This window comes from Pelosinus sp. UFO1, from assembly GCF_000725345.1.
Lineage (GTDB): Bacteria > Bacillota > Negativicutes > DSM-13327 > DSM-13327 > Pelosinus.
Map to the genome: position 1 here is coordinate 3,239,041 of NZ_CP008852.1, position 57,671 is coordinate 3,296,711.

The 57,671-nt window shown below is 38.1% G+C and carries 49 protein-coding genes and 4 tRNA genes (1 of these 53 running past the window's edge); 5 read left to right on the top strand and 48 right to left on the bottom strand.

Translation table 11 applies throughout. The annotated features are described in order from the left end of the window. The 22 genes from UFO1_RS15395 to UFO1_RS15505 all read right to left on the bottom strand — a co-directional run. A protein-coding gene (locus UFO1_RS15395) for a coenzyme F420-0:L-glutamate ligase (protein WP_038672204.1) crosses the window boundary here: on the bottom strand, positions 1 to 485 show its 5' portion. It extends 184 nt beyond the left edge of the window; 485 of the gene's 669 nt are visible here — the first part of the coding sequence; the start codon lies at positions 483 to 485; the stop codon falls past the left edge of the window. Between the two features lie 11 nt (positions 486 to 496). Next, positions 497 to 1,045, bottom strand: coding sequence for a hypothetical protein (locus tag UFO1_RS15400; RefSeq protein ID WP_038672206.1), 549 nt, complete (start codon positions 1,043 to 1,045; stop codon positions 497 to 499). Between the two features lie 106 nt (positions 1,046 to 1,151). Continuing rightward, positions 1,152 to 1,964, bottom strand: a complete 813-nt coding sequence (murI, locus tag UFO1_RS15405) for a glutamate racemase (protein WP_038672208.1) — start codon at positions 1,962 to 1,964, stop codon at positions 1,152 to 1,154. A 43-nt stretch (positions 1,965 to 2,007) separates the two neighbouring features. Next, entirely contained in the window at positions 2,008 to 2,430 is a 423-nt protein-coding gene (locus UFO1_RS15410) for a thioesterase family protein (protein WP_038672210.1), read from the bottom strand. 356 nt (positions 2,431 to 2,786) lie between these two features. Next, positions 2,787 to 3,473: a TVP38/TMEM64 family protein gene (locus tag UFO1_RS15420; RefSeq protein ID WP_051788963.1), complete on the bottom strand. Its 687-nt coding sequence runs from the start codon at positions 3,471 to 3,473 to the stop codon at positions 2,787 to 2,789. A gap of 186 nt (positions 3,474 to 3,659) precedes the next feature. Further along, positions 3,660 to 4,832 carry a glycosyl hydrolase family 18 protein gene (locus UFO1_RS15425; protein WP_038672214.1) on the bottom strand — a complete coding sequence of 391 codons (1,173 nt, stop codon included), beginning with the start codon at positions 4,830 to 4,832 and terminating at the stop codon, positions 3,660 to 3,662. 217 nt (positions 4,833 to 5,049) lie between these two features. Continuing rightward, positions 5,050 to 6,231 (bottom strand): acetyl-CoA C-acetyltransferase, encoded by a 1,182-nt coding sequence (locus tag UFO1_RS15430; RefSeq protein WP_038672215.1) that lies wholly within the window; start codon positions 6,229 to 6,231, stop codon positions 5,050 to 5,052. 61 nt (positions 6,232 to 6,292) lie between these two features. Then, positions 6,293 to 6,970 carry a 3-oxoacid CoA-transferase subunit B gene (locus tag UFO1_RS15435; protein ID WP_038672217.1) on the bottom strand — a complete coding sequence of 226 codons (678 nt, stop codon included), beginning with the start codon at positions 6,968 to 6,970 and terminating at the stop codon, positions 6,293 to 6,295. Next, complete coding sequence (gene atoD / locus UFO1_RS15440; RefSeq protein ID WP_038672219.1) at positions 6,970 to 7,629, bottom strand: acetate CoA-transferase subunit alpha; 660 nt, start codon at positions 7,627 to 7,629, stop codon at positions 6,970 to 6,972. The genes UFO1_RS15435 and atoD overlap by 1 nt, the downstream gene beginning before the upstream one ends. Before the next feature lie 259 nt (positions 7,630 to 7,888). Next, positions 7,889 to 9,310: a sigma-54-dependent Fis family transcriptional regulator gene (locus tag UFO1_RS15445; protein ID WP_038672221.1), complete on the bottom strand. Its 1,422-nt coding sequence runs from the start codon at positions 9,308 to 9,310 to the stop codon at positions 7,889 to 7,891. Between the two features lie 65 nt (positions 9,311 to 9,375). After that, entirely contained in the window at positions 9,376 to 11,352 is a 1,977-nt protein-coding gene (locus UFO1_RS15450; protein ID WP_038672223.1) for a methyl-accepting chemotaxis protein, read from the bottom strand. A gap of 214 nt (positions 11,353 to 11,566) precedes the next feature. Continuing rightward, positions 11,567 to 11,875 carry a hypothetical protein gene (locus UFO1_RS15455; RefSeq protein ID WP_038672225.1) on the bottom strand — a complete coding sequence of 103 codons (309 nt, stop codon included), beginning with the start codon at positions 11,873 to 11,875 and terminating at the stop codon, positions 11,567 to 11,569. A gap of 1 nt (position 11,876) precedes the next feature. Then, positions 11,877 to 13,217 (bottom strand): acyclic terpene utilization AtuA family protein, encoded by a 1,341-nt coding sequence (locus UFO1_RS15460; protein WP_038672227.1) that lies wholly within the window; start codon positions 13,215 to 13,217, stop codon positions 11,877 to 11,879. Between the two features lie 31 nt (positions 13,218 to 13,248). Then, the gene (locus tag UFO1_RS15465) at positions 13,249 to 14,547 is read right to left on the bottom strand and encodes a CitMHS family transporter (RefSeq protein ID WP_038672229.1); all 1,299 of its coding nucleotides are present in this window, start codon (positions 14,545 to 14,547) and stop codon (positions 13,249 to 13,251) included. Between the two features lie 432 nt (positions 14,548 to 14,979). Continuing rightward, complete coding sequence (locus UFO1_RS15470) at positions 14,980 to 15,609, bottom strand: DsbA family protein (RefSeq protein ID WP_038672232.1); 630 nt, start codon at positions 15,607 to 15,609, stop codon at positions 14,980 to 14,982. A 59-nt stretch (positions 15,610 to 15,668) separates the two neighbouring features. Continuing rightward, positions 15,669 to 16,301, bottom strand: a complete 633-nt coding sequence (locus UFO1_RS15475; protein ID WP_038672234.1) for an NAD(P)-dependent oxidoreductase — start codon at positions 16,299 to 16,301, stop codon at positions 15,669 to 15,671. A 101-nt stretch (positions 16,302 to 16,402) separates the two neighbouring features. After that, the gene (locus UFO1_RS15480) at positions 16,403 to 16,837 is read right to left on the bottom strand and encodes an Rrf2 family transcriptional regulator (RefSeq protein WP_038672236.1); all 435 of its coding nucleotides are present in this window, start codon (positions 16,835 to 16,837) and stop codon (positions 16,403 to 16,405) included. Positions 16,838 to 17,216: 379 nt separating this feature from the next. Further along, positions 17,217 to 17,291, bottom strand: a tRNA-Arg gene (locus tag UFO1_RS15485). A gap of 86 nt (positions 17,292 to 17,377) precedes the next feature. Next, positions 17,378 to 17,776 carry a zinc ribbon domain-containing protein gene (locus tag UFO1_RS15490; protein ID WP_038672238.1) on the bottom strand — a complete coding sequence of 133 codons (399 nt, stop codon included), beginning with the start codon at positions 17,774 to 17,776 and terminating at the stop codon, positions 17,378 to 17,380. A gap of 329 nt (positions 17,777 to 18,105) precedes the next feature. Further along, positions 18,106 to 19,425, bottom strand: coding sequence for an MFS transporter (locus UFO1_RS15495; protein WP_038672240.1), 1,320 nt, complete (start codon positions 19,423 to 19,425; stop codon positions 18,106 to 18,108). A 169-nt stretch (positions 19,426 to 19,594) separates the two neighbouring features. Continuing rightward, positions 19,595 to 20,377, bottom strand: a complete 783-nt coding sequence (locus UFO1_RS15500) for a FadR/GntR family transcriptional regulator (protein ID WP_038672242.1) — start codon at positions 20,375 to 20,377, stop codon at positions 19,595 to 19,597. A 265-nt stretch (positions 20,378 to 20,642) separates the two neighbouring features. Beyond that, the gene (locus UFO1_RS15505) at positions 20,643 to 22,271 is read right to left on the bottom strand and encodes an L-lactate permease (protein ID WP_038672245.1); all 1,629 of its coding nucleotides are present in this window, start codon (positions 22,269 to 22,271) and stop codon (positions 20,643 to 20,645) included. 357 nt (positions 22,272 to 22,628) lie between these two features. Here UFO1_RS15505 and UFO1_RS15510 point away from each other — a divergent pair, with 357 nt between their 5' ends. After that, on the top strand, positions 22,629 to 23,237 hold the full coding sequence (locus UFO1_RS15510) for a lactate utilization protein (RefSeq protein ID WP_038672248.1): 609 nt from the start codon (positions 22,629 to 22,631) through the stop codon (positions 23,235 to 23,237). 4 nt (positions 23,238 to 23,241) lie between these two features. Next, positions 23,242 to 25,413, top strand: coding sequence for an L-lactate dehydrogenase (quinone) large subunit LdhH (gene ldhH, locus UFO1_RS15515; protein ID WP_038672250.1), 2,172 nt, complete (start codon positions 23,242 to 23,244; stop codon positions 25,411 to 25,413). A 59-nt stretch (positions 25,414 to 25,472) separates the two neighbouring features. On the opposite strand, the gene UFO1_RS15520 is transcribed toward ldhH, so the two are convergent. The 5 genes from UFO1_RS15520 to UFO1_RS15540 form a co-directional block, all read right to left on the bottom strand. Then, positions 25,473 to 25,991 (bottom strand): transcription repressor NadR, encoded by a 519-nt coding sequence (locus tag UFO1_RS15520; RefSeq protein WP_038672252.1) that lies wholly within the window; start codon positions 25,989 to 25,991, stop codon positions 25,473 to 25,475. Positions 25,992 to 26,011: 20 nt separating this feature from the next. Beyond that, positions 26,012 to 27,619, bottom strand: a complete 1,608-nt coding sequence (locus UFO1_RS24120; RefSeq protein WP_051788964.1) for a PAS domain-containing sensor histidine kinase — start codon at positions 27,617 to 27,619, stop codon at positions 26,012 to 26,014. Positions 27,620 to 27,870: 251 nt separating this feature from the next. Then, positions 27,871 to 27,946 (bottom strand) — tRNA-Val (locus tag UFO1_RS15530). Positions 27,947 to 27,954: 8 nt separating this feature from the next. Continuing rightward, positions 27,955 to 28,029 (bottom strand) — tRNA-Glu (locus UFO1_RS15535). Positions 28,030 to 28,034: 5 nt separating this feature from the next. Beyond that, positions 28,035 to 28,110: transfer RNA gene (locus tag UFO1_RS15540), tRNA-Asn, on the bottom strand. A gap of 366 nt (positions 28,111 to 28,476) precedes the next feature. Here UFO1_RS15540 and UFO1_RS15545 point away from each other — a divergent pair. Continuing rightward, positions 28,477 to 29,589 (top strand): aminopeptidase, encoded by a 1,113-nt coding sequence (locus UFO1_RS15545; RefSeq protein ID WP_038672254.1) that lies wholly within the window; start codon positions 28,477 to 28,479, stop codon positions 29,587 to 29,589. Positions 29,590 to 29,806: 217 nt separating this feature from the next. Here the strand turns inward: UFO1_RS15545 and speE are convergent, their stop codons facing one another. The 3 genes from speE to dcuC all read right to left on the bottom strand — a co-directional run bounded on the left by speE (position 29,807) and on the right by dcuC (position 32,674). Next, on the bottom strand, positions 29,807 to 30,640 hold the full coding sequence (speE, locus tag UFO1_RS15550; RefSeq protein WP_038672256.1) for a polyamine aminopropyltransferase: 834 nt from the start codon (positions 30,638 to 30,640) through the stop codon (positions 29,807 to 29,809). Between the two features lie 298 nt (positions 30,641 to 30,938). After that, positions 30,939 to 31,181 (bottom strand): hypothetical protein, encoded by a 243-nt coding sequence (locus tag UFO1_RS15555; RefSeq protein ID WP_236639216.1) that lies wholly within the window; start codon positions 31,179 to 31,181, stop codon positions 30,939 to 30,941. A 125-nt stretch (positions 31,182 to 31,306) separates the two neighbouring features. Then, on the bottom strand, positions 31,307 to 32,674 hold the full coding sequence (gene dcuC / locus UFO1_RS15560; RefSeq protein ID WP_038672258.1) for a C4-dicarboxylate transporter DcuC: 1,368 nt from the start codon (positions 32,672 to 32,674) through the stop codon (positions 31,307 to 31,309). Positions 32,675 to 32,906: 232 nt separating this feature from the next. Between dcuC and UFO1_RS15565 the strand changes: the two genes are divergently transcribed. Further along, entirely contained in the window at positions 32,907 to 33,137 is a 231-nt protein-coding gene (locus UFO1_RS15565; RefSeq protein ID WP_038672260.1) for a hypothetical protein, read from the top strand. A 170-nt stretch (positions 33,138 to 33,307) separates the two neighbouring features. On the opposite strand, the gene UFO1_RS15570 is transcribed toward UFO1_RS15565, so the two are convergent. From UFO1_RS15570 to UFO1_RS15590, 5 genes are all read right to left on the bottom strand, one after another. Next, on the bottom strand, positions 33,308 to 33,766 hold the full coding sequence (locus UFO1_RS15570; protein ID WP_038672262.1) for an 8-oxo-dGTP diphosphatase: 459 nt from the start codon (positions 33,764 to 33,766) through the stop codon (positions 33,308 to 33,310). Between the two features lie 368 nt (positions 33,767 to 34,134). Next, entirely contained in the window at positions 34,135 to 34,938 is an 804-nt protein-coding gene (locus tag UFO1_RS15575; RefSeq protein WP_051788965.1) for an HD domain-containing protein, read from the bottom strand. An 11-nt stretch (positions 34,939 to 34,949) separates the two neighbouring features. Continuing rightward, positions 34,950 to 35,270, bottom strand: a complete 321-nt coding sequence (locus UFO1_RS15580; RefSeq protein ID WP_038672263.1) for a hypothetical protein — start codon at positions 35,268 to 35,270, stop codon at positions 34,950 to 34,952. Positions 35,271 to 35,327: 57 nt separating this feature from the next. Continuing rightward, positions 35,328 to 37,091, bottom strand: coding sequence for a helicase-associated domain-containing protein (locus tag UFO1_RS15585; RefSeq protein ID WP_236639217.1), 1,764 nt, complete (start codon positions 37,089 to 37,091; stop codon positions 35,328 to 35,330). Next, on the bottom strand, positions 37,081 to 38,835 hold the full coding sequence (locus UFO1_RS15590) for a DNA repair helicase XPB (protein WP_038672267.1): 1,755 nt from the start codon (positions 38,833 to 38,835) through the stop codon (positions 37,081 to 37,083). Before UFO1_RS15590 ends, UFO1_RS15585 begins: the two co-directional genes overlap by 11 nt. Before the next feature lie 235 nt (positions 38,836 to 39,070). Here UFO1_RS15590 and UFO1_RS15595 point away from each other — a divergent pair, with 235 nt between their 5' ends. After that, positions 39,071 to 39,481, top strand: a complete 411-nt coding sequence (locus UFO1_RS15595) for a hemerythrin domain-containing protein (RefSeq protein WP_038672268.1) — start codon at positions 39,071 to 39,073, stop codon at positions 39,479 to 39,481. Positions 39,482 to 39,652: 171 nt separating this feature from the next. Here the strand turns inward: UFO1_RS15595 and UFO1_RS15600 are convergent, their stop codons facing one another. From UFO1_RS15600 to UFO1_RS15660, 13 genes are all read right to left on the bottom strand, one after another. Beyond that, positions 39,653 to 40,951: a dicarboxylate/amino acid:cation symporter gene (locus UFO1_RS15600; protein WP_038672270.1), complete on the bottom strand. Its 1,299-nt coding sequence runs from the start codon at positions 40,949 to 40,951 to the stop codon at positions 39,653 to 39,655. A 266-nt stretch (positions 40,952 to 41,217) separates the two neighbouring features. Next, positions 41,218 to 42,708 (bottom strand): UxaA family hydrolase, encoded by a 1,491-nt coding sequence (locus UFO1_RS15605; RefSeq protein ID WP_038672272.1) that lies wholly within the window; start codon positions 42,706 to 42,708, stop codon positions 41,218 to 41,220. 31 nt (positions 42,709 to 42,739) lie between these two features. Next, entirely contained in the window at positions 42,740 to 44,263 is a 1,524-nt protein-coding gene (locus UFO1_RS15610) for a tagaturonate reductase (RefSeq protein WP_038672274.1), read from the bottom strand. A gap of 187 nt (positions 44,264 to 44,450) precedes the next feature. Then, on the bottom strand, positions 44,451 to 45,794 hold the full coding sequence (locus tag UFO1_RS15615; RefSeq protein ID WP_038672276.1) for a glycoside-pentoside-hexuronide (GPH):cation symporter: 1,344 nt from the start codon (positions 45,792 to 45,794) through the stop codon (positions 44,451 to 44,453). Positions 45,795 to 46,185: 391 nt separating this feature from the next. Further along, positions 46,186 to 47,448: an ROK family transcriptional regulator gene (locus UFO1_RS15620; protein ID WP_038672279.1), complete on the bottom strand. Its 1,263-nt coding sequence runs from the start codon at positions 47,446 to 47,448 to the stop codon at positions 46,186 to 46,188. Positions 47,449 to 47,547: 99 nt separating this feature from the next. Next, on the bottom strand, positions 47,548 to 48,738 hold the full coding sequence (locus tag UFO1_RS15625; protein ID WP_038672282.1) for a metallophosphoesterase: 1,191 nt from the start codon (positions 48,736 to 48,738) through the stop codon (positions 47,548 to 47,550). A gap of 263 nt (positions 48,739 to 49,001) precedes the next feature. After that, a complete protein-coding gene (locus tag UFO1_RS15630) occupies positions 49,002 to 49,694 on the bottom strand; it encodes an L-ribulose-5-phosphate 4-epimerase (protein WP_038672284.1) in 693 nt (230 codons plus the stop codon). A gap of 50 nt (positions 49,695 to 49,744) precedes the next feature. After that, positions 49,745 to 50,728, bottom strand: coding sequence for a galactofuranose ABC transporter, permease protein YjfF (gene yjfF, locus UFO1_RS15635; RefSeq protein ID WP_038672286.1), 984 nt, complete (start codon positions 50,726 to 50,728; stop codon positions 49,745 to 49,747). Beyond that, positions 50,703 to 51,779, bottom strand: coding sequence for an ABC transporter permease (locus UFO1_RS15640; RefSeq protein ID WP_038672288.1), 1,077 nt, complete (start codon positions 51,777 to 51,779; stop codon positions 50,703 to 50,705). Before UFO1_RS15640 ends, yjfF begins: the two co-directional genes overlap by 26 nt. A gap of 3 nt (positions 51,780 to 51,782) precedes the next feature. Then, positions 51,783 to 53,291 (bottom strand): sugar ABC transporter ATP-binding protein, encoded by a 1,509-nt coding sequence (locus UFO1_RS15645; RefSeq protein ID WP_038672290.1) that lies wholly within the window; start codon positions 53,289 to 53,291, stop codon positions 51,783 to 51,785. Between the two features lie 150 nt (positions 53,292 to 53,441). Then, positions 53,442 to 54,452 (bottom strand): ABC transporter substrate-binding protein, encoded by a 1,011-nt coding sequence (locus tag UFO1_RS15650; RefSeq protein ID WP_038672292.1) that lies wholly within the window; start codon positions 54,450 to 54,452, stop codon positions 53,442 to 53,444. Between the two features lie 123 nt (positions 54,453 to 54,575). Beyond that, positions 54,576 to 56,447, bottom strand: coding sequence for a substrate-binding domain-containing protein (locus UFO1_RS15655; protein ID WP_144390937.1), 1,872 nt, complete (start codon positions 56,445 to 56,447; stop codon positions 54,576 to 54,578). After that, complete coding sequence (locus UFO1_RS15660) at positions 56,447 to 57,658, bottom strand: response regulator (RefSeq protein ID WP_038672294.1); 1,212 nt, start codon at positions 57,656 to 57,658, stop codon at positions 56,447 to 56,449. Before UFO1_RS15660 ends, UFO1_RS15655 begins: the two co-directional genes overlap by 1 nt. Positions 57,659 to 57,671 lie beyond the last annotated feature (13 nt).

Here is a 57,671-nt window from a genome sequence, read left to right on the forward strand (position 1 = left end):
GCACCATAGCAGCCTAACCGACGCTTAATTTCTTCAGCAACACCATTGGGATCATGCGGTCCATACACCAAGCATTTATCAAAAGGTGGCATAGTACCTGTCACATCATCTACTAAAGCAGCCTGTGGACCTGCCAGCTCATAAAAAACACCATTCCTACCTACGATCTTAGCTAACATCCCAATAATCATTGCAAACAAAATACGCCATTTGCCTTCCGCATCCATTGCTGACTGCATGCCATATACGCTGGATAGGCTACCCTTTTGCGGAACAAAACGGCATAAAACTCTTGCCATAAAACATACTTTTAAGTCTTCTGGTCTTGTCACTCTTCCTTGGGTAATCGCAACTACACTTTCTGCTACGGATACCACGTCATCTGGCCCAATATCTTGTTTTGCATATTTTTCAATCATATCTACAATATTGTCTTTATCAGTTAAAATACGTGTACCTACTGGTTTAAGTTCAAGTTCTGCCATTACTAGCCCTCCTATTCTGCAATATTCTGCGCCCGCATAGCCGCAATAATTTCATCACACGTCATAATCATACGCGTCTTATGAATATACCAAGGAGTGCGCGCTACAATTTGGTATGTAATATCAATAGGCATATCTACGGATAACTCATATAAATTGTCTAAAGTATTTTTTATATCACCATTTTTTGCTGTAAAAGTAACTGTAATAATCACTGTTCCGCCTGTTCCTTGCGGAACGATAACGGCTTCAAAATAATTATCAGTCCGCGGTGCCGTAGTAAGCTCCATCCTAGAACTAACCTCTACACCATCAAACTGCTCATAAGGCAGTAGATGACGCGGATAAGCATCCATAATTGTACCATCTTGGGATCCTTTATTTATAAATGGTACTTTACAAGAAAAAGTAGCTGCTTGTTCCGTTTGTTCAACTAAAGTGAAATTAGTCCGTTGACTAACGATAAATTCAAACTCTGCATCACCTTGCTTTGCAATAAACAACCACACGACAACTGCCACTAATGCAGCTAATAATACTATTGTCACCAAGAATTCCACAAAAAGGCCCCCATCTCAAGAAGAATTATTTTTTACCTATACTAGTATACCAAAATTTTCCCTTCAGGGCTATATAACTTTCCCAGTACTACTTGAATTTAGCTTGTTAAAATCTAGTAAATTCTTCTAAATTCACTAATTCAAACTCTACTTCCCTTATATCAAACATAAAACTAGCCATTTTTTTAGCCCGTTCCAAATCTGCTGAAAAACACAATCGTACTTTGCCTTGCGTTCGATTAGATAATTGTCCTTGTGCCTCTAATAACTGCTTTGCTTCCATTGCAGTTTCTCTAGCAGGATCGATAATACTAATATCATTCCCTATTATTTTCTCGATAACCGAACTTACAAAAGGATAATGAGTACAACCTAATATTACCGCATCAACGCCTGCCTGCTTCATAGGCAGCAAATATTCGGTAATTGCCAATTCTATATCCAGCCCTTCAACCTGCTGTTTCTCAATTAAGGGAACCAATTTAGGACACGGCTGTTGATAAACAAAAGCATCCAGATCCTTTTTATGAATTGCCCTAGCATGATTTTCACTGTTAATGGTAGCTTGGGTTGCCATTACACCTATTTTTTTATTCCTACTAACCTCATACGCTAGATCTGCTCCTGTATTCACCCCAACTAAAGAAAAAGGATATTGCGTTCTTGCCATTTCCAAACCTAAAGCCGTCATTGTATTACAGGCAACTACTGCCATTTTCACCTTTTGCGCTGCAAAAAAACCAAGAATTTGATGCATAAATGAAATAATTTCTGCGGGAGGACGAGATCCATAAGGTGTGCGTGCCGTATCCCCAAAATAAATTAAATCTTCTTGCGGCATGAATTTCATCAATTCCTTCACAACCGTAAGACCGCCAATCCCTGAATCAAAAACACCAATGGGCGCATTCCTATTCAATAACCACACCTCCTAACAACATATTCTATCTAATTTTTTTTTGTTATATACATTGATTTTCCTTGTTTTCAAAAGCCATTTTAAGCTTATTAAAATAAACACCTGGCAGGCGAACAATTTTCCCCTGACTAGTAGCGAAAACATTTATAGTCTTACCAGCAGCTAATAATACCCCATCAATTTCTCTAATAATTCTATATGTAAACACCATTTTCACAGGCGATACTTCCGTCATTGTCGTTTCAATTAAAATATAATCGTCAAATTTGGCAGATGCACGATACTGACACTCAACATGAGTAATTGGAAAAACAATTCCCTCATTCATCAGGTCAATCAACGAAATACCTGCTTGGCGTAAATACTCTACCCGCCCCATCTCAAACCAGCGAAAATGATTGGAATGATGCGCTACTCCCATCATATCTGTTTCTACAAAGCGCACTTTCTCTCGTACCGTAATCATATACTCAGCCTCTCTTATCGAATTTTACTTTTCTAGTATTTGCTATGCCTACGCAAAGCAAACGCCCACTAGCAAATAACTTATGCCGTGGGCCGTAAAAAAGCTCGCTCGCATTTATAAAACGCAATATAATTGTACTTTTCTTTTTTATTTTTGTCAAAAAAAGTTTCTTATAATGAATTACAGTTTGTCCAACGAAATCATGACTAGAATTAGGGTGACTACTACTAGGCAATACCCTCCATGGGTTTGATTAGTAGTGATTCCTCTTCTTCATTGATTTCTTACATGACCTATTACGTGTCCAATCTCCCTTCTAACATGTATTGGGAAGTATCTAAGAGTCCATCACCTCTTTAGTGACTTTGATTCTTTTTGTGATGTACAAATAAGTAATATGCTAGTGCAGAAATTACCGTTAATAAAGTCAATCGCACTATATGCTCCCGATAAGATAGCAAATCATGCCCTAGGGTAACTTCTATTAATGCCGATGGCAGTTTTCCAATAAATGTTGCTATGATATAGTCTGTTAACCCAATACTGCTAAGTGCACCTATGGCGGTAATAAGCCCAGAGGGGACATACGGAATACTCCGTGCCACTAACATAATCTGCAAACCCCTTTTCCCACTAAAGTCATCAATCCTCTTTAGACCCTTATTACGCGCAATGACGCTCTGGGCGTTAGTGCGGAACAAATACCGCATTAAAATAAAGCTAATAATTACGCCGACTGATTCTCCAATCCATGAAATCAACGTGCCTTCTACTACACCAAAAATAACTCCATTGGCGGCGACGATCAAAAAATTGGGTAAAACGGCAACAATATTAATAAATACTATGATTAGAAAACTCACAAGCATAGCATAAGGCCCATATGATTGGATAAACTCAATACTTCCGGCGATATTGCCTTGCAAAAACAAAGGAGTCATCCTGTTTATAAACTCGGGTGCCAACAAATAACTAACGACAAACATAATACCAACAACACCAACTACGGCAGCACGCATCATAAGTTGACTATTGTTTTTCATAAATATCCATTCCTTTCGTTTCACGCAAGACTCGATATTAAACGGTAGCATTCACTACAATAATATCACAATTTCGAAAGCCATGTCGCTTCTCTACTTATACTAAAGAAGTACCCCTTTATAAGAGACAATCAAAAGAGGTGCAAATTTTTGCACCTCTTTTCCTATCCTGAGATTTACTAGAAGCTAACCTTTTAGATTATCTTTAATTACCTGCCATGAGAGGGGGTCCTCATCTCCTAGCTTCCATAGTGCAATTCCGGCAATATCATAGTTATTCACAAGATTTAGTTTATATTGTAAACCTTGACTATTTTCATACCATACCTGGTGCTCTACCCCATCTGTACTCGTATAACTAAAATGCGGTGACTTTGATGTTTCATCCCATTGGACACTTGGACTATAGCTATTGATCACCTTCTGAATTTCACCATATTCAAGACTTTTAGCGCCTTGGCTTGTCCAATCATAGCCATAACTGGCAACGCCCAAATAAACCTTGTTCTTAGGAATTAAAGTTAGTGCATATTTTAAATCAGCTTCTACAGAGTTGATATCAGCAACAGAACCGGCATTATTCCAACCTGCATGGTAATCGTAAGTCATAAGTATAACTTTATCTGAATATTGAGCAAGTTGGGCATAATCATAGGCTGCTGCTACATCATTATCTTCGTTATGTTTAGGTAAAACATCAATTGTGACAAGCAAGCCTTGAGGTTTTAAACGGGCTGATAGTTCCCGCATAAAGGTGGTTAAATTGTCACGATCATTTGCTGGCACCATTTCAAAGTCAATATTAATTCCGTCTAAGCCATATTTTTTTATATATGCTTCAAGATTATCAATCGCAATTTTTCGTATGGAAGGATTCCCCAATACCTCATGTATACCTGTATTAGGATCGTTCTGCTTTGCGTTATTTACCATGAGTAACGTAGTTACTTTATTGTTATGTGCATAGTTCACTACTGAAGAATGATTATTACCACCCCGATCGGTTACGGAGCCATCTTCATGGAGAGTAGACCAAAAGGGTGCTATCGTGCCAATAGAATCAATGTGCTTTTTTAGGTCGTTATAGGAAGAAGTATCATCTCCATACCATTCCGCATAAAAACCAAGCACATCCTTACTTCCAGGTGACCTGGTTTGGGTTGGAATCGTTTTGACTGAATTATTCGTTTGATTTAGATTGATATGAAATATACTAGATAGTACGTCAAATATGGTATTGAGTAATCCTTTACTTGAAGAAGAGTCGGCTTGTGGTGAAGCATATGCAGGAATAGGAATTACAATGCTTACACAAAGAACAAGTAATAATACAATCGCTATATTTCTATTTTTATACATTGTAACCTCCATCACGTTTACTTTTCATCCACTAATACTATCACAGCATTCAATTTATATCAATACAAAATAAATGTAAAAGTAATGCATTTTCGCATTAAAAATATATACTATTTCCTCTTTTAAAATAATCTCTACTTCTCCTCCCTTAATTCCCACTTCCTTTCATGCCAATAATATGAAAGTGATTGCAGTTTTATCTGCAATCACTCATAAATCACATTTTTTCTACTATTGTCGCTACCCCTTGCCCCCCACCAATGCAAAGTGTCGCCAAACCTACCTTAGCATTTCTTTGTTTCATCGCATGAAGCAATGTTACTAAAATTCTTGCCCCGCTAGCCCCTACAGGATGACCAAGAGCTATAGCACCACCATTTACATTCACTTTTTCCTTTTCAAGACCCAATTCCTTTCCTACTGCTAGAAATTGGGCTGCGAAAGCCTCATTAGCTTCAATTAAGTCAAGATCCTTTACAGTTAGTCCCGTTTTAGCTAAAGCCTTAAGGGATGCAGGTACAGGTCCCATTCCCATAATACTAGGATCTACCCCCGCAGAAGCAAAGGAACGAATGCGGGCCAAGGGTGTAAGCTTTAATTCTTTCGCTTTATCAAGAGACATAACAACAAATGCTGCTGCCCCATCATTAAGACCAGAGGCATTTCCTGCCGTTACAGATCCGTCTTTTTGAAAAGCGGTTCGTAAAGTAGCTAACTTTTCAACTGTGGTCCCCTTTTTAGGATGTTCATCTGTATCAAATACGATAGGATCTCCTTTTCTTTGCGGAATAACTACAGGGACAATTTCCTCTTTAAATCTTCCCTCGGCAATGGCTCTGACTGCTTTTTCTTGACTAATAGCTGCCAACTCATCCTGCATTTCACGAGTAATATCGTACTTTTGCGCCACATTTTCAGCGGTAATCCCCATATGATAGTCATTTGTTGCACACCATAGGCCATCTGTAATCATGGAGTCGATTAATTCACTATGTCCCATTCGATAACCACGACGTGCTTTTTCCAGTAAATACGGAGCATTACTCATGCTTTCCATACCGCCAGCTACAATAATATCGGCATCACCAGCTAAAATTGCCCTTGCTGCCAAATTAACAGCCTCTAAGCCCGATCCACATACCTTATTAATACTAAGGGCAGGCACTTCAATTGCTAATCCAGCTTTAAGAGCGGATTGACGAGCAGGGTTCTGTCCTAAACCAGCCTGCAGAACGTTCCCCATAATGACTTCTTCCACTTCTACTGGATCAATCTCGGCTCGTTTAATCGCTTCTTTAATTACTAATGCCCCCAATTCCACTGCAGAAACTTCTGCTAAACTACCATTATAACTACCAATTGCCGTACGCACTGCACTAACAATTACAACTTCCCTCATCTTCGCTAACCTCACTTTTAAATTTTATTGCCATCCAAAAACTTGGATCTAAATTGAAATTTTATATGTTATCTAATTTACTTATCCCCTTCATAGTAGCCAAGGTATCACTGATCGTTAGTTGTGCTTCCGTCTTTGCAATTACTTCTTCCAAGGTAGCGTTAGGCGATATTTCTTCGAGTACCAGTCCTTCAGATGTAACTCTAATTACAGCAAGTTCAGTAACAATCAAAGAAACAACCCCTTTACCTGTGAGGGGAAGATTGCATTCTTTAATTATTTTTGCTGAGCCATCTTTTGCTGTGTGCTCCATAGCAACAATAACCTTTTTTGATCCAGCAACCAAATCCATTGCCCCACCCATACCAGGAATCATCTTCCCTGGAACCATCCAATTTGCTAAATTACCACTTTGGTCAACCTGTAATCCACCAAGTACTGTTACATCAATATGCCCGCCTCGAATCAAGGCAAATGACATTAGACTATCAAATGTAGCTCCACCAAGAGAAATACCTGCTGGCTTACCACCTGCATTGACCAAATCTGGATCAGGAACGCCACTTAATGGAGCCAAGCCTAGAAACCCATTTTCCGATTGAAGGGTAATTTTTATATCTTCCTGCAAATAGTTTGGAACTAGAGTTGGTAAACCAATTCCCAAATTTACGACGTCCCCATCTACCATTTCCGCCGCCACTCTGCAAGCAATTATTTCTTTCGCACTATACGCTACCATCAAATACGCCTCCCACAGCAAACAATTTTATCAACGAGAACCCCTGGGGTCATTACTTCATCTGGAGCAATCTGTCCAATTTCAACAAGTTCTTCTACTTCAACAATTACCATATCTGCAGCCAATGCCATAATAGGGTTAAAATTACGAGCAGATTGGCGAAAAACTAGATTCCCTGCCCTATCAGCCTTATATGCTTTCAACAATGCTATATCAGCTTTTAGCGGAACTTCCAGTAAATATTCTTTTCCATTTACCAGTAATTTTTGTTTCCCCTCTTCAACTACTGTTCCAATACCCGTAGGAGTCAAAAATCCACCTAGTCCGGCACCACCTGCCCGAATTTTTTCGGCGAGAGTCCCTTGGGGTGTAAGCTCTACCTCTAGCTCGCCTGCTATCATTTGTTTGCCCGTTTCTGGATTTGTCCCGATATGAGATGTAATTACTTTTTTAACTTGCCGATTTACAATTAACGGTCCAACACCAGTATCAGGAGTAGCTGTGTCACTAGCAATAAGTGTAATGTCTTTGATTCCTTTGTCTACTAAAATACCCACTAAGGACGTAGGTGTTCCCACCCCCATAAATCCGCCTACCATAACTGTCCCATTATCCTTAAAAAGGGAATATAGTTCTTCATGTTGTACAACTTTATTCAAGATTTTTTCCTCCCCTTGGTCAATAAACAAACTAAATTGCGAATCTTATCATCACAATAACTTGCAAAAACCATGCCAAGATCACTTCACTAATAAATAAAGGAGCCATAATAATGGCTCCTTTAATAATTTCTACATTCTTATAAATCTTTCAATAAATCACAACAATGTATCAACGCAAAGCTATTGAAAACAACCTATACGGCATTTCTAACTTTTAAGAAACAAATGATTAAATTTCTCAATTAATAGAATTTTTTTACTCTCTATTTTGTGTTTCCAATATTTTAATTTTATTATAGAGAGTAGCAACAGAAATACCTAATTCTTTCGCAATCTTCTGTTTTGCCTCTACACTCGCTCCATAATGTTGTATGGCATTTTTAATTGTTCTTCTTTCAAATTCCTGCACCATTTCCGCTAACGAACTAGTAGGAATTCTTTGACGCTCATCATCAATTTTAAACCACTTAGGCAAATGTAATGTAGTTATTATATTATCCTCATCACACATATTTACCGCATATTCAATCACGTTACGCAATTCTCGCACATTACCGGACCAAGAATATTGCAGAAGAACTTCCATCAGTTTCTTGTCTACTTCAAAGCTTTTGCCAATTTTTCGAAAATAAAATTGGAAAAAATTATTTGCCAATAAAGTTATATCGAATCCTCTCTCTGCAAGAGGTGGCAAATGTACATTCAATACATTGAGACGATAATAAACATCTGCTCGAAACTTTCCCTCTTGCACCATACGATAAAGATCTTTATTGGTAGCTGCCATAACCCGAATATCAATAGAAACTTCACTCGTTTCACCAATACGTCGTATTGATCTTTCTTGTAATACCCGTAGTAATTTAGCCTGTACTTCAAGATTGAGTTCAGCGATTTCATCTAAGAAAATTGTGCCACCACTTGCAATCTCAAATAGACCAATCCTACCTCCTTTTTTCGCTCCAGTAAATGCCCCCTCTTCATAACCAAACAATTCGCTTTCTATTAAAGAAGGAGCAATAGCTGCACAGTTCAGCGCCACAAATGGGCCCATTTGCCGATTACTTGCATTATGAATCGCTTGGGCGAAAAGTTCTTTACCTGTACCACTTTCTCCCGTAATCAGTATATCCGCCTCTCCTTGAGCAGCTCTTTTCGCTACTCTTATTGCCTCATTCATTGAAATACTATTTCCTATAATATCATCAAATGCGTACTTTGCTTTATAGATCCGGTCAACCATTGTTTTTAAACGGCCTGTCTTTTTGGCAATTTTTTTGACTTCTTCCGATAATCGTCGGACTTCAGTAATATCTTTCACTACAGACACACCACCAACGATCTTTCCCTCTACAATGATTGGCGCCATGTCTACGATATATTCAACCTCTCCCTCTCGTCTATATTGTCCAAGAAGAGGTTTTCCCATCGTAACCACTTGAGGCAGCAAAGCACCAGGTCTAACTTTAAGGAGGTGAAATCCTACGATTTCATCCTCCTTAACATTTGTAATACGAGTATATTCCGAATTAATATAGCGAACAACTAATTGTTCATCAGTGACTAAAATCCCATTATTTATTGAATTCAGTATTTGTATATACCATTTTTCAGCAGATTCTGGAGAAGACAACACATTTTTAAGATCATCAACATTATCTTGTCCCTTGTAAAACATACTTTCCTCCTTCAGCACCTTGCTCCTATATTTGGGAAAATAAAGGTAATTTCCGCATTCCTAGATCAAAACTTAAATTTATGTACTGCTTCTTGCAGCTCCTCGGCCATCATGGCTAAACTTTTGCTTGAAGAAGCTAGTTCTTCTGATGCTGCTGATTGTTCTTCAATAGTTGCAGAAATTTCTTGCGTTCTTGCCGCCATATTTTTACTGGCAATATCCACATCACCTACTTCACAAACAATCGTCTCACTATTTTGTGCCATTATTTCGATTTGTACTTTTATATCTCTTACTTGCCCAGTAACTTCGTTAACTAACTGAGAAATCGCACCAAACTTTACTTCCGCATTATTGATCACTTCTGTACCTAATTGGGCTTCTTTCGTTCCCTTGTTCATCGCTACTACTGCTTTATCTATTTCTAACTGAATTTCACTAATTAAATCCGCGATTCGACTAGCAGCACCGTGAGACTGCTCAGCTAACTTGCGTACTTCATCAGCTACTACTGCAAATCCACGCCCTTGCTCACCAGCTCTTGCTGCTTCTATGGCAGCGTTTAATGCTAAGAGATTTGTTTGCCCTGCTATCTCAGAAATTGTTCCAACAATATCACCGATTTCCTTTGATCTTTCTCCTAATATTTCTACTACTTTGGCAGAATCAGTTACAGCATCTTCAATACTCTGCATTTGGTAAATAGCGTCCTTGACAACCTTCTCACCTTCCATAGAAGAAGCAGCCGTCTTTTCCGTCGCTTCTGTCACAGTATTGGTTTTTTCAACTACATTTTGTATTCCACCATTCATGTTTTTCATTACCTTTGACACTTCATTTGTAGAAGCCTTTTGCCCTTCCGCCTCATTTGCCACAGCTACTATCAAGGATGCAACTTGACCGGAAGCCTGGGCCGACTGTTCAGAGTTCGCAGTCAATTGCTGTGAAGATGCAGCTAATTGTTCTGCTGTTTGCCCAATTTGTCTTAATAGATTGCGTAGATTATTTGCCATTAATTCAAATGCCTTTGCTAAGCTTCCAATTTCATCTTTTGCGCTAATTTCTAGACCTTCCCCTGTTAGATCGCCGCTAGCAATACGGTTAACAAAAACACTTAGCACTTGAATGGGTTTCGCTAAATAGCCTGCAAAGAAGAAAACAATCCCAATAGTTAATAAGAGTATAATAACAAAACTAATACCTGCCGAAAGCATAAAGGCTTGAAGTTTTCCCATGACCTCAACAACAGGAACATGCACTCCAATACTCCAATTCGTTCCACTGATGGGAGCATAAGCTATATAGGTATCAATGTTATTATCGGAGTAATGGGTAATACCACTTTCCCCTTTAATCATTTTTTCTGTTGCAGCTTTTAAGCTGGCATCTATGTCTTGGTCAGACTGTAAATTGGCTTTCATTATTTTGGTGGCATCAGGATGAACAATCACTACACCGTCATTTTTTATTATAAAGGCGCTGCCTGTTTGCCCTACTTTGACTTTTACGACGTCACTTGCCGCATTTTCTAAAGAAACGGAACCGCCTAAAATTCCCACTACTTTATTACCTTTTTTTATAGGAGCAACTACAGTAATGATCGGCTTTCCATCTACACGTGAAATTACTGGATCGGGCACAAATGCCTGTCCTGTTTCCATAACCTTCTTAAAATAATCACGTTGAGCAATATTTGCACTTGTTCCATCTGTATAAAAAACAGTTCCTAATTGATCTGTGAAAAAGAATCGAATATATTTTTTATTGCGTTGTTCTTCATCTTTCAAATAGCTAATAATTGCTTGTTGATCTCCCCCTACTAAAGTAGGCGAGCTTGCCATCAAACTAATTTCCGCAACACGTGAATCAAAAAAATCTCCTACTTGTTTCCCAGTTGTTCCAGCTTGTAACGTAAGATATTCCTCTGTATCTACGATTAGCAGTTGCCTTGTATTCCAATAGTTAAAAGTCCATAAAATACCTAACGATATTGAGATTAATAAACCAACGACAATAATTAACTTTGTTTTAATTGAATTCATTTTTCATCACCCCTTACCATTAGTATTAAGCTATTTCTACAATTTTCTACAATATCCTTTTTTAACTAATATCATCTACAAATTACATATATTTTACAAACATTTACAAGCAATTCAACGCATAAAGACATTTATCTTACTAAATGTCCTTATGCGTTAGCTTTATTATTGTGACAATGGTAAATTGTGTTTTTTTAACTGCGCTTCAAATTTGTTACTCAATTGGAACTTCCAAATTCATAAGCGCAGAGCTGAGAGATTTCCCATGGGCATCTAAGGATAATGTACGCGTTACTCCACCGCCAAGGGCACTATATAAAACAAAGTTAAGAGCACCAATATTGGGGAGCTCATAACGTACAACCTCTCCTTTTACAATTTCGGAGAAAAACTCTTTCACTTTTTCTGCCGTGACATATTTTTTGAGAATAGGATATTGCCCTGGATCATGAGCAATTACTGAAATATTTGAGATATTACCTTTATCCCCAGTTCGAGAATGAGCGATTTCTCTTAGTTTCATCTTAAACCACCTCATAATATAGATTGTAATTTACTAATGAACGAGGCACAAGCGCAGACACCATTGCTACAACTTGTTTGGCAGACTTGGTGGCACCGCCGCCTCCTGCTGGGCCATTGGTATATAAGGTTTCCACTTCATTGCCGACACGAATGGCTTCTTTCATATTTTGCGTACGACCAGTCACCCTGACACGAACTTCATAGGGCTCATGCTCAGCCCTAGAAATCTCCGAACCATGAAGAGAGTCAATTCCAATAAGGTCAAACTTAACTTCTTGATACTCTACTCCCACAATCTTAAGTCTTTCCTCAACAATTTTTAGCGCTAATTTCCCGCGAGCTACTGCTCCAGGACCAGCATAACTGATTTGCCCTTCTCCCATATAACTATCAATATAACCTATAGAAGCTTTAAGGAAGTCTGTTTTTGACAATCCTTTTCCGCCTTTAACCTGTACCTGATCTTCCCCTACCTGAGTAAATTGAACACTAGTAAAATCAGCCACAACATCAGGAGTAATATAAGCTACAGGATTGTGTATCTCATACAACAACTGTTCTTTACAAGTAGCAAGAGTAACTTTACCACCCGAACCTGGAACCTTAGTAATAATGAAAGTACCATCTTTTTGCACTTCAGCAATAGGGAAACCTAAGCGTGCTAATCCTTGCACATCTTTATAACCTGGATCTGCAAAGTAACCACCCGTTATTTGTCCTGCGCACTCCAATAAATGGCCAATCACAGTACCTTGCCCCATCATATCCCAATCTTCATCGGACCAATTAAACTCATATATTAGTGGTGCCAAAAATAAAGCTGGGTCGGCAACTCGCCCTGTAATAATAATATCCGCACCATTTTTAAGCGCTTCAACAATTGGTTTAGTCCCAAGATAAGCGTTAGCAGATACAATTTTATCTTTTATCGTTGATAAATTTTCGCCAGTCTCTAAAATTGAGTAATCTCCAGATCGTACAGTTTCTACTACATCGTCACCTGTCACAGCAGCAATCTTTAGCCCTGTAATGCCTAACTGCATTGCAATTTCCTTAATCTTTTTCGCACCGGCAATGGGATTGGCAGCCCCCATATTCGTTATTATTTTAATGCCTTTTTGTTTGCAACCAGCTAAAACCGCTTCCATACGCTCTACCAAAAGCCCATCATATCCCGCATTTGGGTCTTTCATTTTGGCTTGTTGAGCTATTGCAATTGTTCTTTCTGCTAAACACTCAAATACTAAGTATTGAATATTTCCCTTTTCTACTAATTCTACAGCTGGTTCAATCCTGTCACCTGAATATCCAGCACCGGATCCAATTCGAATTTTTTCCACGCTTAACACCTCTCTATTTTTCTGGGAATCCCTAAAACGGGAATACCCCAATAATCGCACAAGTAATTGTCATAATTATAGAAGCCATCCAAAGATATGGGATGGAAAACTTTTGATGTTCACCTAATTCTATACCGGTTAAACCAATAATAAGAAACGTAGCAGGAGTTAATGGGCTAACCGGGAAACCTACCGTCATTTGTCCCATAAGGGCCGCTTGCGCTACTGCAATTGGCTGAACTCCTAACATTTTGCCCACTTCAGCCACTACTGGCAGTACACCAAAGTAGAAAGAATCGGGGTCGAACAGTAAGCTAAGGGGCATTGAAATAATTCCCATAGCAAAAGGAATGTGCTGAGCTAAGGCTGGGGGAACAAAAGAAACTGCCACCTGAGCCATGGCTGTAATCATTTTTGTACCGCTCATTATTCCTACAAATGACCCAGCAGCTAACAAAATACTAGCCATCATTAAAGCCGCTTTCGCGTGAGCATCGACTCTAGCCTTTTGTTGACTTACTTCTGGATAGTTAATTATCAAAGCTAATACCGTACCAATCATAAACATAGGTGCGGGGTCAACTACACCAGCAATCATTACACCCATAACAATAATAGCAAGTACAGCATTTACCCAAAACATTTTCGGACGACGCAGTGCAATCTCTTCGTCTTTTAATTCTCTTCTCAACACGATATCTGTTGTCTCACCATCTTTAATACCAAGGCGACGTGCTTCTTTTTTACCTAATAAGTAAGCTACTGTAAATACGTAGATTAGACCCACAAGTTGGGGAATGACCAGTGGAGTAAAAACCTCAGTAACTGGTACCTTAAATGCTGCTGCAGCTCGTAAGGTAGGCCCCGTCCACGGCAAGTAGTTTACACCTGCTGCCATAGATACCATTAAACAAAGAAGTCTTTTGTCCATCTTTAACCGTTCATAAATCGGAAGCATTGCCGGAATGGTAATCAAAAAACATACCGCTCCCGATCCATCAAGATGTATAAGCAACGCCAATAGGGCAGTACCCATTAATATCCGTGTGGGTTTTGCACCAACGGCTTTTAGTACTCTATTAATAATGGGATCGAACAACCCTGCATCGCCCATTACACCAAAAAATAGAATTGCAAAAACAAACATAGTCGCTACCGGAGCTATATTTTGAATTCCGCTGATAATAAATTTACTAGTACTTAGTCCAAAACCTCCAAGCAACGATGCGATAACAGGTATCACAATTAAGGCAACCAAAGGCGACATACGCTTAGTAATAATTACACCTAGTAAGATTACGATTGTTAACAAACCTAATAGTGCTATCATCTTCTTTCCTCCTTGATATTTAGGCTGGCAAATTTAGCTATAATACATTTTACACCTATAATGATCATCTCCACTCTTTTACTATTGTTCAATCATTTATACAATAGTATTACTAGCAAGAATCGTGCCAAGATCAGATATACTATAGAAAAGCCAATGAAAGGATGTTCCATGGAACGTCCTTTCATTGGCTTTTCTAATATTTAAGAATAATCTGCTAATATATCCTATAAAAAATCTATAAACCCTGCCCTAGTAATGTTTCTAATTTTTTAGAAACATTACTAGGTTTTTAGAATGATTTGGTATAACTTTTTATTGACAAATGTTGCATCTATTTTTTTTACCATGCTCCCAGAAAGAATCCTAATCGATTTATATCATTAGTACCAACAGTAGAATACATTGTACCACCATACTTAGCGTTGGCTTTCAGATATACCTATCAAGTATTACCTCTAACTTACTCCACTCAACATATCCCTGAGAAATTAATTTAGCTTCCCCCTCGATTACAGCTACTATACTAGGATAGGTTGATACACCTAACTGCTCTGCCAGTGCAAAGCAGTCGTTTACGATTTTCTCATGTTGGTCAGAAAAATATTCTTTTTTAAATATTTCCTTTGAAACACCAAAGTTCTCAGCAATCTCAGCATAAAGTTGCCAATCATTCGTATCTTTGCCATGCATATAAAAAGCATTCTGTATTTCTTTTAAGTATTCAAACGACTTTTCTTTTTTTACTGCTTGCATAACAACAACGGCTTTTGCACCAGGTAAACTATCTAAAATAGCGACCTTGTTTTGCAGTATATTTTTTTCAAATCCATCACCAAACTTTTTCCCTGTTAATTTTGTGAGTGTTATATTGTGAGTTCTGATGAAATGACTCAAGCTGTCATTCATTATTTTTACATTCTCACCAATCCACATTCCAGCCGGCAAAATGGTAATATCAAAATCACTCTTATACTTCTCATGAACTTGGCCGATTACATCACTAAATCCATAACACCATCCACACATTGTATCCATAACATAATAAATTTGCGGCTTCATTTCATAAGCCTCCTTTTAAATAATGACTGATAATAACGATCTCTAAAGATCGTCCTCGCTTAGTATGCGATAGTAAACCGTTTACGGATAAAACGAGGCTTTTCTACTTCATCTAACATAGCAATAGCATAATCTTCTGTAGAAATTCGACTTTCCCCTTTTTCATCAACTACAAGCTGATCGGTACCAATTCGAAATACACCTGTACGTTCTCCCGGTTGAAACATGGCCGCAGGACTAAAATAGGTCCAGTCCAAATCTGCCTTACGATAAATTTCTAGGGTTTCAGCAGCAGACAATGCAATTGCTATCCAAGCCTCAGGAAAATCTGGTGTATTGACAAGTTTGAGACCTGGAGCCACTTCTAGACTACCAGCTCCACCTACGATCAACAATCGTTGCACTCCAGCTTGTTTGACAGCATCAATCAATCCTTGGGTCACAGTCTGCATAGTATTTTCGGCTCCATGTGATGGTCCATAAGCACTAATGACCACATCATAACCTGCTATCGCCTTACGAATGCTCTCGCGATTTAAAAGATCTCCCACTACTACACGCAAATTTTCATCCTGTTGAGTAACACGGGAAGTATCACGCACAATTGCTAGGACTTGATGCCCTCTTGTTAATGCTTCCTGTAAAATGCGCTGTCCCACCGTCCCACTCGCTCCGATTAATGCAATTTTCATAATTTAATTCATTCCTTTATATATTATTTAGGAGAGTGATGCAAATTATTTATTTTAGCGAGTTGTAACTAAATAAGTTACAACCAATCTAAAAAAATAGGTTAATCAGGACCTATTTTTTGAAGTAAGCCATCAACTAATTGCGCCATTGTTACTTTCATTAATACTTCTTCCATTGCAGATTGTGCACTTATTAGCACTAATTGCAATACGGATTGGATATTAGCTCCAACGGGACATTTAGGATTGGGTTGTTTATGAAGATGAAATAAATTATCCTCTTCAACAACTTCTACCGCTTGATAAATCGCAAATAGTGTAATCTCCTGTAACGTTTTAACGAGATAAGCTCCTCCCGTTCCAGGACGTACATTCACTAATCCGGCTTCTTTTAGTTTCCCAAGAACTCTACGAATAATTACAGGATTTGTATTGACACTTCCCGCAATCCATTCTGATGTATTGTGAGATGTTGGGCTTACTGCTAACAGAGATAAAATATGCACTGCAACAGCAAAACGACTGCTAATTTTCATCTTCATCACCTTTAGTTGTAACCATTATACTTACAACTAAAGATAGTGTCAAGGTGGCAAATAAAAAACTGTTATTTTACGCTCCATTGAAGAACTAAGTAAAATAGGTATGCGTATGGATGGAAAGATACGCTTTCTTTATTAGATATCGGCACAAGTGCATTACAAATTATTGCGTAGCATCTTAAATAAAGCTATAGAATGGATATATCTCCCTTAAATCCTTGCAGTCTCATCGTAAAAGAAGATCCCAAAAGCAAAATTACCGCCCTTTACCAATATGGCAAGAAAATGATTTTTAAAAGATTTTTGCAGTACATAAGCAGTTTTCATACAAAAAAAGCCTTCTAGCAACAGCTAGAAGACTTGAATTTCGTTATGGTGCGCCCGGCAGGAATCGAACCTACGCACATGGCTTCGGAGGCCAATGCTCTATCCCCTGAGCTACGGGCGCAATTATGGCTTTAGACCACGAAATTCATTATACCACATTATGAATAACCTGTCTACCTGTCTAATTATTTGTATAATCAAAGCTTGTTATTTGCGATCGACCTGCGCCTGGCAGTTAGGACACACCTTCCATTCCCGATTCAGATCTTGTCCACAGGAATGACACTTAGGGTGTAATGTATTACTACAGTACGGACACACCTTAAAGTCCTCTTGCACCATTCTGCCGCACATAGGGCAAGGCACCGTCTCCTCTACCACAGTTGCTTCCACATCAATGATATCCGTCGTGCTAGAGCCAGTACTCCGTTTGTCACCACCACTAACTTTACGACCAATCAATAAATATAGTGGTACAACTATAATGGGCATTGCCACACTACCTACAGCCCACAACACCGAGGTGAAAAAAGCTTGGCCTCTCCTCTGTGCATCATTATATACAAAAAAGGCAATTACCAACCCAATTAACATACTAATTCCCATAAAAAAACCACCCTTAAAAAAGTTATACGTAATTATATCATCAAATTATTTGAAGACGCAATAAATAAGAATAGCCTAATGCATCTTCAGACGTAGAGAACTTATAACTCCTAACTTAGAATAAGACTTGGCGTGGGTCAAGTCTTATTCTAAGTTAGGAGTTATTTTATAATATCTTACTATAAGTTTAATGAGATGCTATAAACGGGAATCGTCAGTAATGGGATATAGGGTTGAGTTGCGTTACGCAGGAAGCAAACGATGCCCTATATCCTATTACTGACAGACCAACAATATAGAATTGAATTCCTTAAATGCATTGTATATTGTTATCCACTGATTTCTTTTAAGGTTCTGCCCTTTGTCTCTTCTCCAAGAAACCATACAACTGCAGCTACCCCTAACATTACAACAGTGAACATAGTAAAAACCTTGTTAAACCCATTATCACCTGCAATCATATAGCCCACAACTGTTGGTGCTAATATTCCCCCAATCCGGCCTACGGCTGCTGCCCAACCTGAAGCATAAGCACGAACTTTTGTGGGGTATAACTCAGGCGTATAAGTATAAACGACTCCCCAAGCTCCTAGATTAAAGAAAGACATGAAACTTCCCCATAGCAATACTGTCGTTTCGTTCCCTCCCTGTCCAAAAAAATATGCACATACAGCACAGGCCCCTAAAAATCCAGACAGAGTGGCTTTGCGGCCAATACGATCTACTAAATACGCAGCGGCAAAATATCCAGGTAATTGAGCTAATGTCATTATTAATACATACTCAAAGGTTTTAAGTACCGTATACCCTTGTCCTACCATTAGTGATGGTAGCCAAGTAAAAATTCCATAATAAGAATAAACAATTCCAAACCATAATAACCACAACATAATTGTCCGTTTTATAAAATGGGGCGTCCATAGGTCTGCAAAAACAGCTGACTTCTTTAAACTTGCTTTTGGTGCAATCATGGTTGGATTGGGCTTTATCCCCGCACTCTTTTCCAAATGACTTACAATATCATGAGCTTCTTGTACACGCCCCTTTTCGAGCAAATAAGGGACAGATTCCGGTACAGACTTCCAAATTTTAAATACATATAATGCTGGTAATGCACCAATAAAGAAAGCACTATTCCAGCCATAGTTAGGGATAATTAAATACGCAATCAACGCAGCAACTAACCACCCAACACCCCAAAAACTTTCTAACAATACAATAAAACGTCCTCTAGCTGAAGGTGGCGCATATTCGGACACTAAGGTCACAGCGACGGGTAACTGCCCTCCTAAGCCAAAGCCCACCAAAAAGCGAAATAACAATAAGGATTCAAAACTCCACGCCAAACCACACAAGCCTGTAGCAATGCTATAGATCACGAGAGTCACTGCAAACACATTTTTACGGCCAAAGCGGTCTGCTATCGATCCAGATAAAACTGCCCCTAATGCCATTCCCACCAATCCAATGCTACCAATAAAGCCCATTTGCGCTGTTGTCAAACCCCATGCCTTTGCAAGAGTTGGCAATACAAAAGCAATTATGCCTGTATCCATAGCATCGAACATCCAGCCTAAGCCCGTAATAATTAATAAGTAATAATGAAATTTGGTCACAGGTACCTTCTCAAGTCGTGTAATAATATCCACAATTCCCTCCTATGTAAAAACAGCTGTCTTGTCACTATTCTTTATTATAACGTCTCCCTTAAGTTATGACAATAGTATTATAGGAAAAGATCTGGATTATCCAAATTCCAAGGTTACCACGAGAATCTCTTAATCATTTTGGGTAAAAGAAAAAGCCTCCCAGCTAGTTTCAAGATGGAAAGCCAAAATCTGTTTTTAGATTGTAATCTCGGGAGAATTCTTCCATTGTACTTAGGGAAGTTACTCCTCCACTTTTAAATTGAACCATTGCCTTCTCTATCATTAGCAAATGTTTGGCCATTCGATTACTCGCTAATTTGCCTTTCTTCTGAACAATCGCTTGAAAGATAGCACAATGAGAATCATATAAAATTTTCGGCATATTTTCCGTCATAAACAGTCTTTGCCTTGAGAAATGAAAAGTACTGCTCATTAAGTCAGAAACGGCACTCATTAATTTGATTAAAATGGGATTATGAGCTGCCTTTAGTATTGCAAAATGAAACTCAGCATCTGCCGAATCACCAATTTCCCCTGCATTCACTTCTTCTACCATTCGATTTAAGGCTTGGCGTATATCCTCTATATCTTCCTCTGTCGCTCGTTCTGCTGCCAACGCAGCAATTTCAACCTCTAAAATCTTTCGAACTTCTAAAAGCTTCATAACATCATCAATGTCTACATGTAATAAAAAAGATAGTGGTTCTAACATGCCTTCAAAAGATACTTGGCGGACAAAACTGCCTTCACCCGGCCGGATGGTTATAATACCCATTATCTCCAATGCACTAAATGCCTCACGGATTGATGCCCTACTAACACTAAGTCTCTCTGACAATTCACGTTCGGATAACAGCTTATCGCCGGGCTGTAATTTCCCATCGACAATCAATTGTTTCACTTGTTCAATGACTTCCTCATAGATCTTCTTTGTTTTAACTGGCTTAAACATGTAATCCTCCGTATTCCTGTAGTCATGCAGAGACAAACCTATATCATCGGCAGCAACATTATTATATACTATCTTATTTAAAAAGATAGTGGTTAGAGATACATGGCGGGCTGCAATGTGCCGCCCGCCATGTGTCAGATAAGTGCTAGCGACTAGTAATAACTACTTCACTTTTCACTTACAACCATTTTCTTTTAATAATATACTATTTTTCGGAGTAAGTCTATATCCTATATTAGTATATTATCCTAATTCTTAACAATTATTAAGGGATCATCCATTGTAACCAGTATGCTTGCGCATAAGTCATAACCCCAACGATAACAGCCAATACAAGAGAATGTTTTACTGTAAAGCTAAACAAATCTCCTTCTTTACCAACAAGTCCAGTAGCTGCTGTAGCTACTGCGATACTTTGTGGAGAAATCATCTTACCACAAACACCGCCTGAGGAGTTTGCTGCTACTGTTAAAATTGGGTCAACACCAACCTGTGTTCCTGTTACAGCTTGCAAGTTGCCAAATAATGCATTTGCAGAAGTATCGGAACCTGTTAAGAAAACGCCCAACCATCCTAAGAAAGGAGAGAAGAATGGGAAGAAAGAACCAGTTCCAGCAAGGAATAGACCAAGAGTAGAACTCATTCCTGAGTAATTCATAATATAAGCTAAACCAAGTACACAAGGAATTGTGATCAAAGGTTTTAATAATTGAGACAATGTTTTTGTGAAAATAGAAATAAATCTTGCTGGGCTAACTCCTAGTACTACTGCTGTAATCATGCTAGCAATAAATAAGGAAGTACCTGCAGCACTTAACCAGTTGATTTTGTAAAGCGCAGCCAATGCTGTTGGTTGTTTAGCGATCGGTGCAACTTGCATAACTACCTTGTCCAAACCTGGTACCAACCATTTGATTGTTACTGCGTCTAAAGTAGCTACTACAGGTTTTAATCCCCATAAAATAACCATAACAGTCAAAATAATGAACGGTGACCATGCTTTGAATACTTTACCAAAAGTTAATGCTTCTCTGTTAGCAACAAGAGTAGGTGCTGGTTCATTTTTAAACCGCCAAATTGTTGCTGGTTTCCAGTATTTTAAGAAAATAGTTAGTGAAATGATACAAGCTAAAGAGGATAAAATATCAGGAAGTTCTGGTCCTACATAGTTTGAGGAGAACCATTGTACGCCAGCGAAAGAAACACCTGCTACCAAACAAGCTGGTAATACTTCTTTCATGGCTTTCCAACCTGACATAAGAACGACCAACCAGATTGGTATAATCACGGAAAGGAATGGTAATTGTCTACCAACCATAGCACTGATTTTCATTGTATCAATACCAGTAACCTGACCTGCTACAATAATAGGAATACCAATACCACCAAACGCTACTGGAGCAGTATTGGCTATTAAGCATAATCCAGCTGCATAGAGAGGATTAAAACCAAGGCCTACAAGCATACCAGCGGAGATTGCAACAGGAGTACCAAAACCTGCTGCGCCTTCCAAAAAGGCACCAAACCCAAATGCAATTAATAGAGCTTGCAAACGACGGTCATCTGTAATTGTAGCGATAGAATCTTTTACAATCTCAAATTGTCCAGTCTCTACTGTCATATTATAAATGAAAATAGCAGTAAGAACGATCCAGAAAATAGGGAATATTCCATATAAAGCGCCCATGCCTGTCGCTGTAAGAGCAAGGGCTGCAGGCATTTTATATACGAAAATTGCTACAAGCACTGCAGAAGTTACGGCAACTGCACCAGCAATTTGACCTGGAGTACGACGAATAGCCAGAAGATAGAAAATTACGATAATTGGAATTGCTGCGAAAAGGGATGATAACGCCAAATTGTTCATAGGATCATAAACTTGAGTCCATGCCATTAATAAACACCTCTTTTTCTTATATTTTCCATCATATTGAACTTTTAGTAGGCTGTCTTCACTGGTCTAATCTTTTCTCACCTCTCTTCGATCAACCAGTATTTAGTTTTGAGACAACTGGACTAGTGGTCTGACCACTTTACAAATTTATAATTTCAACACAATCTCTTAAATTCCTGCTACTAAATTTAAAAGATTCAAATAAATATATAATTTTTTGTGTTTTCAATTTATATTTTCTTTTTTTTAATTATTTAAGAAGGATTTTAAATGTCGAACTTAGAATATATTTAGCAGACCACCGGTCAGACCACCAGACCGCGTTTTAACTTTTTACTAAAATAAAGGACGTGAATTATGAAAAAAGTAAGTAATAACTGGAAACAATCCTTCCCAGCTAATAGTTTTGGTACTCAATTTTTTGAAGAATTCTCAACACGTGCGCAAAATGTTGCAGCAAAAGTATACCGCGTAAAAACAGGAGCAGAGGCCCAATCGGTTATTGTTGATATTATTAAGTCGAGTGAGGCAAAAAAAGTTGTCGCTACCAGTGAAGTGATTTCCCCATCTGCAGGACTACATAATACGTTAAAAGGCATGAATGTTGAACTCTATACAGAGCAAGGGGATATTAGAACCCACGCAGACACATCGGATGTGGGAATTGCCTGTGTTGAATTTGGCATTGCAGAAACAGGCAGCGTCTGCGAAGACAGCTTCTCCATTGAACAGCGTCTTGTCACAACTCTTCCCCCTATCTCCATTGTTGTCATGCACAGTGGCAATGTTGTACCTGACATAGCAACGGCCTTTGAAGTGATTTCTAAAGTATTTAACCGCGGCTATATTAGCTTCATTACTGGACCTAGCCGTACATCTGACATTGAAAGAGTTCTGACCATCGGCGTACATGGTCCGAGCCAATTCGTCGTTATTGCTATTGATGAAGATACGAGGGAGGTATAATATTATGACAAGTACTAACCGTAACCTAAGACAAGAAATCAATGAAAAATTAATGGATGAAACCTTACGCGGTTCTTTAAACCGATTCGCAGAAGCTTATCCTATCGCTCGGGCCAAAGCTTATGAAAATGTAGATGATTTGGATGCATTACGTAATTCTGTACGAGATATGAAAATAGATACAGTGGAGAGATTGGAAGAAATTGCGAACCAATTTGAAGAACAAGTTACTTTGCGCGGTGGTAAAGTCTTCCGTGCGAAAGATGGTGACGCTTTAAAACAGTATCTTTTTGACCTATGTAAACAAAAAGGTGTTAAACGAATTGCAAAATCAAAATCCATGGCGACGGAAGAAATTCATTTGAATCACTTTCTGGAAGAAGAGGGATTACATGTAAAAGAGACCGATTTAGGTGAATGGATTATTTCCATTGCAGGTCATAAACCTTCCCATATGGTTATGCCCGCTATTCATCTAGATCGTAATCAAGTTGCAAAATATTTTTCTCAGGAACTCAACAAAGATATTGAACCTGATATTGCTTACATGGTACAAGAAGCCAGAACCGCTTTACGTGAAGAATTCTTACTAGCTGATATGGGTATTACAGGCGCTAATTTTGGTATTGCAGAAAATGGTGCTACAGGACTTGTAACGAATGAAGGAAATGCGCGTTTAGTAGCCACACTACCACCGATTCAAGTGGTCATTATCGGCTATGAAAAACTCATCCCTACAATTAAAGATGCTGTACCTATTTTAAGAACCTTACCAAGAAATGCGACAGGTCAACTTATGACTAGCTATATGAGTATGATTTCTGGTGCAGCGCCTGCTTTAGTAAAAAAAGATGGTCAATGGGTAGAACAAGAAAAAGAACTTCATGTTATTCTCTTTGATAATGGTCGTTTAAAAGCTGCCAAAGATGATAAACTAAAACAGATCTATCAATGTGTTCGCTGTGCATCCTGTTTGAATGTCTGCCCCGTTTACACGTTAGTTGGCGGACATGTTTATGGCCATATTTATGCTGGTGGTATCGGTGCAATTCTAACAGCGCTACTAAATAGCATGGATGATTTTAAACAAATTAATGAGATGTGTATTGGCTGTCGCCGTTGTACCGAAATTTGCCCTGGCAAAATTGATATTCCTGGACTAATCGAATACCTAAGAGCCAAATCAGTAAAAGAAGATGGCCTTCCTTTTGGCGTAAAAGCAGTATTTGAAAATGTGCTTGCAAATCGGAAAGTATTCCACTCTTTATTACGTTTAGCTTCTATTGGACAAAAACCATTTACAACAGGACGCGTCATCAGACACTTGCCATTATTCTTTGCTGGATTAGCTGAAAATCGCAGTTTACCTGCTGTAGCCGATACACCTTTCCGAGATCGAGTTAAAAAAGTTACGAAACAAGTCAATAAACCTAAAAAACGTATTGCTTTTTTCAGTGGCTGTAACATTGACTTTATTTTCCCTGAGACAGGCGAATCTGTTTATAAAGTGTTGCAAGATCTGAATATGGAAGTAGTTTTCCCTGAAGATCAAAGCTGCTGCGGTAAACCAGTATTAGGTATGGGTGACCACGAAACGGCCAAAAAGATTGCTAAACAAAACATTATAGCCTTTGAAGAAGCCAGAGCAGATTACATTATGTTTGCCTGCCCTACTTGTGCTGAAACTTGGCATGTTACTTATGTAGAATTGTTTAAAGATGATCCTGAGTGGAGCAAAAGAATTGAAAAATTGGCTCACAATGTTAGAGAATTTACAAGCTTTGTTGCTGGAGAATATGAAAAATCGGGTCGCTTGGTAAAATCACAAGGCGGACAAAAAGTAACGTATCACGATTCCTGTCATATGAAACGTGGTCTTAATGTTCACACTGAACCTAGAAAACTTCTAGAATCAGCTCCTGGTTATGATTTCGTGGAAATGAAGGATTGTGATAAATGTTGCGGTATGGCCGGTGCTTTCGGTGTTAAATACACGGAACTTTCCATGCCTATCTTAAAGAAAAAAGTCGATAATATTCGAGATAGTGGTGCTGAGGTAATCGCTGTAGCTTGCCCAGCCTGCATGATGCAAATCCAAGGTGGTCTAGATAAACAAGCCCCTAACATTAAAATTAAACATGTTGCAGAAATTATCGCGGAACAAATTAAAGAATAATATTCACTCCAAATCACAAAGAGGTTGAGAGCAAATGCTCTCAACCTCTTTGTATCTTCTTATGAAGACATTAGAATTCCCTTATTCTTCAATTCCTCTTTTATCTTAGACAAAACTTCCTCACTAGGCACTTCGACAGTATGCAAATGCACACCACCAGTGATATTTGCTAGCTGCTCCGCTTTAGCACTTTTTAGTTTATGCAAAAATTCTCCGACTTCTCTACGTGATCCTATCATTAAGTTGGCTTTTAACTCTCCATAAAGGGAATGCTCAACAATAACATCAATAACTTTGCCACCATTATCAACAATAATCGATAGCTCCTCATCTACCTTGTCCTGCTTATGCTTACAGGCCAAGGTAGCCCTAAGGCTCTTGGTACTTTCCATATGGGGCAGTAAATAGCCTTGCGGCGTTGCATAAATTACATTTCCTGCTGCGCGTAAAATAGCAAAGTCGCTAACAATAATTTGACGACTGACCCCTAGCTCTTTCGCCAACCATGTACCTGTTAGTGGCTCCTTTGCCGCTGTTAGTCGCTCTAACAGCAGTCTTCGTCGCTCTTTTGCATCCATTACTACACTCCCCCTATAACCTATTCAGCACAAGGTAATTTTATCGAGAATATTGTGCCCTGACCAAATTCGCTCTGCACTTTAATTGAGCCACTATGGCCTTCAATAATATTATAGCATACAGATAGACCTAAACCATTGCCACCTTCCTTTGTTGTATAAAAAGGGGTGCCAATTTTTTTTAATATCTCCTTAGACATACCTATTCCATTATCTTTTACCTCCATCACGATAAAGTCTTCTTTACGTGATAAAAGGATCTTAACTTCTCCATTTCTCCCTACTGCATCAATTGCATTTTTCACCAAGTTAATCAGTACCTGTTTTAATTGAGCCTCATCACCCAAAATATAAGACGATCGATTCACTAATGTTCCTTCCATGATACCGATGTATTTATGTGATAATAGGTTCATCTTATTAAAAAAGGTTAATGTTATCTTTTTTACTACAGCCTGATTTTCCATTAATAATATAACATCATGAATCATCTGCTCAATATTCACTTTTACAAAATGAGGAGTTTTTAATGGACGGGTCAGTTGCTGGAACTCATTAGTTAACTTATCTATCCGATCAATTTCAGTTAATATGATTTTTATATGTTCTTGGTTTGGTACTCTTTCGCCCTCACCACGGTTCATTAACTGAATAAAACCTTTAATAGACGTTAGAGGATTACGAATTTCATGAGCCAAACTTGCCGCCAATTGATTGACACTTATTAAACGCTCCATGCGAAACCTGCGTATATTTTCTTCAAAAAGCTTCTTATGTAGAAAGTTTCTATACAATAAGCCTGCACATAGTGCCATTAAACATAATATTGTGAGTTCTGGAAGAGACTCTTTAAATACGGTCTTATATACTTCACTAACAGGCGTAACCAAAATAACCTGCCACTTGGTATTATCAACTGGCATATATAAATATATTTTATCTTGATTATAGATAGGCTCAGCTTTTTCCCTGTCAGAAATCTGATCAAATTCCTCATCAGGAGGCATTAATTCACTTAAAAACCCTGAAGCATAAACCTTTCCGTTATTGCCATCTTTTATAAATATAGTCTGATTAAAAGATAATTTATGATCCCCGATTAAGTTGCCTATTTCAGTCAATAATACCTCACTTGATATTACCCCTTGAACATATCCCTTTTCGTTATATACGGGTACACTTAAATTAACATACGGTTGATAAGATGTGCAGTGAATTACATCGGTAATTATCCTTTTACCTGATAATACAGCATCAAATTTCTCCATGTCATAGTTCGGATTTGGACAAGTCTCACGTACTTGCGATATTATCCTACCTTGCCTATCGAATACATTAATATTAGAAAAATTAACTACCTCCCGAGAATGGCTTAACTCGTTATACACCTCATCAGGATTAAGACTTCTTATTTCAGGATCTGCTGCTAAAAATTGTAATGCCAATAGCTGTACATTTAAATTGAGTTCTAAATGCTTATTCACCATACCAAGAGTTTCACGCTGCCTCGCAATAACTAACTGATATTGGCTCTTTGCAAAATAAAAGGTTACGGTACTTAACAAAAGTAAAATAAATAAAATCATAAATAAGCGCATCCAGCGACTTGCTTTATGCAATCCTGCCAAATATACCCCCCCTTTATTCTCCATAATTCGCCAAAAACAGCACATTTCCTGCTATTTCCTCTTTACGCTTACACATCTGGGTATCCTTTGAAATAAAAGGATAAGAAAAGACTTGGCTTAGGCCAAGTCTTCAGACGCAGGCATAAGCCTTAGTCGTTCTTACTTGGAATCAAGAAAGTGTTATACTTTCTGATTCCGCAAAAAAAGTGAGCATTAGAATAAAATCTAACACTCACTTATCAATTCTTGTTTGGTGGGCGATGACAGGATCGAACTGCCGACATCCTGCTTGTAAGGCAGGCGCTCTCCCAGCTGAGCTAATCGCCCGATTTGTTTGGTGACCCGTGGGGGAATCGAACCCCCGTTATCGCCGTGAAAGGGCGGTGTCTTAACCGCTTGACCAACGGGCCACATATGGCTCCTTGAGTAGGACTCGAACCTACGACCGATCGGTTAACAGCCGATTGCTCTACCAACTGAGCTATCAAGGAATGGTAACAACATTTATTATTATATAGCAGATTAACCATAAATGCAATAGGTTAATCTATTATTTTTATTTTTTTCTTTAAGTTTTTCGGATATAATATAAAGAAGACTTGATTCAGATAGAGTTTTAACTCCATCTGAATCTTAGCCCTTCTTATCCAGGGACTTAGCCGCTCTTAACTCCCACTTATATAAGTGAGCCTTGGATTCGAAAATCCTTAGAGCGAACTTACTTCGAGTTTTACAGACTGATATCCTAACCAGAGGGCAGGATATTACAGGCTGTTAACGAGATGAAGATGGGAGTCTTAGAGCGGTTTAGTCATCGGATAAATAGTCATACACAATGCATACAGGAGGCGTTTTTTTTGGATCCAAGAATACAGAAATTGGCAAACACTCTCATTACCTACTCTACTCATCTACAAAAAGATGAAAATATTTTAATTGAAATCTTTGATGATGCCCTCCCCCTCGGAAAAGCACTCATCGAAGAAGCTTATAAAGTAGGTGCTAACCCCTTCCTCTCTTTAAAAAATAATAAACTCCAGCGCAGTCTCTTACTCCATTCTACAGTTCCTCAATTAGAACAAATTGCAAAGTGGGAAGCTGAGCGTATGGAACAAATGGATGCTTATATCGGCATTCGCGCTAATGAAAATAGTAGTGAATTTGCTGATATCCCCCCCGAACAATTGCAGCATTATCAGCAATATTGGCTAAAACCAGTACATACTGACCTGCGTGTTCCTAAGACCAAATGGTGTGTACTGCGCTATCCAAACAATTCTATGGCCCAACTGGCAAACATGAGCAGCGAGGGTTTTGAAGAATTCTATTTTAATGTTTGTAACCTCGATTATTCGAAAATGGACGATGCTATGACTCCTTTAGTCGATTTAATGCAAAAAACTGATAAGGTCCATATTATTGGTCCTGGCACTGACCTCTCTTTTTCGATTAAAAACATACCTGCTATAAAATGCTGCGGTCTGCGCAATATACCTGATGGAGAAGTATATACTGCTCCGGTCAAGAATTCTATCAATGGTCACTTAACCTATAATACACCTGCTGTTTACCAAGGTGTGACTTATGAGAACATTCACCTTGAATTTGCAGATGGAAAAATTATAAAAGCCTCAGCAAATCATACGGAAAAAATTAATAAAATATTTGATACAGATGAGGGTGCCCGCTATATCGGTGAATTCGCTCTTGGTGTCAACCCCCATATTAGCGTCCCGATGAAAGATACCTTATTCGATGAAAAGATTAAAGGCAGTTTTCACTTTACTCCAGGCAATGCCTATAAAGGCGCTTTTAACGGTAATAAATCGGCGATCCATTGGGATTTAGTATGTATTCAAAACCCAGAACATGGTGGCGGAGAGATTTGGTTTGATGATGTTCTTATCCGTAAAGATGGAATTTTTGTTATACCCGAATTAAAGGGGCTCAACCCAGAAAACTTACTATAGTCAGTAAGCATTTGAATTCAGTAAATTTCCATGCTACGAGAAAAAGGTTGAGATATTTCTAACCACAGATACACAGAGGACACAGAGAAAAAATAGATAAGGGTATTAAGAATATCCCTCAGCGTACTCTGCGTCTCTGTGGTTAAAATCATACTTTCTCGCACAATAAGAGAAAATGAACAGCTGATTTTAAGCTGTTCATTTATTTTCCCACTATTTATTTCAAGATTTCCTGTACAAAATTAGGCAATACAAACGAACTTTTATGAATGTCTTTATTGTAATAACGAGTTTCTAAGGGTTGAATATTTTCTATATTGGCAGTAGTAGGATCATACTTTTTCGAACCCATAGTAAAGCAATGTAATCCGCTTGGATACGTAGGAATGTTCGCTAAATATGTTTTTGTAATAGGGAATAATTGGCCAATTTCCTTATGTAAATAAGTAATAAGTTCTTGATGATAAAAGGGGGATTCTGTCTGTTGCACAAATAAACCGTCCTCTTTCAAGGCCTTATATACATTCTGGTAAAACTCAGGGGTGAATAAACCTTTACCAGGACCTATTGGATCAGAACAATCCACAATAATAACATCATACTTATTTTCAGCATCTTTCATATGCCCAATCCCATCACCAATTTTAAGCTCTAGCTTAGGATCATGATTGATCAAAGCCTGGCTAATTTCCGGTAGAAATTTTTTGCAAACTTCTACTACCATGCCATCAATTTCAACCATTTCAGCTTTCTCTACTGCATCATGTCTGACAACTTCTCGAATCGTACCACCATCACCGCCACCAATGACTAATACCTTCTTCGGATTAGGATGGGTGAATAAGGGCACGTGGGCAATCATCTCGTGGTAGATAAATTCATCAGCAATTGTAGTTTGAAACACACCATCCAGCACCAACATACGGCCAAATTGATGGGTATCAACAACAGCCACATCTTGAAAATCAGATTTACCCATAAACAGAGTTTCTTTTATTCGGGCTTGCAAGCCTAGATTCTTAGTTTGTGATTCAGTAAACCATAAGTTCATCTTTTTATTCCTCCTACTCTTTATTCATTATATTAATATTGAAGCCACACATATTATCCTTATGTCCCACCTTAGAGTCTCTGGATAAATGGGATTAAGGATTCAGAAGGAGTAAAGCGCTCCATCTAAATCCTTTTTATAACTCATTTCGCTTTATATCTATTACCCTATAACAGGCCTATTACCAGTTTTCTATACATTAGTAAATTTTATCACAAAATAGGCCCGCAGAAAAGGTCTAATTCTTATCTTTACGTTATATCCTAATTACTATTAGACTTACCTGACACATTCTCTTTTATTCTAATGTCTTTTCAACACTTGCCTCCTTTGCCCTATTCCAAATACAGTTAATCGCATGAGTAGCATTTAATTGAGTCATCAACCAAATATAGGTATCACGCAATTGATTAATATCAAAATTAGTACCTTTTACCCCATTTAAAATCCAAGCAGCCAACCAAATCAAAATAAAAAGCGCGGTATAAATACCAATACACATATTGGGAAAATAAATAATTTGCCTAATGTTTTGCCACATTCTTTTTCCCCCTCCACCAGATAAATTGTTTTCGAAAACTTACTTACTACATGCTATTCAACAATAAAAAAAAGTCCTCCAGTTATCCCGTTGGATAAAACTGGAGGACTTTTCATTTTTCGTTTCTATCTGTAGAAGTAAATAAAGGTAGCCGCTACGTTAACAATCAGCGCACCAATCATAGGAATGGACGTACGTTTTACCACATCAATTGGTGAAACATTCGCGATACCAGAAACAACTACAATAACAGCAGTTATCGGTGACATACTACGAGCGATACTGGCAGCAAAGTGCATTGGTAATAGCATTAATACAGGAGCGATGCCCATCTTAGCCGCTACCACAGGGGTTAAAGCTACAAAAGCAAAGAAAGGTGCATTACCTGAGCCCATTACCACGGAAGATACTGCAATAATAGATACCATTACAATAATCATACCAGCGCCACCGAAGCCCGCCGTTTGTGCTGAGCTAATAATTGTTTCAATAGCACCAACTGACTTTAAACCTTGGGCAAAGGTTTCCCCAGCTACTACGAGAGTAACTACTGCCGCAAATTGAATACCCATACCATCAAAAAATACTTGTAAATCACTAAATACTTTCTTAATGTCTCGCCTACGAACAAATTCAAAAATCATAGATACAAACAAACTGATAAACATAGCATTTACAATGTCCATCTTGATAGTCTTAAAACCAATATCACTGAAAGCTAAAATAAGTACTAAAGGTACAATCGGTAATAAAGCAAAAATTCCTGGTGGAAGGTCTTTGTCATCCTGATCATTCACTAATTCCGCTTTTTCCACAATGTGGCCTTGCTTTTTATCGAACCATTGTTGTACAAAATAATGTAAAACGGCAACGACTACCATAACTGTCAACGCAACAGGAATTTGATATTGCGTCCAATAGGTAGCAATATCCATACCAGCCGTGTTTGCTGAAAGTACACTACCAGGATCTCCTGGGCTCCAATCTAAGCACAAGGTAGTACCAATAACAGCAGTTGCTGCTAATCGGCTCACACCAAGACGTATTAATACAGGAAACATGGTTACCATAAGTAACATCCCTAAACCAGAAGCACTATTAATAAACAAACCTAATACTTGCCCAACTAAATAGCAAGCAGCCAACATAACATAAGGAGCATGAAGTTTCTGCAATGGTTTTATGGCAATCTTCACCAACGCTTTACTCGCGCCAATATGATCCATATAGCGAGCGAAACCACCCACTGCCATGATACTAAGGCCAAGACCAGCAGCCCTGCCGCTTAAAGTCTTCTTAATAAATTCAAATAAATCAAACCATACTAGCCCTGTACTATCCTTCACAGGTAAAATCGTTCCCAAACCAAAAATAACAGCACACGACATAAGAATAAGACCGCCAAAAACCAAAACAGCTTGCGTCTTGTACTGTTTCAAGATCATGTAGACAACCATTGCTGTAACTATAATTGCTAAAACTATACCTAACATTATTGCGATTTCCTCCATACATAATTTTTTTTACTACAAAGATTTAAATACCTTATAGTAATGCATTTTTGCATACATTATACATATTTCGCGAAATATGTCTTTTTTCCTGCTAGTGTACATATAATTTCAAATAGTTCCATTTACTCCCCAACGTTTTTTAGTTACTTTTCGCTCTGAATCATATATAATCAACTTACAAATCACTTTACAGAAATTAATGAGGTTAAATATGAGTAGAATGACAGCAGCCCATTTAAAAGCAGGTATTATTTTCGGTGATAACAATACGGGAGAATATGTTTATTTACCGGCTAGTGAAATCGGCATGGAGGATCCTTTGTGCGTTATTGAAACTACGAAGGGGCAACAAGATATTACGCTGAAACAAGCACTGCTATTTGTCTTAAAGCTTAGTTTAAAGCCAGTATCTCACCCCCGTTTAGGCCGCAGTTCCTTTTAAAGCATCCTATGCTATTATTACATTACTTCAAATAAGAAAAGACTTGGCTTATGCCAAGTCCACGGACGCAGGCAGAAGCCTTAGGCGTTCTTACTTGGAATCAAGAAAGTGTTATACGACTGATTCCGTAAAAAAGCTTCTACCATGCCTCCAGCATGGTAGAAGCTTTTTTAGATAATCTCTACTGTAAGTACATCCTCATTGTTATCGGCAAATACTACCTTACCATTGATTTTATTGCCTGCTAATACCTTAGGCAACCAATGTATATCATCTTGCCACATTTTATGATACGGAATTTCAGAGATTGAAAACCATTGGGGCTTCATCTCTTCTGTTTCAACTGGTTGCCCCTGCCAAGTATGGGCGAGGAAAATATGTACATCATGCCGCAGTTCGGGATTAGCAGGAAAGATAAAATCTATAAAACCGACATCCTCTAGCTGTTCTTTTTCTACTTGGACACCACTTTCTTCTTCTAGCTCACGCACAGCTCCCTCTAATACGGTTTCATTGGTCTTAATCTTACCACCAAAACCATTATATTTCCCTTGGCCAAAACCAGTCTTCTTCATTCCTAACAAAATTTCTTGCTCTTTTACTAAAAAACATAAGGTCGTTGAATACATCCTTCGCCTTCTTTCCATTACTAGTTCTATTTATCCGATGACTAAACCGCTCTAAGACTCCCATCTTCATCTCGTTAACAGCCTGTAATATCCTGCCCTCTGGTTAGGATAACAGTCTGTAAAATTCGAAGTAAGTTCGCTCTAAGGATTTTCGAATCCAAGGCTCACTTATATAAGTGGGAGTTAAGAGCGGCTAAGTCCCTGGATAAGAAGGGCTAAGATTCAGATGGAGTTAAAACTCCATCTGAATCAAGTCTTCTTTATCTACATAAAAAAACAGCTGCCCTTTATGGAGACAGTTGCCTACAAACTCTAACTGTAATTCTTAGTCCAGTAAAAGTTTCTCCATTATATTATTGATAAAGGTCTTAAACATCCCTAACCATTATATGATTACCCATAACATGATGATTTGTGTACTCCCTTAAACATTGATACACTGAATGAACCTCTTGCGTATCCGGTAGCATAGCAATCAATTTTTCTAAGTAGCCTTGTTCTAATACAACGGAAAAAGAATAGGGAAAGTAAAGATCATACAACCAGGATAAGCGAAAAAGTAATAAGTCATTCTCTGTTTTAATCTCTGGATATTCAACCAACCGCCCCTGTAAAATATCTTCAATAACTTTTTCAGAATACAACAAAGCATTTTCAAACTCCGTTGCTTGAGGTATTTTATTTTTGTCATCCTTCGTTACTAGCATAGCAAAAATATCAATTTTATCCGCGTCGCGAATAATCTTAGCTGGCACACAATATTTTTCTATCTCTTCCGATGGTAGTTTACGCCGATTATGATAAAGTACCGCCCTTTCCACAATTTCCTGTTGCGTACCGCTTAATCCTGATGTTTTTAATATATTGGATTGTTGTATTATTTCCACTCCTAATTGGGCATGGTTAATAGATAAAGCATCATTAAAGGTCCTATAGGTCTGATACTGCTTAAATCGTCCAATATCATGGAACAAGGCTGCTATCTTGATTAACTCTAACTGTTCTGGAGCACATTCAAGCCATACGCCAATCCTCGTAGCATTCTCTAAGACCCTTAGGGTATGTTCTTCCTTTAAGCGAACATGAAATTGTAGCTGCTCATCTGTCGAATAAAACCCTTGTACGTACTGATGAAACCAATTTTTTAGAAATACAAAAGTACATTCCTTCATAGAACCTCCGGTTATCTCAGCTTTTTCTTCTCTGCTTTACTAGGAACTCCTGTGAGAATAATTTGTTTATCTTGGCTTGTAACCTTAATATCAAAATCCACAATACCTTCTCGGTATAAGGCTAGTTTTAACTCTAGCAACGCCTTTCCCACTTTCTCCTGCAACTCTGGAGTAAAAAATTCACTAACATAGGCTGGACTCGATTTTTTCGCTACTTTCAAGGGCTGCGAAGTGGAGATTTCATCCTCAAAATTTTCATTTTCAAATGTAATATTCTCCTTATAGTTACCAATCATTGCTGTGTCACTTAAATTCTTAGGTATTTTTGCCATCTAAATTCACCCTATCACTTTTTATTTACTATCATTATATCACAAATGGCAGCTTTTTCAGCCCTTCCCTGCCGTTAACCAGCTATATAAACGCTCTCCAGAAACCACCCCAGGTCTAGGTACCCAATTTTTCTTTTCCAGCCATTTACGAATAATTCCTTCTCCTTCAGGCCTTATCAGCAAGGTTTGCGGACCAACTAGACCAATGACCCATTTAGAAAATTTACTTTGCGCAAGAATTTCGGTTGCCATTTCAGGATTGTCACAAGCTAAAATCATTGCTTTAGAAAACAGCGTTCGATCGTAAGCAGCAACCCACTGCTGTAAGTTATACAATACATTTTCAGCAGGCAAAACCTTACTATGATCCTGTATTAAAGCAAATAAGTCGCTAATAGATGCTCCCCCTTTTAGGGCACGAAGCACACTATTGCGAGTGAAAGTACCTTGGTAAACATAGTCTTGTATTTGCGTCTCACCAAATACAGATAACATCCATAATAAGTAAGGCTGTGTACTTCTCGGCACAAAAAAAGTAAGATCCGGCTGAATGATCAACTGCTGTTCTAGTTCTACAGGTAATACCTTGCGCCACTTATCAAATAAGGTCGCAAAAGTAATATCTAGCTCTTTAGAAAATGTATCAATTTTTATTAACTGATTTATAGCTTTGCCTGCGTCCTTTTCTTCTGCTAGCCATTCTGCTATAGAAAGGCCAAGTGGTGTTAGCCGCCAAAAATTTCTTGGCATCTGTTCTTCCTTACGCCACCCAGTTGGCAATTCAGCAGTGGTCTTTTCAAACAGACCTAAATACATCATAGGCTCTAGCACAGTGGACTCTAGCCATTCTTCACTGCTAAAAGGGTCTCTGTCGGAAAACAATACCGTCGATTCTGCTACTATGCTTTCCATCATTAAGGAGGCGCCTGTTCTCCAACATCCCTCAACTTGTGCCGCGTATTGAAACAAGCTAGCAACAAAGGGTAAGCTCCCTCCCTTATGATAATTAATCCGAGTCATTTGCCAACTTAATATGGCCAATAAGCGATGAGAGGCAGAAGAAAAAACAAAGTCATCCCATTTCTCCACATTAAGCTGATAATAACAATGTTCACCCTTATCAACGACTAACTGTAAGGCTTGAATTTCCTGTAACCCACCCAAAAGCATACGCATTGTACTGGTGTATAGATTCTCATCAGCGGCCTCTTCCCACGTGTTTGATACCATTTCACTTAGCCGAGACATTAAACGCCTAAGAGTTGATTTTGCGATGAATTTTTTAACCGTAAGTTTTGGTTTTTCTACGTAGATAAAAGCAGCCATTTCAATCAAATCAGCTAAATATTGTCCCCCACTGAATGTTGCTGAATGACTGGAAGGTAACTCCGCCTCTAAAAAATAATAGAACGCTGACATTTTATCCAATGTCTTTTTAATCTCAGGTAGAATGAGGAGTGTTTGAAACTTTTCCCCCTCTAATAGCCACCCCTGCCTTACCAAATTACCAACAAGGGTATCCACCATTTTTATTGAAAAATCGGTAAACTTTTCGTAGATTCGTTGAATTGGGACTGGTATGCCCGCTGAATCACACAAAAAGTCTATTATACTTTGCTCTTCTTCATTAAGTGCTTGGTAAACACCTGCAAAGCGGGGGATATGAAAGATTGCCTCACGAAGTAATCTGGGAACGTCACCAACCCAACCACTGACATCAAATAACCAGCACATTTTATTTAACGCAGTCTTATCCAAGGCATAGATCTTTTCTAAAGTATATTTTTCGTCCACTTCCAGGGACAATCTTTTATTTAGCAACGCGATCCATTCCTTCCATTGGCAATGTCTCATCAAAATCTAAAATTTGATATTGATATCCTTGCTCCGTTAAAAACAATTGGCGATGATGGGCAAACTCTTGTTCCCGAGAATCTTTCGATACTACACTATAGAAGTAAGCCGCTCTACCATCTTGTTTTGGTCGTAAGATTCTACCTAAACGCTGTGCTTCTTCTTGGCGAGAGCCAAAAGCCCCAGAAACCTGTATACCTACTGCTGCATCCGGCAGGTCAATCGCAAAATTAGCTACTTTTGATACAACTAATACGGGGATAGTACGACTACGAAACTGCTGATACAAGGAGTCTCTTTTTGCCGTTGGCATTTTCCCAGTAATTAAGGGAAAGTTAAAATGTTCGGCAATGGTTTCTAATTGTTGAATATATTGACCTATGATCAAGATACCTTCACCGGCATGTTTATGTAGAATATATTGTATAGCCTTTATTTTATCTGGATTTTCTGCTTCTAGCCGATACGCAGTTCGCTCTGGCACTTGGGCACATTCCATACGCAGAGAAAAATCCATAGGTACACGCACTTCGGTACAAATTGCCGTTGCAATCCAACCAGCACTCTCCATTTCAATCCAAGGCACATCCAATTTTTTTGGTCCTATCAAGGTAAATACATCGGCTTCCTTGCCGTCTTCTCGTACTAAAGTTGCTGTCAAACCTAACCTTCGCTTAGCTTGTAACTCAGCTGTAACTTGAAATACAGGTGCGGGCAGCGTATGTACTTCATCATAAATAACTAAGCCCCAAGCACGAGCATTAAAAATCTCAAAATGGGGAAACGGTCCGTTCTTAACTGGACGATATGTTACCATTTGATAGGTAGTAACTGTGACTGGGCAAATATCTTTTTTATCACCAGAATACTCCCCTACCAATTCAGGAGATAAATCCGTTTTCTCAATAATTTCTCGTATCCACTGGTGCACTGCGCTTGTTGATGTTGTTAATATTAGGGTGTTCATACCGATTTGCGCCATAGCACCAATGCCAATTACAGTTTTCCCTGCACCACAAGGTAAGACTAATACTCCCGAACCACCAGACTCCCGACCTCCATCATAAAAAAGATCGATCGCCTGTCGTTGATAGTCCCTCAGAGAAAATTCACGTCCATTGATATCCTCGCTTCTCAGTTCAACTGGCAGTTTTTCACCATCTACATAGCCAGCCAAATCCTCCACAGGATAGCCAATTTTCACTAACAATTGTTTAATGATTCCCCTTTTTCCTGCTGGCAAAACCAAAGTACATTCATCTAATTTCCCTAAAAAGATTGCCTTCGTTTCTTTATGTCCAGCAATGGCCAGTATAGTAGGGATATCCTTGGAGTAAAGGTAGAGAACTTCTCCCGGTGCAGACGGTTTATCCAAGCCTTCCTCTACTACATTGGGAGGATAGGCCATTAATTTCACTAGACCATAACGCCCCATATATCCTTTAATATCCCGACATACATTATTAGGTAAAGGGAATTTTACATACTCTAATAAAAACGCAAGTACTTCCTCGGCGGTTTGCCCTGTTGCAGCTGCGTTCCATAAAGATAAAGGTGTAATACGGTATGTATGAATATGTTCAGGACTTTTCTCTAAATCTGCAAAAAGGGATAGTCCACTGCGCACTATTTCAAAATCAGCATGATATGCTTCTAATAAGACAGAAAAGTCTCCCTGAACAATAATTGGATTTGCAGGATTATATACCACATTTACCTCCTAAAATTGCACCCGATTTGCTATCTTTCATTCGAGTCCAATGTTCACTTCAATTGTACGACTCTTAAAAGAATTCGTCAAAAAATATACTTACTTTTGAATCATTTAAAGCAACTTCTTAAATATAGTTATTGTGACTGGAATCACAGTAACTATGTATCCTATATTATATACTAAATTCATAAAGAATAAGAAAAAATTATTCACTTTGGGAGGTTTTTATACTATGGATACGACCAATTTAGAAAGACAGCACCAAGATTTCCTCGATTTAATCAATAAAATAACTATACATAGGTCTGAAGAGCAAATAAAAAACAATGCTACTACTATTTCACTCTTACTTAGCCAGTTGTCTGGAAAACTGAAAGTTCATGCAATCAGTGAAGATAAATTCTTATACCCTGCTTTAATGAATCACAAAGACCCTAAAATCAAAGCTACTAGCCAAGCATTTTATACAGAAATGGGTGGTTTAGCAATATCATTTGATGATTTCAAAACTAACTTTGCGACTTCAAATAAGATTATTGCGAACCCAGGAGCTTTTCTTACTGAATCGCAAAAGGTTTTTACGGCTTTAAAAAAACGAATCGATCGCGAGAATAATGCTTTGTATCCTTTAGTATCTATTTAAGAACTAAGTGATGTTAAATAGTAAACAGGCTTTGCTTTTATAAAAAAGCAAAGCCTGTTATTTTTTTACGGAATCAGAAAGTATAACACTTTCTTGATTCCAAGTAAGAACGACTAAGGCTTCTGCCTGCGTCCGAGGACTTGGCACAAGCCAAGTCTTTTCTTATTACAATTAGAGAGCTTGTTTATGCAGCATGTCCACGTCTGTGCTTGCATCTGACAAATCATTATTTAAAACATCATGAAACCTTTTTTCATCTAGCTCATTTTCCCATTTAGAAACAATCACTGTAGCAACTCCATTACCAATGAGATTGGTTACTGCTCTAGCTTGTGACATAAACCGATCAATGCCAAAGATTAAAGCTAACCCAGCCACCGGAATCGTTGGTATGGCCGAAAGAGTAGCGGCAAGAACAATAAAGCCACTTCCTGTAACACCAGATGCTCCCTTTGATGTTAACAATAAAACAGCAAGTATCGTCAGTTGCTGCATTAATGTAATATCTGTATTAGTAGCTTGGGCAACAAAAATAGCCGACATGGTAAGGTAAATAGAGGTGCCATCTAAATTAAAGGAGTATCCTGTTGGGATTACTAAGCCAACTACTGATTTGGAACAGCCCATCTTCTCTAATTTATTAATCATGCGAGGTAATACGCTTTCTGAGGAAGCTGTGCCTAACACGATTAAAAATTCTTCCTTTATATGAGAAATAAACTTAATAATACTAAATCCTGCCCATCTACAAATTAGGCCAATGACAACGAGCACAAAGACAATACAAGTAATATAGAAGCACGCCAGCAATTTGCCTAAAGGTATGAGGGAGGCAATTCCATACTTACCTATCGTAAAAGCCATTGCACCAAAAGTACCAATTGGCGCTAGTTTCATTATTAGGTCTACAATACCGAATAAGCAGTGTGAAACCTCTGTAACTACACCGAATAAAGCTGTTTTCTTACCACCCATTGCAGATAAAGCCCCGCCAAACATAACAGAGAATAAAAGGACCTGTAAAATATCACCTTTTGCAAAAGCATCTACCACTGTTGATGGAATGATATTCATAATAAAATCGGCTGTACTATGTGCTTTCGCTGCCGTAGTATAGGCTGAAATAGCTCCAGCATCTAAGCTCTTCACATCTACATTCATGCCAACTCCTGGTTGAAACCAGTTTACAACGAACATACCCATAATCAAGGCAAATATTGTAACAGCTTCAAAATAGATAAGTGCTTTGGCGCCAACTCTGCCGACTTTTTTCATATCATCCATGCCAGCAATACCTGTAACTATGGTACAAAAAATAATCGGGGCAATAATCATTTTTATTAATTTTATAAATCCATCACCCAAGGGCTTCATGCTTTCGCCTAACCCCGGATAAAAGTGCCCTAAGGCTATCCCACAAACAATTGAAAAAAATACTTGAAAATGAAGCGATGTACAGAATTTTTTCATTGATTCTTCCTTCCTCCCTTAACTAAAATTAACTCATTTTACTAAGTTAGGAACTACACTTTTAGAGATCCTACTATAGCCATACATAAAAAGATATCATAAATCCATGAAAAAACAATGGCTTTTAGATGAAAATACAAAATACATTACATTCCTACCCTTTTTTATTACTAAACCCATGAATTTATGCCCTAAAAAACATAGGACAACGGTTCTGAGGCATAGAAATGCCCGATAATCCGTTGTCCCACTTGATTATTTCTCTATTACAATGTCACGCCATTTTTAAATATGGCAATTTCACGAAATCCCATTTCTTCTGACTTAGTAAAACGTCCAGAAGCTACCTCAATAACGTGAAGCAACAATTTATCTGCTACCGAATCCATTGATTGTCCTTGTAACAAAACACCTGCATCAAAATCCATCCAATTGGATTTTCGTTTGTAAATATCACTATTCGTCGCAATTTTCATCGTTGGTACAGCTGTGCCTAGAGGAGTTCCCCTACCTGTCGTAAATAAGATAACTTGGCAGCCAGAAGCTGCAAGGGCAGTTGCTGCCACCATATCATTACCAGGCGCACTGAGCAAGGTAAGTCCTTTCTTTTTTACCACATCTGTATACCCAAGCACGTCGACAACTTTGCTCCGACCGCCTTTTTGCGTACAGCCTAAGGATTTTTCTTCTAAGGTAGTGATGCCGCCTTTTTTATTGCCAGGGGATGGATTTTCATAAATAGGTTGTTTATGATCTTCGTAATACTGCTTGAAATCATTAATTAGATGAACGATTTTACCAAAAACCTCTTCATTTTCAGCACGATCCATCAGAATGGTTTCAGCACCAAACATTTCTGGTACTTCCGTGAGAATTGAAGTACCACCGTTTGCAACTAGTTTATCTGAGAACTCACCCACTAATGGATTGGCAGTAATGCCAGAAAAGCCATCAGAGCCGCCACATTTTAGCCCTACAATGAGCTCTGATATAGGGCAAGCTTCCCTTTTATCCATTGCGGCCTGGGCAAGCAATTCCTCAACTATTTTCATCCCGCACTCTACTTCGTCTTCTACATCTTGCGCAGTTAAAAATTTAACACGTTCACTATCATACTGCCCTAACACTTTTTTAAATTCTTCAATATGATTGTTTTCACACCCAAGACCTAGTACCAAAACTCCAGCAGCGTTAGGATGATTTACTAAATCTGCAAGAATTTTTTGGGTATTACTTTGATCTTCTCCTAATTGAGAACAGCCATATGGATGGGTAAATTCATAAACCCCGTCTACATTTTCTACCGCCTTACTAACCTCATTCGCACTTTTAGCAATGAGATGTGCCGTCCGATTAACGCAGCCGACAGTGGGAATAATCCATATTTCATTTCGCACCCCAACCCGGCCATTCTTTCTACGGTACCCATCAAAAGTAGCTGGAATCGTTTTTTGCTCAAGACTTTCTAATCCCTCAGGATGATACTGGTACTCTAGGATTTCTCCTAAATTGGTTTTAACATTATGAGAATGAATCCATTCCCCTACTTTTATATCTTCTGTAGCATGCCCAATAGGAAATCCATATTTTACTATGTTTTTTCCTGCGGGAATGTCTTCTAAAGCGATTTTATGACCTTTAGGAATGGTAACCTTAGGTGACACCGTAGTAGATCCTACCGTATAACTTTGGCCCACTGTAAGCTCTTCAATCGCTACAGCAACATTATCATGGCGACTAATTTGATTTAATAACAAAATAAAAACCTCCTATCGGTTGCAGAATTGATTAGCTAATCAATTCTGCAACTGTTTTTTGCATGCCCACATCAACAATTTTATATAAATACTCTCCTAAACGATCTACAAAACCTTCAATTTCAGTTAAATCTTTATCCCATAATTGTGTGTTTTTCAATACTGTTGCTGCAACTTCTTGGGCGGATTGTTTACTACCATCGAATTTTGACCATGTAGCAGCAAAAAACTCTAATGCCCACATATCATCTTTCATGATAAATTCACCTTTTTCTCTAGTTGCTTTCATTCCAGTACCATCAATGTTTCCATCTTTGTACACAGCAATCAATGCAGCTAAGGAGAAAACCAATTTCTTCGGCAAAGTTCCATTTAACTTATGATATTCAATGATAGATGGTAGAACCCGAGCCTTAAATTTAGAAGAAGAGTTTAATAGAATGCTTAATAAATAATGCTTAATATAAGGGTTTTGGAATCGTTCCACTACCGCATTTGCAAATTCCTCTAACATATTTTTATCTAGATCAATGGAAGGGATAATTTCATCTTGAATAATCTGCCTTACATACTTACCCATTACCTCATGATCCATCATTTCACCAACCGCTTCTAAACCGTACAAAAATGCTGCTGGTACTGATGCAGTATGCGCCCCATTTAGTATCCTTACTTTGCGGGTTCTATAAGGAGTCATATCTTCTGTCCAAATGACTTGCAAACCAATTTTGTGGAAAGGTAATCTTTCTGCCAATTCCTTCGGTCCTTCAATAACCCATAAATGAAATAATTCCCCTGTGTTTACTAAAGAATCTGTATACCCTAAGAAGTTAGTAATTTCTTTTATTTCTTCTCTTGGATAGCCTGTTACAACACGATCCACCAAAGTATTTAAGAAATGGTTACTACCAACAACCCAGCCAGCAAACTCTTCTGGCAAATTCCAAAGTTTTATATATTGCAAAACTGCTTTCTTTAAATTATCGCCATTGCGGTCAATCAATTCGCATGGAATAATAACCATCCCTTTACTGGCATCACCCTTAAAGAATTGATAACGATGATACAAATAAGATGTAAGTTTTCCTGGGTAGGAAGTCGGAGGTTGATTTTCGAATTTATCCTCTTTGTCGAAGGTAATTCCCGCTTCTGTAGTATTGGAAATTACATATTCAATCAATGGATCTTCTGCGCATTTTAAATAAGCATCCCATTGTGTGTAAGGATTTAAACAACGGCTAATAGAACTAATTACTGCTTTTTCTTCGACTGGTTTCCCTTCACGCAAACCGCGCAACAATAAAGTATAGAGCCCATCTTGTTCATTGACCATATCAGCTAGACCTTCTTTAATGGGTTGTGCTACCACTACGCGGCCATTAAATAAGTTTTGCTGATTCAGTAAATGAATCATCCAATCAGCAAACGCTCTTAAAAAGTTACCTTCGCCAAATTGAATGACTCTCTCTGGTAAAGCATCAGGATATTTTTGCACGTCTACATCTACAGGAAATTTGAAATCACTATTGACCAATGTACGATTTAATCTTGTCATTGTATACTCCCCCTACATCCCTTTTATTTTTGAGAACAAGTGTATAATACTCGTCTCTTTCTCGCATCATAGCTGACAAATGCTACACTGTTAATCTCAATACAAGAACTTATTTAATTTAATTAAATAAGTTCTTGTATTTTTTCGCTTTATGAACAATGAAATCCTGCAAATAAACAATGTTTTTTTATGCTGATTTTCCCTTTAGTTCTGCAATAATCTCACCATGTCTTTTATCACTTAAGGTATAAAGGAAAAATATCACTATGCCAGCACAGAATATAGTAACTGCTGGATATAAAAGTAACAGACCTTTTATTCCTCTTAGGGATTCTGCTGTTTGCACCGCATTTGGCACATATCCAACAAGAGATAACCCGATACCTGAAGCAAAACCTGAAACAGATTGGGCAATTTTTCGAGAAAAATTGAAGAATGAGTAGGTGATACCTTCTCTTCTTTCACCTGTTTTCCATTCACCAAAATCAATGGAGTCAGAAACAAAAGCCCAAGTAACGCCATTAGGAATACTAATTCCGACGAAGGCAATGCTTGCTAGTATGGTAAAAGTAACAATATCTCCCGGAATCAAAAAGTTAATTAAATCAGCAACAGCACTTATTCCAAAACCAATGAGTGCCGTATTTTTTTTACCAAATCTTTTTGTCAATTTAGGGATAAAGGTAATGCCTACACAGGAACAACCAATGGTAATAAAGCTAATATAGGGCATCAAACTGATATCGCCAAGATTATATTGACAATAATAGATCATCATTGCCGATTTGATATTGTATGCTGAAATCGTAAAGATCGTCATTAATATAAGTGCCAATAAAGGTCTATTGGTAAATACGGATTTTGCCATCGCTTTCACTGAGAATTTTTCATTAGAAGAAATAGTCTTCCCCAGAATAACTTCTTTGCAATTTTTAAAACAGAAATAGAAAGCTGTAACACCAATTACAGAAGTAAGAGCAACCACTACAGGCCAGCCAATACGTGGATCAGAAAATTGTTTAATAAGGGGAACCACCATTACACTGGTTATTAATAAGGCTCCTAAAGAACCAGCCTGACGCCAGGATGCTAAGGAGGCCCGATCTACGGGATCTTGTGTCATTGAAGCACCTAATGCACCATAAGGAACATTCGTGAAAGAATATCCTACGCCCCATGCCATATATGTGGCATAACCAAATATCATTTTTCCAGTAGGTGAGAAATCAGGAGATAAAAATACAAATACAGATAAAATACCAAGAATAATACTTCCTCCAAACATCATCCCACGGAACTTCCCTTTATTAGGATCAAACTTTCTGGCATCAATAAAAGCACCAGCGATTGGATCCATAAACGCGTCAAATATTTTGGTAAGGAGGAATATGCTTCCTGCTACCGCCGCTGGAATACCAAAGACATCCGTATAAAATTTAAGCAAATAGATCTGCCCCATATCGAACATAAACCCATTACCAAAATCACCTAGACCATAAGAAACCTTTTCTTTTAAAGTTAGTTTGCTCATTTACTATTGCCTCCTTTAATTCTGCCTATTTCGAAAATAGTTGCTACAAGTATTCTGCAAAGAATCAGTCCTTAAATATTAGTTATTTCCTTTCTATTTAGAGATTATTATATATAACAGATAGGATGTATTATTCATCTATCTGATTATCCCCTACTTTAGCATTTATTAAATTTTACCAATTACTTATTTAAGTTAATTAACTATCTTTTGTGATGTATTCTATCTTTTCTGAAAAAGTCCTTCTTTTCAGAAATTAATTTATAAAAAAAATAAAATAGCTTAAATACATCAGGATTTAAACCATTTTATCTGCAACCTTAGTTAGTTGCTCTAAACCCTGTCGTCAATCTAAGCCTTAGAGCAACATAGTTGGTGGTGTTAGCTGCTATCATCCTTTATACTTTTGCTCTCTATCATCTACTATCTCATCAAATATCTCCGTGTTAGGTGTTTTTAATATCTTTTTAAGAGCGAGAGCGCATGCTCCTATCACACCTGAATCTGCACCTAGTTTCGAGATAACAATAGCAGTTGCATCTTCAACTTCTGAAAAAGTATGAGATGCGATCACTTCACGAAATTCTTCTCTAAAAAACTCTGCTACCATTGCTAATTTTCCACCGATAAAAACTGCATCCGGATTATAAAGATTAATCATGTGAGAAGTTGCTAACGCTACATACCGATTAGCCTGTCGTAACACTTCTCTTGCATAAGATTCTTCTTTAAAAGCAACTTCCAATAGATCTTTGATTCCAATCTCTTTTCCGCTGCCCAAATACTTCTTTAAGGCATCTTCGCCAGCAATAAAAGGTAACTCCGCGTTCACCTTTCGCAAAATCGCAGGAATACCACATATCGTTTCAAGACAACCACGATTTCCACAATTACATAACGCTCCCTGCTCAATCATAACTGTATGCCCAATTTGTCCAGCATATCCTTGAGACCCTTGTACAATACATTCGCCCATAATTATGCCTGCACTAATTCCTTCTCCCATGTTTATATATATCAAATTTTCGCAACTAGTACCGCCACCGAACCATTTTTCCCCTAAAGCCGCTACCTTCGAATTTGTCTCAATAAATACAGGCATAGCAAATTCATTTTCTAATATCGACTTTAAGGGAAAGCCATTCCATTCTTTACCTAAATTAACCGCTCTCTTTACTGTGCCTTCCTGCCCATGCAGCATACCCGGAAAGGCGATAGCGATCCCCAGAAATTTTTTGGATTTATGCTCTTTATGAAAAATAACTTGGTTTATGATATGAATAAGTTCTTTAACCGCAGCATTAGGGTCCTTCATCGCAACCTTCATACGTTGAATCGAGGTGGGCATGTTTTTTAAGTCGGCAAGTGCAACAGTAATTTCTTGACTCGTAATTTCAATCCCAATTACATATCCTGCTTCACTATTAAATTGTAAGCTAACAGGTCTCCTCCCGCCTTGTGATTCCCCTAAGCCAACTTCTTTTACAAATCCAGTATCAATTAACTCACGAATAATCCCTGTAATTGCTGGTGGTGTAAGGCCAGTTAATTCAGCTAATTGTTGACGAGAAATTAGTTCATTTTCTTTAATAATGTTCACGATAGTCATTCGGTTTAACTTTTTAACATATTTACTATTTCCAGGGCTTTTCATCTTTCTTCCTATCCTCAACTTTTGCTTAAATTTTCACTCTATATGCTCAATAGCTAAATTATACCCTACAGAACATACCAAGCCAATCAATTTCTTACTTTACTTATTTTCAAGAGTAAAGATACTAATTTCAGGTGGACAACCCAGGCGAAAAGGGATCCACTGACCAGCTCCAGTATTAACATAACCATAAGTATCGTTTTCCTGATAAAGCCCACGCATATAATAATAGCTAACTGGCAACAAAGAATGACCTAAGAAATTGACTTGACCTCCATGGGTATGCCCCGACAAGGTAAGAGGAATTTTTGCTGCAAAGCCCTCAAAAAGAAAGTCTGGATGATGTGCCAATAACACTCTAAAAGCTCCATTTGGTATATTTTCGACCGCTTTTTTCATAAACTGTTGACGTATAGCATCTTTTTCTGACACATTTTGAGGCCAAGGATAATCGACACCCAACAAATAGAAAGTAGATGTTCCTACGGTTATAGGTATATTACTATTTTGTAGTACATGAATCTTACTTTTTCCTAGCTCCACTCGAATCCGGTTTATGTCTCGAAAATATTCATGATTGCCCCAGCAAAAATAAATGCCGTAAGGTATAAGGGCGTCCATCTGATTGAATTTTTCAACGGCCGGGACAAGTAAGCTCAAATCATCAATTAAATCCCCTGTAATCACTACCATATCTGGTTTTTCTTGGATCACCAAATGAATGACTTCATCTAATCGATCTAATGTAAAAAAGGGACCTAAATGAGTATCACTAATTTGTGCAATTTTAAATCCTTTTAGGTCCTGATCAAGTCCAGGAAAGGATAAGGGAAAATGACGGACCACCATCTCTTTTTCCGCCGAATATACGCCTGCCCCACTTACTCCTAAGGCTAATACAGGAGCAGCATATAGTATACTTTGTATAAAGGTTCGGCGACTAGTATCCGCCACTCCCTTATTGTCTTTGCTTATTTCATTACTATGTACTCTATGCAGTATTTTTCGCAGAGCAAATAAAATAGGGAAAAATAATAGTAACAGAATTTGGCCTATGACCCAAACAAAGGAAAGGTCTACTAGGGGTATGATCCGTTCATAATAAAATGCAGTGTCTGGACGAAGTAGCCAGCTAGCGCCAACTAATGACCAGGATACTGCTGTCATTAGCCAATATATAATACCACTTATATAACTCTTCCAAGTAGGAAACCACTTCACTAGTAATCGCCAATTTCCATAGGATATTATCAATATCAGCAGCATCAAGATAGGTTGTATTGTTCGCATTCATTATCCTCCAATTGCCCTTTCTATCTTATCATTATAATTTGCTAAAATGTAACCATGACTATTCATTCTCCATCTAGTCCATTATTTCCTAGTTACTTTTTTCTGTATTAATAAAGGACCTTATCAGCCGATCATAACGGTTGATAAGGTCCCTTGTGATTTTTTTACGGAATCAAAAAGTATAACACTTTCTGGTTCCAAGTAAGAACGACTAAAGCTTCTGCCTGCGTCCGAGGACTTGGCACAAGCTAAGTCTTTTCTTATCTTTTTTGTCCATAGTAAGCGTCACTGCCATGTTTCCGCAAGAAATGTTTATCTAATAATACAGAATCAATGCTTTTATCATCTTCTTTCAACTGTGATGTATGAAGAGCCATCTTGGCAACCTCTTCTAATACGGTAGCATGATATACTGCTTCATGAGCATCTTTCCCCCAAGAAAAAGGCCCATGATTGGCAACCAAAACACTAGGAACATGTCTAACCTCTTTATTGGTAAAGGATTCTACTATTACATTGCCTGTTTCTTCTTCATAATTTCCTTGTATTTCTTCTTCTCTCAAAGTTCGTGTACAGGGTACATCACCATAAAAATAATCCGCATGTGTAGTTCCAAAGGCGGGGATGGATTTTGCAGCTTGTGCCCATATGGTGGCATAGGTTGAGTGAGTATGAACAACTCCACCAATTGTTAGAAAGTTACGGTACAAAACCAAATGAGTCGGTGTATCTGACGAAGGTCTAAGGTCTCCTTCTACTTGGTTTCCAAATAAATCGACAACTACCATGTCTTGGGGACCCATTTTATCATAATCTACGCCGCTCGGTTTAATAACAACCAAGCCTTTTTCTCTGTCAATTCCACTTGCGTTCCCCCAAGTATATAACACGAGTCCATTTTTCTGCAGTTCTAAATTGGCTTCTAAAACTGTCTTTTTTAACTCTTTTAACAATGTAATTTCCCCCTTCTTCAACGACGGTATTTACGACATCTCAGATTCTATTATGCAATTGCTTTGGTACGCTCTTTCCTTGCAATAATAATTCTCTGCAATACGATAAATATACACAATAGAAATGCAATCGCAATCTTAGTCCACCAAGAACTTAACGTACCTTGGAACATAATGAGAGTTTGTATGACTCCTTGAATTAAGACTCCAAAGACAGTTCCTGTCACAAAACCTACTCCACCCGTCAAGGGTGTTCCACCAATTACTGCCGATGCAATGGCATCCATCTCTAAACCAACAGCATGTAATCCATAACCAGAAAGCATATAGAAACTAAATACAATCCCAGCCAAGGCGGAACAAAATCCATTAAAAGCATATACTAATACTTTTGTTCTCCCGACTGGCAACCCCATTAACATAGCGGATTGGGCATTGCCACCAATTGCATAAACAGTACGTCCGAACTTAGTGTAGTTAATAAGATACAATGCTGCTAAGACTAAGACTCCAGCAATAAGTACACTAATTGAAATAAAGGTCTCAAAAGGCAAGGGAATTCGATACGTAGCAACTTGCTGATAAAAGGGATCCGTAATCATAATGGTATCAATACTTATGACATAACATAGTCCTCTAGCTAAGAACATCCCTGCAAGGGTGACAATAAAAGGCTGTATATTGAAAAAGTGAATAAAACTACCTTGTGCCAAGCCAAAAAGAGAGCCCATAAGTAGCATTGCAGGAATCACTATAAAGGGACTCCAATGCTGCATTTCAAGTAAATAAGCTGACAACATACATACTAATGCGATCACCGAACCGATGGAAATGTCAATGCCGCCAATAATCAGAACAAAGGTCATCCCAATCGAAGTAATAATTAAAAAGGCATTATCAATTAGCATATTTAATAACACTTGCGCTGAAAAGAAACCAGTATAAAGACCTGATCCTACAGCAAATAATGCAATAAATAGGAAAATTGTAATAAATAGGTTAATGTACTTATAACTTAGCTGTATTCTTTTCATCTGAAATCCCCCCTTTATGAGCCCACTTAGCAAATACAATTTTTCGAAAATTCGCGGATTGCAGCAGACAAATCAAAATTACAACAACGGACTTAACAACAAGGGTAATTTCCGGGGGCACACCAATGGCATAAATTGTAGTCGTTATACTTTGAATAACCAAGGCTCCAATTAGACTGCCTACTAAAGAAAACCGACCACCATCTAAAGAATTTCCGCCTAGAGAAACTGCCAATATTGCATCGAGTTCAATAAAGAGGCCCGCGTTATTCCCATCTGCTGAGCTTACATTCGAACAAATGATCAGCCCTGCTATACCTGCACATAGGCCAGAAAAAGCATATACGGAAAAGATATATTTACTAACACTAATCCCAGCAAATTTACTAGCTACAGGATTAATGCCAATCGACTCAATAAACATCCCAAGAGCTGTTTTGCGCACTGCATATAAGGTAACAGCAAAAACTACTGCGACAATAAACAGAGAAAAAGGTAATCCTAATAGATAACCAGTACCAATGTATTGAAAAGGTTTATAATAGATGGTAATAATTTGTCCTTGGGTAATTAGCTGAGCAATTCCACGACCAGCCACAAGTAATATTAACGTCGCAACAATAGGTTGGATTCCCACTCTAGAGATTAATAATCCATTCCACATCCCAAGTAAAGTAGTTGCCAGCAGTGCCACAAGTATAGCTACTGGCATAGGCACTAAGGTTACTAACTTTTGTACGCCATCCACATACTCTAATTTACCACCAATCAAAGAGGCCGCTACCGCTCCTGAAATAGCAATCACTGATCCTACTGATATATCAATTCCCTTTGTCGCAATAACTAATGTCATGCCAATGGCTAAAAGCATAAGAGGGGTAGCACGATTGAGGATATCAATCGTAACGCCATAAAGATGACCATCTTTAATTTCGATCGAAAAAAAATCTTTCGTAAAAAAGAGATTAAACAATAAGACTATACATAACGCGGCTAAAGGCCAGCACAGTTGAGAGCTTTTTAGTCGATTCCATATATTTTTTATATCCATCTGCTACACCCCTGCTATCGTCTGCATAATAAATTTTTCTTCAATTTCTTCACCAGAGATCTCCGCTATTTTTACTCTATCTCGTAAAACCGCCATACGATTGGAGCATCTCACTGATTCATCTAGCTCTGATGAAATAAAGATTACTGACATTCCTTCCGTTGCAAGAGACAGTATGAGTTTTTGAATTTCAACTTTAGCACCGATATCAATGCCGCGGGTAGGTTCATCTAATATAAGTAATGTTGGTTCTGTCAGTAACCATCTAGCTAATATTACTTTCTGTTGATTGCCACCACTCAAATTCTTGATTAATTGCTCCGGCCCAGAGGTTTTAATATTTAATAATTTAATATATCGATCCGCAATTTCTTCTTGTTTTTTCTTCGTAATATACTTCATCCAGCCTTTTTTTGCTTGCAACGCAAGGATAATATTCTCTCTAACCGTAAGATTATCAATGATACCTTCTGTTTTTCTATTTTCCGAACAATATGCCAGACCATGTTGAATTGCATCAACTGGAGTATTGATCTTGGCTATTTTCCCATTAATTTCAATTTTACCGCAATCGGCTTTATCAATACCAAAAATAGTACGGGCAACCTCTGTCCTCCCTGATCCTAACAATCCCACTAGGCCAAGAACTTCCCCTTTATTCACATAAAGATCGAAAGGATTAATTGAACCCTTATGCCCAAGGCCATGTGCCTTTAAAAAGGCTAGACTACTATCTTGACGAACATTGCCTTCTGTTTTTTTACAAGTATTTTCAAGTTCATCAAACGCTTTGCCAATCATTTTTGCAATTAATTGAACACGAGGTAATTCCGTTGTTTTATAAGAACCGACTAGTTCCCCATTACGCAATATAGTAATACGATCCGATACAGCATATACTTGCTCAATAAAGTGGGTAATAAATATAATACCCATACCTTCTTCTTTCAGTTTACGGATAAGATCAAAAAGTTGCCCTACTTCCTTCGCATCTAAACTAGAAGTTGGTTCATCTAAGATGAGAACTTTTGCCGATATATCAAGGGCTCTGGCGATAGCAACCATTTGTTGTATGGCCACTGAATATCGTTCTAAGGGTTGCGTGACATCAATATGAAGCCCCATCTTCGCCAGTAAAACTTCTGAACGACTATGAATCTCCTTCCAATTAATCCTACCAAAATGTAAGGGTTCCCGCCCAATAAAAATATTTTCCGCGACAGACAAATTCGGGCAAAGATTCACTTCTTGATATACGGTGCTAATCCCTAATTGTTGTGCATGATGAGGAGAACTTGGCTTGATTGGGTTATCCCCTAAAAAGATATGACCACCATCTAATATTTCAACACCTGTCAACACTTTTATTAAGGTAGATTTACCTGCACCGTTTTCTCCCATTAAGCAGTGGATTTCTCCCGCTTTTAAGTCAAAATCTACATTAGTAAGTGCTTTAACCCCTGGAAAAACCTTGCATATACCTTGCGCCTTTAATAATGTCATTTTATCCATACTTGCTTGTTCACCTCCATAGCAAATCACTCCTTACAGTGGTAAAAAAAATAATCCACTCCATTAGGGGCCATCTCTAGCAGACAACCCCTAAATGTTTCTATCTTACATAGAACTCTGGGTGGATGAGGAAGGTATCACATTATGATTTTAATATTTACGATTTGGTAATTCCTTTGCAGCTACTTCTGCAGGGAATACACCTTCTTTTGTCACAATGCGTTTATCAATCGTCTTTCCTGCTACAAGATCTTTAGCAGCTGCCATTAATTGATCACCAAGTAATGGACTGCACTCAATACTGGCATTTAATTTTCCAGCTATCATTGCTTCAAAAGCACCTTTTACACCATCTATTGAAACAATAATAATATCTTTACCAGGTTTCAAGCCAGCTTCTTCAATGGCTTGGATTGCGCCAATTGCCATATCATCATTATGAGCATAAAGAACATCAATTTTTTGTCCATCAGCCTTAGCTGATTTTAAGAAGGATTCCATAACTTCTTTGCCTTTTGCACGAGTGAAATCACCAGTTTGAGATTTAATAATTTTATAATTTGCATTTTGTTTTAAAACTTCTTCAAATCCAGTTTTACGATCAATAGCAGGTGCAGAACCTACTGTTCCTTGAAGCTCAACAATATTAACAGGTTCTTTATCTTTTTTCATGAAATCAACTAGCCATTTACCAGCTCTACGGCCTTCTTCCACAAAGTCAGAACCCATGAAGGTAACATAATAGTCTTCTGCTTTACCGTTACTCATCTTAATGGAGCGATCTGTCAAGATAACAGGTATTTTAGCTGTTTTTGCTTCTTGTAATACTGCATCCCAGCCTGTTTCAACAACAGGTGAGAAAGCGATTACATCGACTTTTTGTTGTATAAATGAACGTATTGCTTTTATTTGATTTTCTTGTTTTTGTTGCGCATCTGAAAATTTAAGGTCAATCCCAGCTGCTTGTGCTGAGGCTTTTATCGATTCAGTATTTGCTGTACGCCACTCACTTTCCGCACCAATTTGAGAGAAACCTAGGACAATTTTTTTGTCTGCAGGCTTAGCAGCTGTTTCCTGCTTGGCACTACCTCCACAACCTGCAAGTGTTAACATCATAATACCTACACTCAAAGCGACTGTGATCTTTTTCCACTTTGACATTACCCTTACCCCTCCCTATTTCTTTTAGAATCGTTCTACTGTTTCTATTATAGGACGAGGGATTTTCAGTGTATTTAGAATAATCAGTAATTTTTTATATTTTTCCGTACTGTTTACCAAATTTTAATATTTGCGATTCACATGATCCTTCCTTGCAGTTTCAGCTGGGAATACACCTTCTGAAGTTATAATTCTCATAGGTAATTGCCTACCCATCATCAAAGTTTTAACGGCTTGCATCAGCTGTGGACCAAGCAGGGGGGTACATTCGACAGTACAGTTAAGTTTACCAGCAAGCATTGCTTTAAAAGCAGCTTCTGTTGCATCCACAGAAACAATTAAAATATCCTTTCCTGGACGTAAACCATATTCCTCAATCGCTTTAATAGCCCCTAAAGCCATATCATCATTATGGGCATATACCACATCAATCTTATTTCCATAGAGAGCTAAGGCTGATTTCATAATTTCTTGTCCGCCAGCCTCCGTAAAATCTCCAGATGCGGAGTAAATCACTCTATTTTCAGGATAATTACTAATAATTTCAGCAAAACCTTTTTTTCGATCTAGTGCTGGCGCTGAGTCAAAGGTTCCTTCAATTTCAACAATGTTCTGCTGCTGGGTATCTTTCTTTTGTCCAACAAGCCACCTTGCGGCTCTACGCCCTTCTTCCACAAAGTCACTGCCAATAAAGCTGGCATACAAGGAAGCATCGTTTGATTTAATAGCCCTGTCCGATAAAACAACGGGAATTCCTGCTGCTTTAGCCTCTTCTAGCACCTCGGTCCACCCTGATTCAATGACAGGGGAAAAGGCAATCACATCAACGCCTTGCGCAATAAAGGAACGGATATCTCTAATCTGAGTCTCCTGCCGTTGATCGCCCTCCAAAAATATAAGCTCAATATCTGCTTCACGGGCTGCCGTCTTAATCGATTGGGAATTTGCTCTTCGCCAGTCACTCTCTGCACCAAGTTGAGAAAACCCTAATACAATTCTCCGGTTGCTAGTAGGATTATTTTTTTTAACTTCATTCGTAGACTTTACATATTCTAAAACGTTGGCTAGAGTGATTTTATTACTGCGTGGAATAATCTTCTTTGGTAAACCTTTTTCATGGTTTAAGATGTCAAGGGCGTACTGAATGGCTTCTCGTCCCCCTGTCAAGCAGGTAAATGTGCCTTGTAAAACGCCATCTTCTACTAACTGCAATCCCCCATTAGGACCAGAAAAGCCATCAATACCGACAAATTTTATACCGGTAAGCCCTTTCTTTTTCGCTGCCTTATATGCTCCTAGTGCCATATAATCACTATGGGCAAAAACTACATCGATTTTGGGATACTGATCTAGTAATTCAGTCATTTTGTCTTCTGCCTTATCGCGCTGCCAATCGGCAACAATTGTATCTATGATACTTATATTTGCGTATTTTCCAATCACTTCACGAAAGCCAGCACTTCTTTCTTGCAAAGAAGGTACCCCAGATGGACCTTGAATCTCTACCACATTTCCGCCTGTTTTGTTAAGAAGTTCGCTAATATATTTACCTGCTTCTCTACCAATGGATTTATTATCTGGTCCAATATACAAAGTATAATCATAGCCTTCTACCGCCCGGTCTAAGACAATAACGGGAATTTTTTTATAAGCCTGGGCAACTACGGGCGTTAACGCAACTGAATCATTTGGAGAGATAATTAATAAATCGATACCCTGCTGTAATAATTCACCTACATCACGAACCTGTTTTTCACTATTTTGAACTGCATCCGTAAATACAATGCGAACATCGCTATGCTTTGCTGCTTCTTCTCTTATCTCCTCATTCATAATGATTCTCCACGGCTCAATCAAATTTGCCTGGGATACACCAATAACAAATTTTACTTGATCCTGGGAAACCTGCCTTTCTTGCCTTTGACATCCCCCAAGCATTGCTATAACGAAAATAAGTAAACTGATTATACAATACTTGCCTCTAACCAATTGCATCACCTCCAGTTACCCCTTTTACGATATTCAGCAGGAGATGAGCCCATAACTCTTTTAAACGCTGTACTAAAATAATGCTGATTACTGTATCCCACCTTTTCCGCTACCTCATAAAGCTTTACAGCCGGGTCAGTCATAAACTGAATGGCTTTTTGTACCCTTACATGGGTTAAATATTCAACAAAAGAAACACCAATTTCATTCTTTAATAATCGGCTTAAATAAGTAGGACTGATTTGAATCGTGTCTGCTAACTCCTGCAATGATAACTCTTCTTTATAAAAATAAGTTTCAATGTGTTTTTGTGCTAGAAGCACGACAGGCGTATAGCTAACTTTACGATTTAACTCCAATATTAATTCATGATAAGTCGAAGGGATTGAGGACAAGTCCTCTGTTAATGGATGTTGAACAATAATTACCACTTGTTTTAAATGTTCCTCAATAGCTTGTTGCAAAGAAGTGCTAAGCTCGTACCATTCTCTTATACTATGGATATTTGTTATTGCAACTAAGTTATCTGCTTTGTCGTGAAAAATAATGTAGGGCTGCCATTGTTCTAGCAGCTCGCTATAAATATTTTGTATAGCAAATAACAATAGGTGATGATCCCACTCTCTTAACAACTGCCCTCTGCTAAATTGCCCTGCTACTTTTAAGATTACCATCCCAGCTATATCAGGTATATCTAGCTCTAAAAAGCGTAGCTGAGTCTTAATATATTCCTCACTTAGCTGTCCAGTAACCCAGTCATTACAAAAAGATTCTTGTAATAGGGGTAACTTTTTCCTTGTTTCTTGACTCGACCAAGTGAGGTGATTCTTTTGTAAACGAGAATCGAGAAGTTTTTGTTGGGCTTTTTGTAAAACAGCCTCTAACTGTTCTTTGAGAACCGGTTTTAGCAGGTAGTCAAATACTTGTAATTTTATCGCTTGTTGGGCGTAAGTAAATTCATCGTATCCTGTAATGACAATTACGATACAATCTTTTAAAACGTGATTTAATTGTTCAATGAACTGCAATCCATTCAAAAATGGCATACAAATATCCACTAATAGAATATCAGGATGGATCTCTTTTGCTAGCTGCAAGGCCATTTCTCCATCCTCAGCCTCGCCTGCGACTTCCATATCTAATAACCCATTTTCGACTAGACTTCTCAGCCCACGACGAATTTTAGGTTCATCATCAGCAATTAATACCTTTAGCATTGAATCACCCCTA

What these genes read in the sequence shown, in the direction of transcription:
- UFO1_RS15410 (WP_038672210.1), bottom strand. Translation starts at nt 2,430, where the DNA reads ATGATTACGGTACGAGAGAAAGTGCGCTTTGTAGAAACAGATATGATG.
- UFO1_RS15420 (WP_051788963.1), bottom strand. Translation starts at nt 3,473, where the DNA reads ATGAAAAACAATAGTCAACTTATGATGCGTGCTGCCGTAGTTGGTGTT.
- UFO1_RS15425 (WP_038672214.1), bottom strand. Translation starts at nt 4,832, where the DNA reads ATGTATAAAAATAGAAATATAGCGATTGTATTATTACTTGTTCTTTGT.
- UFO1_RS15430 (WP_038672215.1), bottom strand. Translation starts at nt 6,231, where the DNA reads ATGAGGGAAGTTGTAATTGTTAGTGCAGTGCGTACGGCAATTGGTAGT.
- UFO1_RS15435 (WP_038672217.1), bottom strand. Translation starts at nt 6,970, where the DNA reads ATGGTAGCGTATAGTGCGAAAGAAATAATTGCTTGCAGAGTGGCGGCG.
- UFO1_RS15445 (WP_038672221.1), bottom strand. Translation starts at nt 9,310, where the DNA reads ATGTTTTACAAGGGACAAGATAATGTTGATGATCTTAAAAATGTGTTG.
- UFO1_RS15450 (WP_038672223.1), bottom strand. Translation starts at nt 11,352, where the DNA reads ATGAATTCAATTAAAACAAAGTTAATTATTGTCGTTGGTTTATTAATC.
- UFO1_RS15455 (WP_038672225.1), bottom strand. Translation starts at nt 11,875, where the DNA reads ATGAAACTAAGAGAAATCGCTCATTCTCGAACTGGGGATAAAGGTAAT.
- UFO1_RS15465 (WP_038672229.1), bottom strand. Translation starts at nt 14,547, where the DNA reads ATGATAGCACTATTAGGTTTGTTAACAATCGTAATCTTACTAGGTGTA.
- UFO1_RS15470 (WP_038672232.1), bottom strand. Translation starts at nt 15,609, where the DNA reads ATGAAGCCGCAAATTTATTATGTTATGGATACAATGTGTGGATGGTGT.
- UFO1_RS15475 (WP_038672234.1), bottom strand. Translation starts at nt 16,301, where the DNA reads ATGAAAATTGCATTAATCGGAGCGAGTGGGACGGTGGGACAGCGCATT.
- UFO1_RS15480 (WP_038672236.1), bottom strand. Translation starts at nt 16,837, where the DNA reads ATGAAAATTAGCAGTCGTTTTGCTGTTGCAGTGCATATTTTATCTCTG.
- UFO1_RS15490 (WP_038672238.1), bottom strand. Translation starts at nt 17,776, where the DNA reads ATGGGAATTAGTATGTTAATTGGGTTGGTAATTGCCTTTTTTGTATAT.
- UFO1_RS15500 (WP_038672242.1), bottom strand. Translation starts at nt 20,377, where the DNA reads ATGTTTAAGCCAGTTAAAACAAAGAAGATCTATGAGGAAGTCATTGAA.
- UFO1_RS15505 (WP_038672245.1), bottom strand. Translation starts at nt 22,271, where the DNA reads ATGGCATGGACTCAAGTTTATGATCCTATGAACAATTTGGCGTTATCA.
- UFO1_RS15510 (WP_038672248.1), top strand. Translation starts at nt 22,629, where the DNA reads ATGAAAAAAGTAAGTAATAACTGGAAACAATCCTTCCCAGCTAATAGT.
- ldhH (WP_038672250.1), top strand. Translation starts at nt 23,242, where the DNA reads ATGACAAGTACTAACCGTAACCTAAGACAAGAAATCAATGAAAAATTA.
- UFO1_RS15520 (WP_038672252.1), bottom strand. Translation starts at nt 25,991, where the DNA reads ATGGATGCAAAAGAGCGACGAAGACTGCTGTTAGAGCGACTAACAGCG.
- speE (WP_038672256.1), bottom strand. Translation starts at nt 30,640, where the DNA reads ATGAACTTATGGTTTACTGAATCACAAACTAAGAATCTAGGCTTGCAA.
- UFO1_RS15555 (WP_236639216.1), bottom strand. Translation starts at nt 31,181, where the DNA reads ATGTGGCAAAACATTAGGCAAATTATTTATTTTCCCAATATGTGTATT.
- dcuC (WP_038672258.1), bottom strand. Translation starts at nt 32,674, where the DNA reads ATGTTAGGTATAGTTTTAGCAATTATAGTTACAGCAATGGTTGTCTAC.
- UFO1_RS15565 (WP_038672260.1), top strand. Translation starts at nt 32,907, where the DNA reads ATGAGTAGAATGACAGCAGCCCATTTAAAAGCAGGTATTATTTTCGGT.
- UFO1_RS15570 (WP_038672262.1), bottom strand. Translation starts at nt 33,766, where the DNA reads ATGTATTCAACGACCTTATGTTTTTTAGTAAAAGAGCAAGAAATTTTG.
- UFO1_RS15575 (WP_051788965.1), bottom strand. Translation starts at nt 34,938, where the DNA reads ATGAAGGAATGTACTTTTGTATTTCTAAAAAATTGGTTTCATCAGTAC.
- UFO1_RS15580 (WP_038672263.1), bottom strand. Translation starts at nt 35,270, where the DNA reads ATGGCAAAAATACCTAAGAATTTAAGTGACACAGCAATGATTGGTAAC.
- UFO1_RS15595 (WP_038672268.1), top strand. Translation starts at nt 39,071, where the DNA reads ATGGATACGACCAATTTAGAAAGACAGCACCAAGATTTCCTCGATTTA.
- UFO1_RS15600 (WP_038672270.1), bottom strand. Translation starts at nt 40,951, where the DNA reads ATGAAAAAATTCTGTACATCGCTTCATTTTCAAGTATTTTTTTCAATT.
- UFO1_RS15610 (WP_038672274.1), bottom strand. Translation starts at nt 44,263, where the DNA reads ATGACAAGATTAAATCGTACATTGGTCAATAGTGATTTCAAATTTCCT.
- UFO1_RS15615 (WP_038672276.1), bottom strand. Translation starts at nt 45,794, where the DNA reads ATGAGCAAACTAACTTTAAAAGAAAAGGTTTCTTATGGTCTAGGTGAT.
- UFO1_RS15620 (WP_038672279.1), bottom strand. Translation starts at nt 47,448, where the DNA reads ATGAAAAGCCCTGGAAATAGTAAATATGTTAAAAAGTTAAACCGAATG.
- UFO1_RS15625 (WP_038672282.1), bottom strand. Translation starts at nt 48,738, where the DNA reads ATGCGAACAATACAACCTATCTTGATGCTGCTGATATTGATAATATCC.
- yjfF (WP_038672286.1), bottom strand. Translation starts at nt 50,728, where the DNA reads ATGAAAAGAATACAGCTAAGTTATAAGTACATTAACCTATTTATTACA.
- UFO1_RS15640 (WP_038672288.1), bottom strand. Translation starts at nt 51,779, where the DNA reads ATGGATATAAAAAATATATGGAATCGACTAAAAAGCTCTCAACTGTGC.
- UFO1_RS15645 (WP_038672290.1), bottom strand. Translation starts at nt 53,291, where the DNA reads ATGGATAAAATGACATTATTAAAGGCGCAAGGTATATGCAAGGTTTTT.
- UFO1_RS15650 (WP_038672292.1), bottom strand. Translation starts at nt 54,452, where the DNA reads ATGTCAAAGTGGAAAAAGATCACAGTCGCTTTGAGTGTAGGTATTATG.
- UFO1_RS15655 (WP_144390937.1), bottom strand. Translation starts at nt 56,447, where the DNA reads ATGCAATTGGTTAGAGGCAAGTATTGTATAATCAGTTTACTTATTTTC.
- UFO1_RS15660 (WP_038672294.1), bottom strand. Translation starts at nt 57,658, where the DNA reads ATGCTAAAGGTATTAATTGCTGATGATGAACCTAAAATTCGTCGTGGG.